This is a genomic window from Paracoccus sediminicola, from assembly GCF_027912835.1.
Taxonomy (GTDB): domain Bacteria; phylum Pseudomonadota; class Alphaproteobacteria; order Rhodobacterales; family Rhodobacteraceae; genus Paracoccus; species Paracoccus sediminicola.
The window spans coordinates 1,178,425-1,234,618 of record NZ_CP115768.1 but is presented as its reverse complement, the minus strand read 5'-3'; the positions used below and the strand labels follow the sequence as shown (position 1 = coordinate 1,234,618).

The 56,194-nt window shown below is 65.6% G+C and carries 52 protein-coding genes and 2 pseudogenes (2 of these 54 running past the window's edge); 34 read left to right on the top strand and 20 right to left on the bottom strand.

Annotated elements, in window-relative coordinates:
• Both PAF18_RS06085 and PAF18_RS06080 read right to left on the bottom strand, forming a co-directional pair.
• Positions 1-484, bottom strand: the 5' end (the start) of a protein-coding gene (locus tag PAF18_RS06085) for a quinone-dependent dihydroorotate dehydrogenase (protein ID WP_271117713.1). The gene continues 587 nt to the left of window position 1, outside the view; only the first 484 of its 1,071 coding nucleotides appear in the window; it begins with the start codon at positions 482-484; its stop codon lies off the left edge, out of view.
• Positions 481-816 (bottom strand): DUF952 domain-containing protein, encoded by a 336-nt coding sequence (locus PAF18_RS06080; protein ID WP_271117712.1) that lies wholly within the window; start codon positions 814-816, stop codon positions 481-483. Before PAF18_RS06080 ends, PAF18_RS06085 begins: the two co-directional genes overlap by 4 nt.
• Before the next feature lie 183 nt (positions 817-999).
• Here PAF18_RS06080 and PAF18_RS06075 point away from each other — a divergent pair.
• A pseudogene (locus PAF18_RS06075) lies at positions 1,000-2,601 on the top strand (bifunctional metallophosphatase/5'-nucleotidase); the annotation flags it as partial.
• A 353-nt stretch (positions 2,602-2,954) separates the two neighbouring features.
• Here PAF18_RS06075 and PAF18_RS06070 read toward each other — a convergent pair.
• Positions 2,955-4,067 (bottom strand): Hint domain-containing protein, encoded by a 1,113-nt coding sequence (locus tag PAF18_RS06070; protein ID WP_271117711.1) that lies wholly within the window; start codon positions 4,065-4,067, stop codon positions 2,955-2,957.
• A gap of 155 nt (positions 4,068-4,222) precedes the next feature.
• Here PAF18_RS06070 and PAF18_RS06065 point away from each other — a divergent pair, with 155 nt between their 5' ends.
• From PAF18_RS06065 to ftsY, 9 genes are all read left to right on the top strand, one after another.
• Positions 4,223-4,912 carry a metal-dependent hydrolase gene (locus tag PAF18_RS06065; RefSeq protein WP_271117710.1) on the top strand — a complete coding sequence of 230 codons (690 nt, stop codon included), beginning with the start codon at positions 4,223-4,225 and terminating at the stop codon, positions 4,910-4,912.
• A gap of 68 nt (positions 4,913-4,980) precedes the next feature.
• Positions 4,981-5,268, top strand: a complete 288-nt coding sequence (gene gatC, locus PAF18_RS06060) for an Asp-tRNA(Asn)/Glu-tRNA(Gln) amidotransferase subunit GatC (protein ID WP_271117709.1) — start codon at positions 4,981-4,983, stop codon at positions 5,266-5,268.
• On the top strand, positions 5,265-6,746 hold the full coding sequence (gatA, locus tag PAF18_RS06055; RefSeq protein ID WP_271117708.1) for an Asp-tRNA(Asn)/Glu-tRNA(Gln) amidotransferase subunit GatA: 1,482 nt from the start codon (positions 5,265-5,267) through the stop codon (positions 6,744-6,746). Before gatC ends, gatA begins: the two co-directional genes overlap by 4 nt.
• A 28-nt stretch (positions 6,747-6,774) precedes the next feature.
• Positions 6,775-7,497 carry a hypothetical protein gene (locus PAF18_RS06050; RefSeq protein ID WP_271117707.1) on the top strand — a complete coding sequence of 241 codons (723 nt, stop codon included), beginning with the start codon at positions 6,775-6,777 and terminating at the stop codon, positions 7,495-7,497.
• Positions 7,498-7,573: 76 nt separating this feature from the next.
• The gene (locus PAF18_RS06045; RefSeq protein WP_271117706.1) at positions 7,574-8,239 is read left to right on the top strand and encodes an N-acetylmuramoyl-L-alanine amidase; all 666 of its coding nucleotides are present in this window, start codon (positions 7,574-7,576) and stop codon (positions 8,237-8,239) included.
• Positions 8,240-8,279: 40 nt separating this feature from the next.
• Positions 8,280-9,656, top strand: a complete 1,377-nt coding sequence (locus PAF18_RS06040; protein ID WP_271117705.1) for an MATE family efflux transporter — start codon at positions 8,280-8,282, stop codon at positions 9,654-9,656.
• A gap of 30 nt (positions 9,657-9,686) precedes the next feature.
• Positions 9,687-9,923 (top strand): Lrp/AsnC ligand binding domain-containing protein, encoded by a 237-nt coding sequence (locus PAF18_RS06035; protein WP_271117704.1) that lies wholly within the window; start codon positions 9,687-9,689, stop codon positions 9,921-9,923.
• A gap of 1 nt (position 9,924) precedes the next feature.
• Positions 9,925-10,395 carry an SRPBCC family protein gene (locus PAF18_RS06030; protein ID WP_271117703.1) on the top strand — a complete coding sequence of 157 codons (471 nt, stop codon included), beginning with the start codon at positions 9,925-9,927 and terminating at the stop codon, positions 10,393-10,395.
• A gap of 66 nt (positions 10,396-10,461) precedes the next feature.
• Positions 10,462-11,724, top strand: a complete 1,263-nt coding sequence (gene ftsY, locus PAF18_RS06025) for a signal recognition particle-docking protein FtsY (RefSeq protein WP_271117702.1) — start codon at positions 10,462-10,464, stop codon at positions 11,722-11,724.
• A 21-nt stretch (positions 11,725-11,745) separates the two neighbouring features.
• On the opposite strand, the gene hrpB is transcribed toward ftsY, so the two are convergent.
• Positions 11,746-14,148 carry an ATP-dependent helicase HrpB gene (gene hrpB, locus PAF18_RS06020; RefSeq protein WP_271117701.1) on the bottom strand — a complete coding sequence of 801 codons (2,403 nt, stop codon included), beginning with the start codon at positions 14,146-14,148 and terminating at the stop codon, positions 11,746-11,748.
• Positions 14,149-14,272: 124 nt separating this feature from the next.
• Between hrpB and PAF18_RS06015 the strand changes: the two genes are divergently transcribed.
• From PAF18_RS06015 to PAF18_RS06000, 4 genes are read left to right on the top strand one after another with little or no spacing between them, the layout of a single operon-like run.
• Positions 14,273-15,652, top strand: a complete 1,380-nt coding sequence (locus tag PAF18_RS06015) for a YcjX family GTP-binding protein (RefSeq protein WP_271117700.1) — start codon at positions 14,273-14,275, stop codon at positions 15,650-15,652.
• Positions 15,649-16,770, top strand: coding sequence for a YcjF family protein (locus PAF18_RS06010; protein WP_271117699.1), 1,122 nt, complete (start codon positions 15,649-15,651; stop codon positions 16,768-16,770). The genes PAF18_RS06015 and PAF18_RS06010 overlap by 4 nt, the downstream gene beginning before the upstream one ends.
• 55 nt (positions 16,771-16,825) lie before the next feature.
• Complete coding sequence (locus tag PAF18_RS06005; RefSeq protein ID WP_271117698.1) at positions 16,826-17,947, top strand: Ppx/GppA phosphatase family protein; 1,122 nt, start codon at positions 16,826-16,828, stop codon at positions 17,945-17,947.
• Positions 17,947-18,720, top strand: coding sequence for an RlmE family RNA methyltransferase (locus tag PAF18_RS06000; protein WP_271117697.1), 774 nt, complete (start codon positions 17,947-17,949; stop codon positions 18,718-18,720). The genes PAF18_RS06005 and PAF18_RS06000 overlap by 1 nt, the downstream gene beginning before the upstream one ends.
• A 139-nt stretch (positions 18,721-18,859) precedes the next feature.
• Here the strand turns inward: PAF18_RS06000 and miaA are convergent, their stop codons facing one another.
• Complete coding sequence (gene miaA, locus PAF18_RS05995) at positions 18,860-19,750, bottom strand: tRNA (adenosine(37)-N6)-dimethylallyltransferase MiaA (protein ID WP_271117696.1); 891 nt, start codon at positions 19,748-19,750, stop codon at positions 18,860-18,862.
• 81 nt (positions 19,751-19,831) lie between these two features.
• Between miaA and pyrH the strand changes: the two genes are divergently transcribed.
• Positions 19,832-20,599: a UMP kinase gene (pyrH, locus tag PAF18_RS05990; RefSeq protein ID WP_271117695.1), complete on the top strand. Its 768-nt coding sequence runs from the start codon at positions 19,832-19,834 to the stop codon at positions 20,597-20,599.
• Here pyrH and PAF18_RS05985 read toward each other — a convergent pair.
• From PAF18_RS05985 to PAF18_RS05975, 3 genes and pseudogenes are all read right to left on the bottom strand, one after another.
• Positions 20,574-21,925: pseudogene (locus PAF18_RS05985) on the bottom strand (cytochrome P450). The gene pyrH and the pseudogene PAF18_RS05985 sit on opposite strands and share 26 nt — an antisense overlap.
• Complete coding sequence (locus PAF18_RS05980; protein ID WP_271117694.1) at positions 21,922-23,091, bottom strand: hypothetical protein; 1,170 nt, start codon at positions 23,089-23,091, stop codon at positions 21,922-21,924. Before PAF18_RS05980 ends, PAF18_RS05985 begins: the two are co-directional and overlap by 4 nt.
• Positions 23,091-23,804, bottom strand: a complete 714-nt coding sequence (locus tag PAF18_RS05975) for a DUF599 domain-containing protein (protein ID WP_271117693.1) — start codon at positions 23,802-23,804, stop codon at positions 23,091-23,093. The genes PAF18_RS05980 and PAF18_RS05975 overlap by 1 nt, the downstream gene beginning before the upstream one ends.
• 181 nt (positions 23,805-23,985) lie before the next feature.
• On the opposite strand from PAF18_RS05975, the gene PAF18_RS05970 reads away from it, so the two are divergent.
• From PAF18_RS05970 to gluQRS, 6 genes are all read left to right on the top strand, one after another.
• Positions 23,986-25,440, top strand: a complete 1,455-nt coding sequence (locus PAF18_RS05970) for an FAD-binding oxidoreductase (RefSeq protein ID WP_271117692.1) — start codon at positions 23,986-23,988, stop codon at positions 25,438-25,440.
• A complete protein-coding gene (locus PAF18_RS05965; protein ID WP_271117691.1) occupies positions 25,430-26,467 on the top strand; it encodes an FAD-binding protein in 1,038 nt (345 codons plus the stop codon). The genes PAF18_RS05970 and PAF18_RS05965 overlap by 11 nt, the downstream gene beginning before the upstream one ends.
• On the top strand, positions 26,464-27,753 hold the full coding sequence (gene glcF, locus PAF18_RS05960) for a glycolate oxidase subunit GlcF (RefSeq protein WP_271117690.1): 1,290 nt from the start codon (positions 26,464-26,466) through the stop codon (positions 27,751-27,753). Before PAF18_RS05965 ends, glcF begins: the two co-directional genes overlap by 4 nt.
• Before the next feature lie 155 nt (positions 27,754-27,908).
• Positions 27,909-28,367 (top strand): Hsp20 family protein, encoded by a 459-nt coding sequence (locus PAF18_RS05955; protein ID WP_271117689.1) that lies wholly within the window; start codon positions 27,909-27,911, stop codon positions 28,365-28,367.
• Between the two features lie 314 nt (positions 28,368-28,681).
• Positions 28,682-30,016 carry a methylenetetrahydrofolate--tRNA-(uracil(54)-C(5))-methyltransferase (FADH(2)-oxidizing) TrmFO gene (gene trmFO, locus PAF18_RS05950; protein ID WP_271117688.1) on the top strand — a complete coding sequence of 445 codons (1,335 nt, stop codon included), beginning with the start codon at positions 28,682-28,684 and terminating at the stop codon, positions 30,014-30,016.
• A complete protein-coding gene (gene gluQRS, locus PAF18_RS05945; protein WP_271117687.1) occupies positions 29,998-30,846 on the top strand; it encodes a tRNA glutamyl-Q(34) synthetase GluQRS in 849 nt (282 codons plus the stop codon). The genes trmFO and gluQRS overlap by 19 nt, the downstream gene beginning before the upstream one ends.
• A gap of 24 nt (positions 30,847-30,870) precedes the next feature.
• Here gluQRS and guaD read toward each other — a convergent pair whose 3' ends face one another.
• The 5 genes from guaD to xdhA form a co-directional block, all read right to left on the bottom strand.
• Positions 30,871-32,178 (bottom strand): guanine deaminase, encoded by a 1,308-nt coding sequence (gene guaD, locus PAF18_RS05940; RefSeq protein WP_271117686.1) that lies wholly within the window; start codon positions 32,176-32,178, stop codon positions 30,871-30,873.
• 102 nt (positions 32,179-32,280) lie between these two features.
• Positions 32,281-33,582, bottom strand: coding sequence for an NCS2 family permease (locus PAF18_RS05935; protein WP_271117685.1), 1,302 nt, complete (start codon positions 33,580-33,582; stop codon positions 32,281-32,283).
• A gap of 82 nt (positions 33,583-33,664) precedes the next feature.
• A complete protein-coding gene (xdhC, locus tag PAF18_RS05930) occupies positions 33,665-34,516 on the bottom strand; it encodes a xanthine dehydrogenase accessory protein XdhC (RefSeq protein ID WP_271117684.1) in 852 nt (283 codons plus the stop codon).
• A 3-nt stretch (positions 34,517-34,519) separates the two neighbouring features.
• Positions 34,520-36,865, bottom strand: coding sequence for a xanthine dehydrogenase molybdopterin binding subunit (gene xdhB, locus PAF18_RS05925; RefSeq protein WP_271117683.1), 2,346 nt, complete (start codon positions 36,863-36,865; stop codon positions 34,520-34,522).
• Positions 36,865-38,328, bottom strand: coding sequence for a xanthine dehydrogenase small subunit (gene xdhA / locus PAF18_RS05920; protein WP_271117682.1), 1,464 nt, complete (start codon positions 38,326-38,328; stop codon positions 36,865-36,867). Before xdhA ends, xdhB begins: the two co-directional genes overlap by 1 nt.
• Positions 38,329-38,490: 162 nt before the next feature.
• Here xdhA and PAF18_RS05915 point away from each other — a divergent pair, with 162 nt between their 5' ends.
• On the top strand, positions 38,491-39,444 hold the full coding sequence (locus PAF18_RS05915; protein WP_271117681.1) for a LysR family transcriptional regulator: 954 nt from the start codon (positions 38,491-38,493) through the stop codon (positions 39,442-39,444).
• Here PAF18_RS05915 and bhcR read toward each other — a convergent pair.
• Entirely contained in the window at positions 39,425-40,273 is an 849-nt protein-coding gene (gene bhcR, locus PAF18_RS05910) for an HTH-type transcriptional regulator BhcR (RefSeq protein ID WP_271117680.1), read from the bottom strand. The two genes, PAF18_RS05915 and bhcR, sit on opposite strands and share 20 nt — an antisense overlap.
• A 169-nt stretch (positions 40,274-40,442) precedes the next feature.
• Between bhcR and bhcA the strand changes: the two genes are divergently transcribed.
• From bhcA to bhcD, 4 genes are all read left to right on the top strand, one after another.
• Positions 40,443-41,630 carry an L-aspartate--glyoxylate aminotransferase BhcA gene (gene bhcA / locus PAF18_RS05905; protein WP_271117679.1) on the top strand — a complete coding sequence of 396 codons (1,188 nt, stop codon included), beginning with the start codon at positions 40,443-40,445 and terminating at the stop codon, positions 41,628-41,630.
• Positions 41,630-42,601, top strand: coding sequence for a beta-hydroxyaspartate dehydratase BhcB (gene bhcB / locus PAF18_RS05900; protein ID WP_271117678.1), 972 nt, complete (start codon positions 41,630-41,632; stop codon positions 42,599-42,601). Before bhcA ends, bhcB begins: the two co-directional genes overlap by 1 nt.
• A 3-nt stretch (positions 42,602-42,604) precedes the next feature.
• Positions 42,605-43,768: a 3-hydroxy-D-aspartate aldolase BhcC gene (bhcC, locus tag PAF18_RS05895; protein ID WP_271117677.1), complete on the top strand. Its 1,164-nt coding sequence runs from the start codon at positions 42,605-42,607 to the stop codon at positions 43,766-43,768.
• Between the two features lie 114 nt (positions 43,769-43,882).
• Complete coding sequence (gene bhcD, locus PAF18_RS05890; RefSeq protein ID WP_271117676.1) at positions 43,883-44,848, top strand: iminosuccinate reductase BhcD; 966 nt, start codon at positions 43,883-43,885, stop codon at positions 44,846-44,848.
• Positions 44,849-44,862: 14 nt separating this feature from the next.
• Here bhcD and hisI read toward each other — a convergent pair whose 3' ends face one another.
• Complete coding sequence (hisI, locus tag PAF18_RS05885) at positions 44,863-45,219, bottom strand: phosphoribosyl-AMP cyclohydrolase (protein WP_271117675.1); 357 nt, start codon at positions 45,217-45,219, stop codon at positions 44,863-44,865.
• 58 nt (positions 45,220-45,277) lie between these two features.
• Here hisI and PAF18_RS05880 point away from each other — a divergent pair, with 58 nt between their 5' ends.
• A complete protein-coding gene (locus PAF18_RS05880; protein WP_271117674.1) occupies positions 45,278-45,721 on the top strand; it encodes an iron-sulfur cluster assembly scaffold protein in 444 nt (147 codons plus the stop codon).
• 86 nt (positions 45,722-45,807) lie between these two features.
• Here PAF18_RS05880 and PAF18_RS05875 read toward each other — a convergent pair whose 3' ends face one another.
• Positions 45,808-46,488: a 50S ribosomal protein L25/general stress protein Ctc gene (locus tag PAF18_RS05875; RefSeq protein ID WP_271117673.1), complete on the bottom strand. Its 681-nt coding sequence runs from the start codon at positions 46,486-46,488 to the stop codon at positions 45,808-45,810.
• A gap of 166 nt (positions 46,489-46,654) precedes the next feature.
• Here PAF18_RS05875 and PAF18_RS05870 point away from each other — a divergent pair, with 166 nt between their 5' ends.
• Positions 46,655-47,170, top strand: coding sequence for a DinB family protein (locus PAF18_RS05870; RefSeq protein WP_271117672.1), 516 nt, complete (start codon positions 46,655-46,657; stop codon positions 47,168-47,170).
• 61 nt (positions 47,171-47,231) lie between these two features.
• Here the strand turns inward: PAF18_RS05870 and PAF18_RS05865 are convergent, their stop codons facing one another.
• The gene (locus PAF18_RS05865; protein ID WP_271118069.1) at positions 47,232-48,338 is read right to left on the bottom strand and encodes a TRAP transporter substrate-binding protein; all 1,107 of its coding nucleotides are present in this window, start codon (positions 48,336-48,338) and stop codon (positions 47,232-47,234) included.
• A 271-nt stretch (positions 48,339-48,609) separates the two neighbouring features.
• Here PAF18_RS05865 and PAF18_RS05860 point away from each other — a divergent pair, with 271 nt between their 5' ends.
• The 5 genes from PAF18_RS05860 to PAF18_RS05840 all read left to right on the top strand — a co-directional run bounded on the left by PAF18_RS05860 (position 48,610) and on the right by PAF18_RS05840 (position 53,282).
• Positions 48,610-49,482 carry an ABC transporter permease gene (locus PAF18_RS05860; RefSeq protein ID WP_271117671.1) on the top strand — a complete coding sequence of 291 codons (873 nt, stop codon included), beginning with the start codon at positions 48,610-48,612 and terminating at the stop codon, positions 49,480-49,482.
• Positions 49,479-50,285 (top strand): ABC transporter permease, encoded by an 807-nt coding sequence (locus PAF18_RS05855; RefSeq protein ID WP_271117670.1) that lies wholly within the window; start codon positions 49,479-49,481, stop codon positions 50,283-50,285. Before PAF18_RS05860 ends, PAF18_RS05855 begins: the two co-directional genes overlap by 4 nt.
• A gap of 119 nt (positions 50,286-50,404) precedes the next feature.
• Positions 50,405-51,145: a hypothetical protein gene (locus PAF18_RS05850; protein ID WP_271117669.1), complete on the top strand. Its 741-nt coding sequence runs from the start codon at positions 50,405-50,407 to the stop codon at positions 51,143-51,145.
• Complete coding sequence (locus PAF18_RS05845) at positions 51,146-51,985, top strand: hypothetical protein (RefSeq protein WP_271117668.1); 840 nt, start codon at positions 51,146-51,148, stop codon at positions 51,983-51,985.
• 202 nt (positions 51,986-52,187) lie between these two features.
• Entirely contained in the window at positions 52,188-53,282 is a 1,095-nt protein-coding gene (locus PAF18_RS05840) for an ABC transporter ATP-binding protein (protein ID WP_271118068.1), read from the top strand.
• 31 nt (positions 53,283-53,313) lie between these two features.
• On the opposite strand, the gene PAF18_RS05835 is transcribed toward PAF18_RS05840, so the two are convergent.
• The 3 genes from PAF18_RS05835 to PAF18_RS05825 all read right to left on the bottom strand — a co-directional run bounded on the left by PAF18_RS05835 (position 53,314) and on the right by PAF18_RS05825 (position 55,713).
• The gene (locus PAF18_RS05835) at positions 53,314-53,682 is read right to left on the bottom strand and encodes an MmcQ/YjbR family DNA-binding protein (RefSeq protein WP_271117667.1); all 369 of its coding nucleotides are present in this window, start codon (positions 53,680-53,682) and stop codon (positions 53,314-53,316) included.
• 87 nt (positions 53,683-53,769) lie between these two features.
• Complete coding sequence (locus tag PAF18_RS05830) at positions 53,770-55,056, bottom strand: homoserine dehydrogenase (RefSeq protein WP_271117666.1); 1,287 nt, start codon at positions 55,054-55,056, stop codon at positions 53,770-53,772.
• Positions 55,057-55,191: 135 nt separating this feature from the next.
• A complete protein-coding gene (locus tag PAF18_RS05825) occupies positions 55,192-55,713 on the bottom strand; it encodes a hypothetical protein (RefSeq protein ID WP_271117665.1) in 522 nt (173 codons plus the stop codon).
• 137 nt (positions 55,714-55,850) lie between these two features.
• Between PAF18_RS05825 and PAF18_RS05820 the strand changes: the two genes are divergently transcribed.
• Positions 55,851-56,194 carry the 5' portion of a DUF4174 domain-containing protein gene (locus tag PAF18_RS05820; protein ID WP_271117664.1) on the top strand. 184 nt of this gene lie beyond the right edge of the window, so the window shows 344 of its 528 coding nt (coding positions 1-344); it begins with the start codon at positions 55,851-55,853; its stop codon lies beyond the right edge, outside the window.

The following is a 56,194-nucleotide window of genomic DNA, read 5'->3' as shown; positions in this document are numbered from 1 at the left end:
CGCCGGCCACTCGGACCACCTCGGCGAAATCGGCCGCGCGGTCCTCGCTGTCGCGATTGGCGCCGATATTCAGCCCGACCGGGACGCCCGCCGGACGCGCCGCGAGACGTTGTGCAATCACCGCGGCACCTTCGTTGTTGAAGCCGAAACGGTTGATGATCGCCTCGCTGCCGCTCAGCCGGAAGAGGCGGGGCTTGTCATTTCCGGTCTGCGGACGCGGTGTCGCCGCGCCGCATTCGATAAAGCCGAAACCCGCCCGCATCAGCGCCGCGCAGGCGCGGCCGTTCTTGTCATAACCCGCTGCCAGCCCGACCGGGTTGGGAAGATCCATCCCCGCCAGCCGCGTCCGCAGGCGCGGCGAGCTGACCGGCGCGCCCGGCATCGGCACCAGCCCGCGCGACAGCGCCGCGATGGACAGATCATGCGCCCGCTCGGGCTCCATCCGGTGCAGCGCCTCCACGCCGATCCGCTCGATGATCCTCATGGCGCGACCCCCGTCTCGTGGCCATCCGGGCCGAGCGGCAAAGCCCGCCACCAGGCGACATCCGCCAGAGAAAGCGCCCGATAGAGATGCGGGAACAGAAGCCCGCCGCGCGATTCTTCCCATGTCAGCTTGGCGCCCAGCGCGTCGGCCTCGCAGGCGATCAGCCACAGACCGTCCTCGCCGGCAAAATGCTTGTCGAGCGTCTCCTGAAGGGTCTCGGCGGTGGAGAAATGGATGTAACCGTCAGCCAGATCCACCGGCGCGCCTTCGGTGGCGCCGTCACGCTGGAAATCACGCCATTCGGCGTCTCGGAGGACCTTGTAGACAAGCATGGCGCGTATCTGTGCCGATGCGCCGGCGGGGTCAAGCCCCGGATTGACCCGACGCCAACCGGACCACCGTCACAACGCCGTCGTGTTGACCGGCTATGCGATGAACGTTTGACGCATCCCGGAGCACGCGCCAATGTGTCGAGATTGTGACGTTTGCATGACGTCCCTGCCAAGGAGAGTTCCATGACCAAGTCCCGCCTGATGGCCACTGCTGCCACGCTCGCCCTGACCGCGGGTGCGGCGCAGGCCGAAACCAAGCTGCATATCCTGCACACCAACGATTTTCACAGCCGCATCGAGGCGATCAACAAATATGATTCGACCTGCGATGACGAAACCGAGGCGGCGGGCGAATGCTTTGGCGGCACCGCGCGGCTGGCCACCAAGATCGCCGAGCTGCGCGCTCAGTATGAAGAGGCCGGCGAACCGGTTCTGCTGCTCGATGGCGGCGACCAGTTCCAGGGCAGCCTGTTCTACACCACTTATAAGGGCGAGGCCGCGGCCGAGTTCATGAACCGGCTCGGCTATGACGCGATGGCGGTCGGCAACCATGAATTCGACGATGGCCCCGAGGCGGTCTCGGCGCTGATCGACGCCGCCGAATTCCCCGTGCTTTCTGCCAATATCGACGCCAGCCAGTCGAACATTCTGGCCGACAAGCTGAAGGGTTCGGCCGTGATCGAGCTCGGCGGAGAGCGTATCGGCATCGTCGGCGGCACCACCATCGACACGCCCGAGATCAGCTCTCCCGGCGATGCGCTGATCTTCCAGAGCCAGGTCGACGGGATCGCCGCCGATGTCGAAGAGATGACCGCTGAGGGCATCGACAAGATCATCGCCGTCACCCATATCGGATTTCAGGGCGAGCAAGAGATCGCGGCCAACGTTCCCGGTCTCGACGCGGTTGTCGGCGGCCACACCAACACCTTCCTGTCGAACACCGATGACAGTGCCGAGGGGCCTTACCCGTTCATGGTCGATGGCGCCGATGGCGTTCAGGTGCCGGTCGTGCAGGCTTATGCCTATGGCAAATATCTGGGCCATCTGACCCTGACCTTCGACGATAACGGCGTCGTCACCGCCGCCGAGGGCGAGCCGATTCTGATCGACGGCTCGATCGAGCCCGATCCGCAGATCACCGCCCGCATCGAAGAGCTGGGCGCGCCCATCGCCGAGATGCAGGAGGAGATCGTCGCCGAGACCGCCTCGCCGATCAATGCCGACCGCGCCGATTGCCGGTTCCGCGAATGCGCGATGGGCTCGCTGGTGGCCGATGCGATGCTGGCCCGCGTCGCCGATCAGGGCATTCAGATCGCGATTCAGAATGGCGGCGGTCTTCGCGCCTCGATCGATGCCGGGCCGATCTCGATGGGCGAGGTGATTTCCGTGCTGCCGTTCCAGAATACGCTCTCGACCTTCATGCTGAAGGGCGGCGATGTCGTGGCGGCGCTGGAAAACGGAGCCAGCGCCTTTGAAGAGGAGGGCGGCCGCTTCTCGCAGGTCGCGGGTCTTCGATACACCGTCGATCCCTCGGCCGAGATTGGCCAACGGATCAGCGATGTGCAGGTGATGACCGACGGGGAATGGGGTCCGATCGACAGCCAGGCCGAATATGGCGTCGTCTCGAACAACTATATGCGCGGCGGCGGGGACGGTTACGACATGTTCGCGACCAATGGAACGAAAGCCTATGATTTCGGCCCGGATCTCGCCGATGTGCTGGCGGAATATCTGGCCGAGCAGGGGCCTGACTTCACCGCTGAAACCGATGGCCGGATCACCGTGATCGGGGAAGAGGCCGGGGCGGATGCGGGCGAAGGCAGCGCCGCAGACGATGCCGCCGAAAGCGAAGAGACCCCCGCCGAAGGCGAAGCCTCTTCTGCCGAAAGCACCGCATCCGATGACAGCGCCGAAGCCGAAACTTCGGGCAGCGACGACGCGACGGAATCGGCAGAGCCCGGCTCGGAAGAGGCTGGCACTGACGACGCCGCCGACGACGTCACCGAAGAGGCCGAGGACAGCGCTAGCACCGACGACGCTGCGCAAAGCGCCGAGACCGAGGGCGACAGCGCCCAGTAACTACCGGCGCCATGACATGACCCGGTCCGCCGCGCGGGCCGGGTCTTTTCATGCCAGTCTCAGGAATCGCAGCGATAGAGCGCCGCATTGCAGCTCATGTGACGTCGGATCAGCGCCCGGCTCTGCCGCCCGTCGAGGAACTGCCGCGCGCCGGGGCGCAGCGGCGCATCCTGCGCGAAAAGCTCGGGAAACAGCGCCCGGATCTCACGCCGCGCTCCGGCCGGCACCGATTTGAGCGCCTGCGGACCGGTATAGAGCGACTCGGTCCAACAGCCATTCGAGCTGAGGATCTCATGCCGATCGAACAGGAGATGGTGATAGCTTACCCCGCAGGCCGGGTTTGTGACCGAGACGCCGGGCAGCGCACAAAGATGTTTTGCCGCCACCAGCGTCTCATCGCTGCCGGCAAGATCGCGCGCGAGCCGGGAACGGATCAGCACCCGATGCTGCGGCGACAAGGTCAGATCCTGCGCCGGACAGCCCGGACCGAGCGCGCCGGCCCGTATCCGCACCGGACGCAGATTCGGCGCGATGTCCAGATGCCGCGCGCTCAGCTGCCGCCCGCCTGCCCACAGGACGGGCCGGATGCCGCGATCCCTTGTAACCACCCGATCGCCCGCCCGGATCGTCTCGACCGGGCGCGGACCCAGAGCGGTGTCGATCAGCGTGCCGGAGGCGAAACAGGGCGCGGAGAGATAGCCAGGCGGGATGCTGACCGGCTCCATCCGGAGTGGATTCCGGATGTTAGGACTACTGTAATCATAAATGCCTTTCGGATCGAATGGCGGACTGCCTTCCTTGGGAATGATCAACACCGTGGTGTTGTCGCCGAAATCGTTAGGCTCGACATCTCTCTTTCCGGCGGTGACTGGGAAAAAGGCATAGTAAAGCTGTTTCGTGTCGACATTTACCAAAGTCGACGCTCTGTGAACGTGATAAGTGAGGATCGTCCCCTCCGGCAGGATCTCACCGCCCAGCTCCACCTCTTTCAGCAGCGCCTGCCCGGACGGTTTGAAGCGAGATGTGACGTTGAAAATATTATACTCATCGTCGAGATAGATGAGCGTCTCCTTCGCGTCTGCGAAGGAAATGCCCTCAGCCTTCAAGAAGGGCCGGTTATGCTTCTCAATCAAAGGTGTATCGAATGTATAGGCATTGATCTGATAAGCCATGCTGGCCAGTTCCCCGCGGCTGAAAACTTTTGCGCCAACCAAGCCAAAATTCCTTAACGTCAGGTTAACCCTGTCGCGGAAACTTGCGCGCGGCGGTTTTGAAACGCGGGCGGCGATGCTAGCCTCGTTGCAGATAACAGATGGAGGAACTCAGGATGCGTTTGAGCTGGATCGGCCATGCAAGCTGGCGACTGGAAATCGGAGAGGCGGTGATCCTCATCGACCCCTGGCTGGAGAACAACCCGGTGTTTCCGCAGGACAAGCGGGACGCGGCACTGAAGGGCGCGACCCATATTCTGATCACCCACGGTCATTTCGACCACGCCTCCGAAGCGGTCGGGATCGCGAAAGAGCTGGGCATTCCCGTGGCCGGAATCTTCGATCTGATGGGTGTCTGGGAAGAACAGCACGGCATCGAAACGATCGGCTTCAACAAGGGCGGCACCGTCGATCTGGCCGGGGTCAAGGTGACCATGGTCAATGCGACGCATTCTTCTTCGATGGCGGGCGAGGACGGCATGCCGGTCTATGCGGGCCACGAATCCGGCTATATGATCGAAGGCGAGGGCAGGACGATCTATTTCTCGGGCGATACGGACATTATGGCCGACATGGAATGGATGGGGGATCTGCACAAACCCGATATCGGCATTCTCTGCGTGGGCGGGCACTTCACCATGGACCCGGCGCGGGCGGCCTATGCGGCGAAGCGCTGGTTCGATTTCAAGACTGTCATATGCTCCCATTACCGCAGCTTCGACTTCCTGTTCCCCGACACCGCGCCGCTCAAGGCACTCGACGCGAAGCTGATCGAGCCCGAGGTGATGGTGCCCTTCGAACCCTGAGCGTTCCGGCCGCGCTTGCAGCCTGTTGCGGGCGCGGCTAAACCCGGCGCCAGATTAAAGGAGCTTCCATGTCGATCACTGAAGACGAGGCGCGCAAGGTCGCCCATCTGGCCCGGATCGCGGTCGAGGAGTCGCATCTTCCCGCGCTCGCGACAGAGCTGAACTCCATCCTGCATTTCATGGAGCAGCTGAACGAGGTCGATGTCGAGGGCGTCGAACCGATGACCGGCGTCACGCCGATGCGTCTCAAGCGCCGCGAAGATGTCGTCACCGATGGCGGCCAGCCCGACAAGGTGCTGGCCAATGCGCCCGATGCCCGCGAGGGGTTCTTTGCCGTGCCGAAGGTGGTCGAATGAGCGATCTGAACCAGTTGACCATCGCCGAGGCCCGCGACGCGATGCGCGCGGGCAAGCTCAGCTCATCCGAGCTGACCGAGGCCTGCCTGAATGCGATCGAGGGCGCCTCGGTGCTCAACGCCTTTGTCCACGACACCGCCGATCTTGCGCGGGAAATGGCCAAGGTCGCCGATCAGCGCATCCGGGCCGGCGACGGCGCGGCGATGACCGGGATCCCGCTGGGTGTGAAGGATCTGTTCTGCACCCGTGGCGTGCCGACCCAGGCCGCGAGCCGCATTCTCGAGGGCTTCAACCCGCCATATGAATCGACGGTGACGCAGAATCTCTGGGATGCGGGCGCGGTGATGCTGGGCAAGCTGAATATGGACGAATTCGCGATGGGTTCCTCCAATGAAACCAGCGTCTACGGCAAGGCGGTGAACCCGTGGAAGACCGATGGGCGCGAGCTGACGCCCGGCGGTTCCTCTGGCGGGTCGGCGGCGGCGGTGGCGGCGGATCTGTGCCTTGCCGCGACCGGCACCGATACCGGCGGTTCCATCCGCCAGCCTGCGGCCTTCACCGGCACGGTGGGGCTGAAGCCGACCTATGGCCGGATCAGCCGCTGGGGCACGATCGCCTTCGCCTCGTCGCTGGATCAGGCCGGGCCAATGACCAAGACGGTGCGCGACGCGGCGATCATGCTGGGCGCGATGGCGTCGGTCGACGACAAGGATTCCACCTGCGCCGAGATCGCGGTCCCGGATTATGAGGCCGCGCTCACCGGGGATATTCGTGGCAAGAAGATCGGCATCCCGCGGGAATACCGCATGGATGGGCTGTCGGATGAAATCGACGCGCTCTGGCAGAAAGGCGCTGACATGCTGCGCGATGCCGGGGCCGAGATTGTCGAGATCAGCCTGCCGCATACGAAATACGCGCTGCCAGCCTATTACGTGATCGCCCCGGCCGAAGCATCGTCGAATCTCGCCCGCTATGACGGGGTGCGTTATGGCCACCGCGCGGCGCTGGCGCAGGGCGACGGCATCGTCGAGATGTATGAAAAGACCCGCGCCGAGGGCTTCGGACCCGAGGTGCAGCGCCGGGTGATGATCGGCACCTATGTGCTGTCGGCGGGGTTCTATGACGCCTATTACAACCGTGCCCGTCGCGTCCGCGCGCTGATCAAGCGCGATTTCGATCAGGCATACGCGGAGGGCGTCGATGCGATCCTGACCCCGGCCACGCCCTCGGCCGCCTTCGGCCTGGGCGATATGGCCGAAAAGGACCCGGTCGAGATGTATCTCAACGATGTGTTCACAGTGACCGTGAACCTCGCCGGCCTGCCGGGGATATCGGTGCCGGTCGGGCTGGACGCTCAGGGGCTGCCGCTCGGGCTGCAACTGATCGGGCGGCCTTTCGAGGAGGGCGATCTGCTCAACCATGCCTATGCGCTTGAACGCGCGGCAGGTTTCGCTTCCAAACCGGATCGCTGGTGGTAAGGTGACGGCAATCGACGGAGGGCACGGTATGAGGAACGCTGCAATTTTCATGGCTTGTGCCCTCGGGCTGTCGGGCTGCATCGAGGGCAGCCGCACGCTGGACGATCCGAAATACGAACTCGAGGGCGGCACGCCTTACGGCGAGTATCTGCTGGCGCGCGAGGCCGCTCTGACTGGCGAGGGGCCGGTTCCGCAGGTGATTCCGCGCGCCCGCCCCTTCAAGGCGCCCACCGCCGAAGAGATCGCGGGCCCGACCTTCTGGCAGATCGTCGAGCGTGACACCGCCAAGCTGACCGCGCGCACCACCGCCTCGGTGACCGGGCGGCCCGCCTATGTCGAAACCTCCGAAGGTCAGCCCGATATTCTGGCGCGGCCCGCGCGTGGCCGTGTGGTCATCGGCGGCGGAGGCGGCGGCTATTACTACGACCCCGAGACCGGGCAGCGCCTGGACAGTTCTTCGGTCGAGGTGCGCCCGGCCACGCCGCAGGCGGCCCGCGCCACGCAGACCGATGCGCTCACCCGCTATGCGCTGACCCAGCGCCACGCGCCCGGCACCGCCGCCTTCACCCGCGACGGAGGCTCTGCCGCGACGGCTGCGCGGGCCTGTGCGCGGATGCCGAACCCGGAGGCGGCGCAGCTCATGTTCCTCACCGCGGGCGGCCCGCAGGCAGATCCTTACGGCATGGACCCGGACGGCGATGGCTTCGTCTGCGGCTGGGACCCCGCGCCCTACCGCATCGCCCGGCTTTGAGCGCGGCACGAGCCCGGCTCACCCTGGTCGAAATATCCCGGGGTGAGGCCCGGCACGGGCCGAGGGGCAGCGCCCCTTGACGACCGTGCCGTCATCGTTCCCAAGCCCGAACCACGGCGAGCGGCGCGACGGCGCGCGTCCCGCGCTGATCGTGATCCACTATACGGGCATGGGCGATTGCGCTTCGGCCCGCGCCCGGCTCTGCGATCCGGCGGCAGAGGTCAGCGCGCATTGGCTCATCGACGAGGATGGGACCAGCGAGGCGCTCATTCCCGAGGACCGCCGCGCCTGGCATGCCGGGGCCGGGGCCTGGCAGGGGCGAGAGGATGTGAATTCGCGATCTGTCGGGATCGAGCTTGCCAATCCCGGAAACCGTCCCTTCGCCGCCGCGCAGATGGACGCGCTCGATGATCTGCTGCGCGGAATCATGGATCGCTGGTCCATCAGCCCTGCCGGGGTGATCGGCCATTCCGACCTGGCGCCGGGGCGGAAATTCGATCCCGGCCCGCGCTTTGATTGGGCGCGGCTGGCGCGGCAGGGGCTGGCGCTGCATCCCGATGCGCCGGGCGCGGATCTGCCGCTGCAAGACAGTCTCAGCCGCATCGGCTATCCCGAAACCGGCCCCGAGACCCGGCTGGCCGCTTTTCGCCTGCGCTTCCGCCCCCGCGCCACCGGACCGGAAACCGAGGCCGACCGGCGCATCGCCGCTGCCGCTGCGGCGCTGTTTGACGAGACGGTCTGAGCCTCTTGCCTCTGGCGTGAGGCAGGGCTAATCGCCCGGCATGGATCACGCCCGTTATCGCCCCCATCTGATTGCGACGCTGTCGCTCGGCCTGCCGCTTGTCGGCGGGCATCTGGCGCGTATGGGCATCAACATCATCGACACGGTGATGATCGGGAAATACGGGGTCGAAGAACTCGCCGCGCTGATCCTCGCAACCTCCGTGCTGTTCATTCTGATCATGCTCGGTTCGGGCTACGGGATCGGGGTGATGGGGCTGCTGGCCACCGCCAATGCCCGCGAGGACAATACCGAGGTGCGCCGCGCCACCCGGATGGCGCTGTGGCTGTCGGCGTTCCATTCCCTGCTCATCATGCCGGTGCTGTGGTTTTCCGAACCGATCCTGCTGGCGCTCGGACAGGCCGATCTGGTCTCGGAATTGTCGCAGCAATATCTGCGCATCGCGGGCTGGGGCGCGGCGGCGACGCTGTGGGCGATGGTGCTGAATTCCTATCTCGCCGCGATGGAGCGGACGCAGGTCGTGCTGTGGCTGACCGTGGCCGGGATTCCGCTGAACATCTTCCTCAACTGGATGTTCATCTTCGGCAATCTGGGCGCGCCGGAACTGGGCGTGCGCGGTGCGGCGATTGCATCGATCTTCACACAATATCTGACGCTGCTGGCGATCCTGGCCTATGCGCTCTGGCTGCCGCAGGCCCGGCCGATCAACCTCATGCAGCGTTTCTGGCGCCCCGACTGGCCGGCCTTCCGGGCGATTTTCCGGCTTGGCCTGCCGGTCGGGCTGACATTGGTGGCCGAGGTCGGGATGTTCGTCGGCACCAATATCATGATGGGTTGGTTCGGCACAAAGGAACTCGCCGCGCATGGCATCGCGCTGCAACTCGCCTCGATCGCCTTCATGTTCCATCTTGGCATGTCGAATGCCGGCACGATCCGTGCCGGACGGGCGCGGGGGCTTGGCGATGCGCAGATGCTGCGCGATGCGAGCGCCACGGTGATCTGGCTGTCGGTCGCGTTCGCGCTGCTGACCGGTCTGCTGTTCATCTTCCTGCCTCAGCCGATGATTGCGCTGTATCTCAAACCCGGAGACCCGGACGCAGCCGAGATCATGCGCATCGCTGTCGGGCTGATGTTCTGGGCGGCGCTGTTCCAGCTTGTCGATGCGCTTCAGGTGCAGGGGCTGGGTCTGTTGCGCGGGGTGCAGGACACGCGGGTGCCGATGTGGCTGGCCGCGATCTCCTATTGGGTGGTCGGCCTGCCTGCGGCCTATCTGTTCGCCTTCCCGCTGGGGATCGGCCCGTCGGGGTTGTGGATCGGGCTGATGGCGGGGCTCGGCGTCGCCTCGGTGCTGATGCTGCGCCGTTTCTATGGCGGGCTGGCGCGCGGGGACTGGACCCGCGAGGCGACGGCGCGCTAATCTTGCCGCGCAATCACAAAGAGGCCCCATATGCGCCCCGTATTCGTGCAGTTCCGCTGCGTCCCCGGCCGGACCTATGCCGTCGCCGATGCGATCTATGACCGCGAGATCGTGTCCGAGCTGTATTCCACCTCGGGCGAGTACGATCTCATGGCGAAGGTCTATATCCCCGAGGACGAGGATGTCGGGCGCTATCTGAGCGAGAACCTGTTCGACATTGACGGGATCATGCGCACGCTGACCACCATGACGTTCAAGGCGTTCTGAGATGACCACAGAGACACGCCGCGAGGGTATCGACCTTGTCCTGACCCGTCACTATGCCGCGCCGCCCGAGGCGTTGTGGAAGGCGTGGACAACGCCCGAATTGCTGGTCCGGTGGTTTGCCCCCGATCCGGTGAGGGTGCCAGAGGCGGTGATCGAGCCGCATCCCGGCGGGCGGTTTCAGGTCACCATGCTGCTGCCCGATGGCAGCGAGATATCAAGCCCCGGCTGCGTGCTTCTGGCTGAGGAAAACCGCAGGCTCATCTTTACCGACGCGCTCGACCCCGGTTTCCGCCCCGGCGCAGAGCCCTTCATGACGGCCGAGATCAGCTTCGAGCCCGAAGATGGCGGCACGCGCTATACGGCGAAGGTGCTGCATCACGGCGCCGAGGCTTGCGACCGTCACGAGCAGATGGGCTTCCATGAAGGCTGGGCGGCGGTGGCCGAGCAGCTTGCGAAGATCGTCGAGCGCTGAGCGCGCGCCCCTTTCCCTTCGCGCCCCGAAGGCTTAGGTTCCGGGACGAAATCCTGGGGTGTGCCTATGTCATTTTTTTCGAAGCTGCGCGAGCGGCTGACCAAATCATCCTCGAAGATCGGGCAGGGCCTCGACGATCTGGTCGCAGAAGGCTCGCCCGAGCCGGAACGCGGTGCAGAACATGGCGCGCCCGATGCGCCGCCGCAGGATGATGCCGGGCGCAGCGCGCCGCCACCCCCGACGCCCGAGCCGCCCGAGGCGGTGCTGCCGACACCGGAGCCGCCCAGGCCTGCACCGCCCAGACCAGAGCCGCCCAAACCAGAACCGCCGAAGCCCGAACCGCCCGCCGCGCCTCTCGGCGCAAGGCCCGGCGCGACGCCCCAGCCGATTCCTATGCCCAGTGCTGCGCCGGAACCACCCGCAGCGGGGGCAGAGACCGAAAAGCGGCCGGGCTTCATGGGCCGGATCTTCGGCGGCAAGCAAGCCGCCCCGGCCGAGCCGCGGCGCGAGCTTGATGACGAAATGCTCGAGGATCTCGAGGATACGCTCGTCGCCGCCGATATGGGTGTGGACACGGCGCTGCGCGTCACCGCGAATATCGCCGAAGGGCGCATGGGCCGGCGGGTCTCGGCCACGGAACTCAAGACGCTGCTGTCGAATGAGATCACCCGCATCATGACCCCGGTCGCCAAGCCTCTGCCGATCTATCCGAAGACCCCTCAGGTGGTGCTCGTGGTCGGGGTGAACGGTTCGGGCAAGACCACGACCATCGGCAAGCTTGCCAGCCAGTTCAAGGCGGCGGGCAAGCATGTGGTGATCGCGGCGGGCGACACGTTCCGCGCCGCGGCGGTGGAACAATTGCAGGTCTGGGGGCAGCGCGCCGGCGTGCCGGTGATGACCGCGCCCGAGGGGTCGGACCCCGCGAGCCTTGCCTTTGACGCCATGACGAAGGCCGAGGCAGAGGGCGCGGATCTGCTGATGATCGACACGGCGGGGCGCTTGCAGAACCGCGCCGATCTGATGGAAGAACTTGCCAAGATCGTCCGCGTCATCCGCAAGAAGGACCCCTCTGCGCCGCATAACACGCTTCTGGTGCTGGATGCGACGACCGGGCAGAACGCGCTGTCGCAGGTCGAAACCTTCCGCAAGCTTGCCGATGTGTCGGGGTTGGTGATGACCAAGCTGGACGGCACGGCGCGGGGCGGGGTGCTGGTGGCGCTTGCCGACCGGTTCGGGCTGCCGATCCACGCCATCGGGGTGGGCGAACAGATCGACGATCTCGACGCGTTCGAGCCCGAGGAGTTTGCCCGCGCCCTTGTCGGGTTGTGATCCTGGCCTGATCGCGCCGGCTCAGCGCCCGCGCGGCTTGGCGCGCAAAGTCGGATCGGCCTCGGTCGGGTCCTCGGGCCAAGGGTGCTTGGGATAGCGCCCGCGCATTTCCTTGCGCACCTCGGCATAGGAACCGGCCCAGAACCCCGGCAGATCTGTCGTCACCGCAATGGGTTTCTGACCCGGCGACAGCAAGCTGATCCGCAGGGGCTGGCCCCCGACTGTCGGATGCGCGGTCACCCCGAACAGCTCTTGCAGTCGCAGCTCGACCGAAGGCGTCTCGGCATCGTAATCGATCGGCACCTGACGGCCCAGAGGCGTGGTGTATTGCGCCGGGGCCAGCCGGTTCAGGGCCTGCTGCCCCTCCCATCCCAGCAGGTTCATCAGCGGCTGGGTCAGATCCAGCGAGCGCAGATCGCCGCGATTCCGGACCTTGCCCAGAAACGGCATCAGCCAGTCGCCATTCGCGAGCAGGCCCTCATCCGAGACATCCGGCCCATCCTGCATCAGCCGGATCCGCGCCCGCAGCCGCGCGGCTTTCGGGGTCCAGAACAGCCCTTCGGTCTGCACGCCCTGCCACGCCGCCTGCGCCAGCGCCGTCTCGTCCGGCGCGTCCAGATTGCGCTCGGCCAGTGTCAGCGCCCCCAGCTTTTCGCGCTCACGGGCGAGGATGCGGCCCTGCCGCGGCTCCCACTCCACGGCCTCTACCGTCTCGATGCGGTCTGCGAAGAGGTCGCGCAACTCGGCCTCGGTGACCGGCAGCGCCAGACGGATACGGGATTCGCGGCCCGTGCCGTCCAGATCGGTGACGACGATCAGCCGTTCGGCCGCGAGGCTGTCGCCCTCGGGCAGCACCGCGCCGCGCCCGCCGGACAGAAGATAGCGCGGCTGATCCCCCGCCCGCCGCAGCCCGATCCGGTCGGGATAGGCAAGTGCCGCCATCGCGCCGGGCGACATGGCGGGCCGATCCTGCGTCAGCCGCCGCAGCCGCCCGGCCTCTTGCCTGACCCGCTCCAACGCGCCGCGCGCGGCACCGTGCCGCGCCGGTTCGCGCAGCGCCCGCAGACGCAGCGCCAGATCCGCGCCGACACCGCGCAGCGGGTCGCGATCCTCGATCAGCGCCGCCAGATCGGCCGCCTGTCGCCCCGCCACCGCCAGCATATGCGCGAGGCGCGGATGGACGGGCAGCGCCGCCAGATCGCGCCCATGCGGGGTGATCCGGTCCTGCGCATCAAGCGCGCCCAGATCGCGCAGCAGCGCCCGCGCCTCGGCCATCGCGGCCTCTGGCGGTGGGGTCAGAAAGGCCAGATCGGTGCCATCGCTGCCCCAATTCGCCAGTTCCAGTGCCAGCCCGGTCAGATCGGCCACGGCGATTTCCGGAGGCGCGTATTCAGGCAGCGCGCCTTCCTCGGCCCGCGCCCACATGCGATAGCAGATGCCGGGCGCGACGCGGCCTGCGCGGCCCCGGCGCTGTTCAGCCTCGGCGCGGGAGAGCTTTTCGGTCACCAGCCGCGACATGCCCGAGCCAGGATCGAACCGCGCCCGCCGCGCCCGGCCGCCATCGACCACCACCCGCACGCCGGGAATGGTCAGCGAGGTCTCCGCGATCGCCGTCGCCAGCACGATGCGCCGCGTCTCGCCCGGCGGCGCAAGCGCGGCCCGCTGCGCCTTGAAATCCATGGCTCCGTAAAGCGGCGCGATCTCGACCGGCAGATCCGAGAGGCTGGCGGCGACGCGCCGGATCTCGCCCTCGCCGGGAAGGAAGACGAGGATCGTGCCGCCGGGCTCGTCGCGGGTTTCCGCTTCGGCCTGTGCAATCAGCTTCGCGGCCTCCAGATCGAAACGCGCATCTCCGCGCAGCGGGCGGGGCAGGTAACGCGTCTCGACGGGATAGGCGCGGCCCATGCTTTCGACCACCGGCGCGTCATTCAGCAGCGCGGCGACCGGGCCGGCATCGAGTGTCGCCGACATGACCAGAATCGCCAGGTCCAAGCGCAGCGCGCCGCGCGATTCCCAGGTCAGCGCCAGTCCCAGATCGGCATTCAGGCTGCGCTCGTGAAACTCGTCGAAGATCACGCAGCCGATCCCCTCCAGCGAGGGGTCCGATTGCAGCATCCGGGTCAGGATGCCCTCGGTCACTACCTCGATGCGCTTGCCCGCCACGGCCTCGCCCCGGATGCGAAAGCCAACATCGCCGCCGACGCGCTGCCCCAGCCCCTCGGCCAGCCGCTCGGCGGCGGCGCGGGCGGCGAGGCGGCGCGGCTCCAGCATCACGATCCGGCCCGCGATCTGATCCATCAGCGACAAGGGCACCCGAGTCGTCTTGCCCGCACCGGGCGGCGCGATCAGCACGGCGCGGCCATGTTCCGCCATGGCGCGGCGCAGGGCGGGCAGGGCGTCGTCGATGGGAAGGCGGTCGCTCATGCCCCGCCTTATCGCCCGGCGCGGCCAGCCCTGCCAGCGGAAATGCTTGAACCGCGCCGCGTTGCGCCCGATATGAAACTCTGCGCCGGGGCAGGGGGTTAACCGGGAAACATATGGCGGGCAGATGGGACTTTCCGATTTCACAGATGGGCTGATGCGCGGCATCGGCATGGGCGATCCGGTCATCCGGCTGGGCGTCACCGGGCTGAGCCGCGCCGGCAAGACGGTGTTCATCACCTCGCTGGTGGCGAATCTCATGGATCGCGGGCGGATGACTGCGCTGCGCGCCGCTGCGGACGGCTCGATCCGTTCGGCATGGCTGCAACCCCAGCCCGACGACACGGTGCCGCGCTTCGAATTCGAGCGCTATCTCGGCGCGCTGACCGGTCCCGAGCCCTACTGGCCCGACGGCACCCGCCATATTTCGCAGCTGCGCCTCTCGCTGCGGGTGCAGCCAAAGGGGATGCTCGGGGGGTTGCGCGGCCAGCAGACCGTGCATCTGGACATTGTCGATTACCCCGGCGAATGGCTTTTGGACCTGCGCCTGATGGAGCGCAGCTATGATGAATGGTCCGAAGAGGTGCTGGCCCGGATGGCCGGGCGTCCCGGCGCGGATGCCTATCTCGCGGCGCTGAACGAGGTCGATCTTTCGGCGAAGTTTTCTGAATCGACGGCGCAGCGTCTTGCCGCCAGCTATACCGAACATCTCAATATCGCCCGAGAAGCCGGGTTTTCGGACTGCACGCCCGGCCGCTTCATCCTGCCCGGAGAGATGGCGGGATCTCCGGCGCTGACCTTTGCGCCGATGCCGCCTTTCGAGGGGAAGTCGCCGCTGCGCCGGGAATTCGCGCGGCGTTATGACGCCTATAAATCGCGCATCGTGAAGCCGTTCTTCCGCAACCATTTCGCCAAGATCGACCGGCAGGTGGTGCTGGCCGATGTGCTGGGCGCGATCCATGCCGGTCCGCAGGCGCTTGAGGATCTGCGCCGGGCGATGGCGGATATCCTGTCCGCCTTCAATCCGGGGCGCACGGGGTGGCTGGCGCAGCTTCTGGGGCTGCGACGGGTGGACCGGATCCTGTTTGCCGCGACCAAGGCCGACCATCTGCATCACAGCCAGCATCAGCGCCTGACCCGTATCGTCACCGCGCTGCTGCGCGAGGCGCGCGACCGCGCTGATTTCGCCGGGGCCCGGACCGAGGCGATTGCGATTGCCGCGCTGCGCGCTACCACCGAGGATGTGATCCGGCAGGATGGGGAAGAGCTTCCCGCCGTGCGTGGCACGCTGATGGACGGGCGCAAGGCGGCCTTTTATCCCGGCGAGCTTCCCGAGGATCCCGCGGCGCTGCTGACCCCGGCTCGTCAGGGCGAGACAGAATGGCTGGATGGAGACTATGCGATCATGAATTTCCGCCCCGCCGCCGATACCGCCCGCCACGGCGATGGCCCGCCGCATATCAGGCTCGACCGGGCCGCCGAGTTTCTGATCGGAGACCGGCTATGACCGAACGACGCCGGCAGGGCCCGGTTCTGATCGAACTGGATGAGGATCAGCCTCAGGCGCAGCAACGCCGCGCCGGTCCAAGATCCGCGCCGAGGGACGATCAGGGGCAGGGTGATGCCAACCCCGCCGATGCGCCCCCCATCGAGGATCGGGTCTCGGCCCTGCCGCGCCCGCGCACGATGGAGCTGGTGACACGGCTTGCCGGGCGCGGCCCGTCGAAGCTGACGCGGTTTTTCTTCAATACCGGCGTGGCGCTGTTCACCTTTCTGATCTCGGTCTCGGCGCTGAACTATATCAGCGGGTTGATGGAGAGATGGCCGGTGCTCGGCTGGATCGGGGTGGGGTTGTTTGCACTGTTCACCGTGGCCGTGCTGGCGATGGCCTGGCGCGAATACAGGGCCTGGGGCCGATTCGCCCAGATCGACCATATCCATCGCGAGGCCGGGCTGGCGCTTTCGAAATCCGATCTCGAGGGCGCGCGGCAGGTGGCGGCGCAGCTTGACAGGATCTATGCCGAGCGCCCGGAAATGAAATGGGGTCGCGCCAATATGGCCGAGCGTGGGCGGGATGCGCTCGATGCGAAAACCCTGCTGATGCTGGCCGAGACCCAGCTCATGGCGCCTCTGGATCAGGAGGCGCGGCGCGAGATCGAGGCGGCGAGCCGCACCGTCGCCACCGCCACCGCGCTGATCCCGCTGACATTCGCCGATGTGGCGGCGGCGCTGCTGGCCAATCTGCGGATGATCCGGCGCATGGCCGAGATCTATGGCGGCCGTGCGGGGGCGGTGGGCGGCTGGCGGCTGGCGCGCACCGTGATGACCCATCTGGTGGCGACCGGCGCGGTCGCCGCGGGGGACGATCTGATCCACACCGTTGCCGGGGGCGGGATGCTGTCGAAGCTCTCACGCCGCTTCGGCGAGGGGATCGTGAACGGCGCGCTGACCGCCCGCGTCGGCATCGCCGCGATGGAGGTTTGCCGCCCGCTGCCCTTCATCGCGCAGCCGCGGCCGAAAGTCGGCAATCTCGTGTCGCGCGGCCTGGCCGGGCTTTTCGGCAGCGGCAAGGACGATCCGGTCGCCGCCGCCTCTTCCGACGGCAGCGGCCGCGGCGCCTCTTGAACCGGGGCGCGCGGCTCGTTACCTTGGGGATAACTTGATATCGGAGGGCGTGACCATGGCGCCCAGGCGTCCCGCGGGTGCGGACGCGTTCCCGAAACAACCGGTCGAGCCGTCAGGCACCCGCCAGTCCGAATCCGGGCCGCTCTATGCGGCTTTGGATTTGGGAACAAATAGTTGCCGGATGCTGATCGCCCGCCCGACGGGCAGTCAGTTTCAGGTGATCGACAGCTTTTCGAAGCCGGTCCAGCTTGGCCACGGGCTCGAGGCGTCGGGGCGGCTTTCGCGCGCCTCAATGTCGCGCACCGTGCATGCCCTGCAGGTCTGCCGCCGCAAGCTGGAACAGCATCGCGTCAAGAAGATGCGCCTCGTTGCGACCGAGGCCTGTCGCCGCGCGCGCAACAGCCGCGACTTCATGCGGCTGATCCGGCGCGAAACCGGCCTGCCCATCGAGGTGATCGGCGCCGAGGAAGAGGCACGGCTTGCGGTGATCTCTTGCGCGCCGCTGGTGAATCAGCGCTCGGAACAGCTTCTGGTGGTGGATATCGGCGGCGGCTCGACAGAGCTGGTCTGGATCGATCTTTCGGATGTCGAACCTCGCGAACGCTCCCGCGCGATCATGAAGCTGGGCGACAGCTTTACCCCTTCTGCCAGCGGCGGGGCACGGGTGGTGGACTGGATCAGCGTGCCGCTCGGCGTGGCGACGCTGCGCGATCAGTTCGCCGATGTGACCGACGATCCGGGCCGCTTCGCGCTGATGAGCTGGTATTTCGAGGAAATGCTTGCCGATTTCGCCCCCTATGCGCAGGGCGCGCCGGAGCGCGGTTTCCAGATCATCGGCACCTCTGGCACCGTGACCACTGTCGCCGCCAGCCATCTGGGGCTGAAACGCTATGACCGGACCAAGGTGGACGGGCTGACCATGACCACCGCCCAGATCGACCGGGTGATCCAGCGTTATCTCGCGCTCGGCCCAGAAGGACGCCGCGCCGATCCCCGGATCGGGCGCGAGCGTCACGCCCTCATCATGTCCGGCGCGGCCATCCTTCAGACATTGATGCGGATCTGGCCGACGCGGCGGCTATCCGTCGCCGATCGCGGACTGCGCGAGGGGTTGCTTTATGCCCAGATGGTGCGCGATGGGGCGATCACGGATGACGAGCTGAACGGAGTGGCCTGATGGCACGCAAATCGGGCGGCGGCGAAAAAGGGCCGCGGGAACGCAAATCCTCGGGACGGGGTCAGCGCGATCTGCGCGTGCGGGTGAAATCGGCCAAGGGGCGCAAGCTCAGCTCGACGCTGTGGCTCGAGCGGCAGCTGAACGATCCCTATGTGCAGCGCGCCAAGCGCGAGGGCTATCGCGGGCGCGCGGCCTACAAGATCCTCGAACTGGACGACAAATATCGCTTCCTGGTGCCCGGCGCGCGGGTCGTCGATCTGGGCTGCGCGCCCGGCGGCTGGCTGCAGGTGGCGGTGCCGCGCATCAATGCGCTTGGCGAAAAGCAGGGCAAGGCGCAGGGCCGCATCATCGGCGTCGATATTCAGGAGGTCGACCCGATCCCCGGCGCCGAGATCCATGTGCTGGATTTCCTAGAAGAGGGCGCCGACGACAAGGTCAAGGCGTGGCTCGGCGGCGAGGCGGATGTGGTGATGTCAGACATGGCGGCCTCGTCTTCGGGGCATAAGGGCACCGACCATCTGCGCATCGTGGCGCTTGTCGAGGCGGCCGCGCAGCTTGCCTTCGATGTGCTGTCCGAGGGCGGGACCTTCGTGGCCAAGGTGCTTGCCGGCGGGGCGGAGCAATCGCTGCAAACCATGCTCAAGCAGAATTTCGAAAAGGTGGCGAATGTGAAGCCCCCGGCCTCGCGGTCCGATTCGTCCGAGAAATTCGTCGTGGCGCAGGGGTTCAAGGGCAATCGCGCGGCCTTCGGATCGCCGCCTGAGCAGGGCTGACCCGCCACGGCCGGGCCGTGCCCGCCATCGGTCGCAGAGATGCGGACGAGCGCGCTTTCAGCCCGGATCGCGTTGCAATAACGGCCGGGGCCGCGTCATAGGACCGCCGCAGCCGCAGCCTCGCCCAGAGACAGCGGCCTCACCCCGCCGGGCCGACCCGCATCCGTTCCCATCCCTTCATCCGGCTGCGAAACCAGATGCGCTGCGATTTCGCATATTGCCGCGAGGCGATCACGGCACGCTTCCGCGCCGTATCGGCATCCAGATCGCCGCGCAGATAGGCGGCGATCTCGGGGGCACCGATGGCGCGGGTCCATTGCGCGCGCTCGTCCCATTGGGGCAGCATCGCCTCGACCTCTTCGACCGCGCCCCGCTCCCACATCTGCCAGAAGCGCCGCTCGATCCGTCCGGCCAGCCAGTCGCGATCCGAGCTCAGCACCAGACACTGCGCCCGATCCGCGGGCAGGATCGGCGGCGGCGTGTCGCGCTGCCAGTCCACGATGCCGCGTCCGGTGGCCTCCAGCACCTCCCAGGCGCGTTGCACGCGGGCGGGGTTGTTGGTGTCGATCTTGTCGCGCGTCGCCGCATCGAGCGCCGCGACCATCTCGGCCAGCCCGCCAGCGGCCAGCCACTCATCGCCCTGCGCCCGGATTTCCGGCGGCACCGGGGGGATATGGGCCAATCCTTCGGTCAGCGCCGACAAATAAAGCCCGGTCCCGCCAACGATGATCCGCCGACCTTCCAGCGTTTCGACCTCGCGCAGCCAGTCGCCGACCGAATAGGCCGCGCCCGGATCGACATGGCCGTAAAGCGCATGCGGAGCGGCGGCCTCTTCCTCGGGGTCGGGCCGCGCGGTCAGCACCCGCCAGCAGGACCAGATCTGCATCGCATCGGCATTCACCACCGTCCCGCCCTGCGCTTCGGCGATGGCCAGCGCCAGCGCCGACTTGCCCGAGGCGGTCGGCCCGGCGATCACAACATGGCGCTCGGGATCGATCCGGCGCAGCGCCTCTGCCTTGTCGAGCCCCATACTGATCCTTTCGAGCGGTTGAATCCGATTCCCTTTTGCGACATTTTGCGCCGCAGTTGAACCGCTGGAAGGGCGAAGGCGATGAGCGAGACGAATTCCAAAACCCCGACCAGCTATGATCGTGTCATGCTGAAGATCTCCGGCGAGGCGCTGATGGGCGATCAGGGCTATGGGCTGCACCCGCCGACCATCGCCCGCATCGCCGATGAGGTCGAATCGGTGCACAAGATGGGCGTCGAGGTCTGCATGGTCATCGGCGGCGGCAATATCTTCCGCGGACTGCAAGGCTCCGCCCAGGGGATGGAGCGGACAACCGCCGATTACATGGGGATGCTGGCAACGGTGATGAACGCGCTGGCCATGCAATCCGCGCTGGAAGCGAAAGGCATCCACACCCGCGTGATCACCGCGATCCGCATGGACGAGGTGGCCGAGCCCTATATCCGCCGCCGCGCCGTCCGCCATCTTGAAAAGAAGCGCGTAATCATCTTCGCCGCCGGGACCGGCAATCCCTATTTCACCACCGACACCGCCGCCACGCTGCGCGCGAACGAGATGAACTGCGAAGCGATCTTCAAGGGCACGAAGGTCGACGGGGTCTATGACAAGGACCCGAAAAAATTTCCCGATGCCAAGCGCTATGACGATGTCACCTATGACGAGGCGCTGCAAAAGAATCTTGGCGTGATGGATGCCTCGGCGATTGCGCTCGCGCGGGATAACAAACTGCCGATCATCGTGTTTTCGCTGGACGAGCCGGGCGGTTTCCGCGGCATCCTTGCAGGCGAGGGCACCTATACCCGCGTCATGGACCGCTCGGAGATCAGGGATCGCGCGGTGAAAGCCTGATCCTGATCCCGTCCCGGCCGCGAACGGTCAGCCGGGCCACGGGGACCGGTGTTTCCGGGGTCGTCTCGATCCGGTAGTCGCGCAGGATCATCGACAGGATCAGCGGCCCCTCCATCATCGCGAATCCCGCGCCGGGGCAGACCCGCGCCCCCGCCGAGAACGGCAGATAGGCGCGGCGCGCGCAGTCGCGCGCCTTCTCCGTGTCCCAGCGGCCCGGATCGAAATGATCCGGCGCCTCCCACAGCCGCGCATGCCGGTGCAGATGCCAGGGCGAGATCACGATCTGCGCGCCACGCGGCACGGCGCGATCCCGAAACCGGGCGGGGCAGGCGGCCTCGCGCACCATCATCGGCACGGGCGGGTAAAGCCGCAGCGCCTCGCGGAAGGCAGACCGGCTGAGATTGAGCTTCGATATATCTGAAAAAGTTGGATTTTCGGTCAGAAACTCGCGCGCCTCTATGGCTACGCGCTGCTGCCAGTCGGGGTTGGACGCCAGCAGCCACAGCGCCCAGGCAAGCGCCGAAGCGCTGGTTTCATGCCCGGCGAGAAAGAAGATCGCGACCTGATCGACCATCTCGGCAGGCGCAAAGCGGCGCCCGGTCTCAGGGTCCGGCGTGGTCATGATCTTGGTCGCGAGATCGTCCGGCGCGCCCCCGCTTTCGATCTCTGCCGCCCGCCGCGTTACCAGCGCTTCGATGAGGCCGCGGATCTGCCGCGCCGTGGCGCGGGTGCGGCGTGAATGCGGGCGGGGCAGCCAGCGCGGCCAGGGCAGAAGGGCGGCGGCGTTGACGATGGGCTGCGCCTCCTGATGGGCGCGGAAGGCGGCAAAGACCTCGGCGGCGATCCGGTCCTCGATGGGGATCGAGAACAGCGTGCGAAAGATCACATCCGCCGCGACATGCGCGGTGAGCGGCTCGGCATCCATCTCGCCGCCAGGACCCAGCCTTGCCACCGCCGCGCGCGCCGCCTCGTGCATATGCGGAAACGCCTCGCGCAGCCGCCCCCCTCGAAGGCCGGGTCGATGATGCGCCGCTGCCGCGCCCATTCCGCGCCATTTGTGACAAAGACCGACCGCCCCAGAAGCGGCGCCAGCCCGGTTCGCAGCCTCTCGGATTTCGGGAAATCCTCCGGGCGTTCACGCAGCACGAGGCTGACCAGATCGGGGTCGTTGCAGAAGAAGCTGTGGATCGGCCCGCGCCGGAATTCGGCCATCCATGCCCGGTAGAGCCGTGCAGGCAGCGCCGACAGAAGATCGCGGCGGAAACCGCGCGCATAGCGCAGGATGCCGCGCCGGGTCTCGGTGGTCTGCGGCTTGGGCGGTTTCACGGATGGCTCCAGCGATTCGCGGGGCGGGCGATCCGGCCCGGCGAATGGCCGCGCGTGGCGAAACGCTCGGCCAGGCGCTGCGGCCCGGCGGTGATCTGAAAATAGTCATGGAGGCCGGGCCGGTCGAAGGCGCAAAGATACTGGAAATGCAGCCGGAACCACCGCCCGCGCAGTGCGCGCTGCTTCTCCGGGCTGAGGGTATGCGTGAAGGCCGCCGAGATCACCAGGGGCCCGCCGCCGCCCTCCGGCACGCATCGTGACACCGCCACCGGATCGCAGAGCGCAAAGCTGCACGCATCCCCCGGCGCGGTCACATCGACCCATGGCATGCCCGCCGCCGCAAGATTGTGCAGATCGCGGCGCAGCGCGTCGGCGCGGGGCAGGAAGGACGCCATCGGCACCACATGACCCAGCGTCAGAAGCGAGACATTCGCCGCCAGCCGCCCCTCTCTGGCCAGCCCGGCCAGCACCGAGACGGCGATATAGGCGCCCGAGCTGTGACCGATCACCAGCACCTCGTCCCAGCCCTGCGCCGAGACCTCGGCCACGCGCCCGGAAAACTCCGCGATGCGCTCGTCCAGCGCGGGCGGGTAGGCGCCGCCATTCTGCGCGGTAAAGGCGTAATCATGCATCAGGTAATAGGCGAAGATGCGCCCATCCAGCCGCCGCCACTGCCGCAGCACGAGAACCGCCACGGCGGCGGCGACCGGCAGCCCCAGCCACCAGCTCGCCAGCCCGGCTGTCAGCCAGCCCGCCACGGCACCGGCCAGCACCGCGCTCAGCGCCTGCGCCAGCAGCACCACGATGGGATAAAGCGCGGCCAGCACCGGCCCGCGCCGCAGCCGCATCAGTCGCCAAAGCGCGCCCGATCCGATATACGCCCATGCGGTGCGGACAAGCTGGCCATATGTCGCCGCGATCGACCGGCCCATCGAGCCGGCGACGATATCCGACCAGACCAGAACCTCGAATTCCGCCTCGGCCCGCTCTCCCTCGGTGACCGTCATCGCACCCCAGCCGAAGCCGGTCTCGTCCCGGCGTTTCAGCGGCGCGAGCGCGTAGCCCGAAATCGCCGCCTGCGCCGCACCCTCGCGGCGAAACAGCTCGCGGTAGCGGCGCGGGGGCATCGGATCATAGCCGGGGATATACAGCACCCTGCGGCGCATCAGATCTTTCCGATCGGCGGCAGGTTGCGCAGGATCACATTGCGGGACTGCGACGCAAATTCGCGCCGCCAGGTCAGCGCCAGCACCGCCGTGGTGGTCAGCGCCAGCCCGGCCGGGCCGATCAGCCAGCCAAGCGCGGCGAGCGCGAAATAGATATTGCGCAGCCCGATATTGAAGCTCTTGGCGGCGGTCACGTTGATCTCGGCGGCCTGATGCGCGCGGGGCAGCGCCAGGGGGTCCGACATGTCATTCGGCACCGATGCCATGAGGATCGCGCAATAGCCGAAGAGCCGGTGCGACCAGATGAATTTCAGCAGCGCATTGGCGACGAAAAACAGCGCGGTGATGACCTTGACCTGCCACAGCACGGCGGGCGCCTGACCCAGCTCCAGCCCTCCGGCCACCTGGCGCAGCTGTTCGGGATTGCCGACAAGCGCCATGCCGCCGCCAATTGCGATCAGGCAGGCCGAGGCGAAGAAGGTCGTCCCCTCACGCAGCGTCCCGAGAATCGCGCTGTCGAAGATACGCGGCTGTCGGGTGATGAATTGCCGCATCCACTCATGGCGGTAATTCACCATCAGCAGGCTCACCGAGGGGCGGCGCGCGGGCGGGTTCTGCACGAGATAGCCGATGCCCAGCCATGCACCGAACAGCCACAGCAGCGCCGCAATATCGGCGGGGCTCAGCACCCAGAAGTGATCAGGTATGGTCATGATCCATCTGATAGGGCTTGCGCGCCATGGTTGCCAGTTCTTCCGCCACGCATTAACCATTGTGTCTGCGCGAGGGAGAGGCGGCGATGTCGCCGCGCAGTCACCCGCGCCGTCCGATTCCGGCAGGCCGACCCGCCGCACCGGGATCGCGGAGGCGCGATCATCTTCGGGAGGTGCCGATATGGAAATGCCAGCGCCCAACGCCGCGATCATCGCCCGGCGCGATGCCATTGCCGCGAGGCTAAGCGATGCCGTGGCCGACAAGGCCGCCGTCATCACCGACCCGGCCGAAACGCTCGCCTATGAATGCGACGCGCTGTCGGCCTATCGCTGCGCGCCGCTGGCGGTGGTGTTGCCCTCGACGACCGAAGAGGTCTCGGCGGTGCTCCGCATCTGCAACGAATCCGGGGTGCCCGTAGTGCCGCGCGGGGCCGGGACCAGCCTCGCGGGCGGGTCGATGCCGACGGCGGATGCGGTGGTGATCGGGCTGTCGCGCATGACGCAGGTGCTGGAAACCAGCACTGAAGACCGGCTGATCCGGGTCCAGACCGGGCGTACCAACCTGTCCGTGACCGGCGCGGTCGAGGGGCAGGGCTTTTTCTATGCGCCCGATCCCTCCAGCCAGTTGGCCTGCGCCATCGGTGGCAATATCGCGATGAATTCCGGCGGCGCGCATTGCCTGAAATACGGGGTCACGACGAACAACCTACTGGGCGCGACGGTGGTGCTGATGGATGGCTCGATCGTCGAACTCGGCGGGCCGATGGGCGAGGGCGCGGATCTGGACCTGCTGGGCGTGATCTGCGGCTCGGAAGGCCAGCTCGGCATCGTCACCGAGGCCACGCTGCGCATCCTGCCCAGCCCCGAGGGCGCGCGCCCGGTGCTGATCGCCTTCGACAGCGCCGAAACCGCAGGCGCCTGCGTCGCCGCCATCATCCGCTCGGGCATCCTGCCCGTCGCCATCGAATATATGGACCGCCCCTGCATCGCCGCGACCGAGGATTTCTGCGGCGCGGGCTATCCCGATTGCGAGGCGCTGCTGATCGTCGAGGTCGAGGGCTCGGAACCCGAGATCGACGAACAGCTGCGCCTGATCCGCGAGATCGCGCAGGGATTCGACCCGCTGGAATTCCGCGAATCCGGGTCGGCAGAGGAATCCCGCCGGATCTGGCTGGGCCGCAAATCCGCCTTCGGCGCGATGGGGGTGATCAGCGACTATATGTGCCTCGACGGCACCATCCCGGTCAGCCAGCTTCCCCATGTGCTGAACCGGATCGGGGAATTGACCGCCCAGGCCGGGCTGCGCGTCGCCAATGTCTTTCATGCCGGAGACGGCAATATGCACCCGCTGATCCTCTATGACGCCAATGCGCCCGGCGATCTGGAACGTTGCGAGGATCTGGGCGCGGAAATTCTCCGGCTTTGTGTTGAGGTGGGCGGCTGCCTGACCGGCGAACACGGCGTCGGCGTCGAGAAGCGCGAGCTGATGACGGATCAATATGCACCCGCCGATCTCGAAGCCCAGATGCGCGTCAAGGATGTGTTCGACCCGCAATGGCTGCTGAACCCGGCCAAGGTCTTTCCGCTGGCAGAAAGCGCGTCGCGGCGCGAGGCGAGGGGGCAGGATGCGGCCTGACAGCGAAGACGATCTTTCCGCGATGATCCGCGCCGCCTCCGGCCCGGTCTCGATCACCGGCGGCGCGACGCGGCTGCGGCCCGGCGAAGGGCAGGGCGCGCGCATCGACATGCGCGGGCTGTCGGGCATCACGCTTTACGAACCCGAGGCGCTAACGCTGGTGGTCCGCGCGGGCACGCTACTGACGGATCTTCAGGCCGCACTCGCCGCCGAAAACCAGATGCTCGCCTTCGAACCGGACCCGCGCGAGGGTTCTACCATCGGCGGGGTGGCGGCGGCGAATGCCTCTGGCCCGCGCCGGGTCAGCGCCGGGGCCTGCCGCGACGCGATGCTGGGCATCCGCATGGTGACCGGCGAGGGAGAGATCATCCGCAATGGCGGGCGGGTGATGAAGAACGTCACCGGCTATGATCTGGTGAAGCTCGCGGCTGGCTCGCGCGGAACGCTCGGCGCGATCACCGAGCTGGCGCTGAAAACCGCCCCGGTCCCGCCGGTGCGCGCGACGTTGCAGCTGAGCGGGCTGGACGATGCGGGCGCGATTGCCGCGATGACCACGGCGCTGACCAGCCCGTTCGACGTGACCGGGGCCGGGCGGCTGACCGACGGCACGGTGATCCTGCGCCTCGAAGGTCTGGCCGGATCGGTCGAATATCGCGCCGAAAGGCTGCGCGCGGCGCTTGGGGGGCGCGCCGGGATCGACACAGCCGAGGGCGATGAGGATTTCGCCGCACTGCGCGATGACGCGGCCCTGGGCGAAGGGGCGCTCTGGCGCATTGTGCTGCGGCCCTCGCAGGCCGGGGCCGTCCTGGCGCAGCTTCCGGGCGCGCATGTCGTCGATTGGGGCGGCGCGCTGATCCGGGCCGCCGCGCCGGCAGGCTGGCGCCCCGATCTGCCGCCGGGTGCGCGGGCGGTCTGCGAACGCGGCGCGCCCGTCACGCTGCCCGAAACCGATCCGATGGTCGCGCGGCTCAACGCCGGGATCCGCGCCGGATTCGACCCGCGCGGCGTGCTTCAGGGGGCCGCATGAGAACCGAATTCACCGCCGAACAATTGCAGGACCCGGATCTGGCCGAGGCCAACAAGATCCTGCGTGCCTGCGTGCATTGCGGTTTCTGCACAGCTACTTGCCCGACATTCCTCATCCGCGGGGATGAGCTCGACAGCCCGCGAGGCCGCATCTATCTGATGAAGGAGATGTTGGAATCCGGCCGTCCCGCCGATGAGAAAACCGTCACCCATATCGACCGCTGCCTGGGCTGTCTGGCCTGCATGACGACCTGCCCCTCGGGCGTGCATTACGCCCATCTGCTTGAGGTCGGCAAGAAACATATCGCGGAGACTTATCGCCGCCCGTGGCGCGACCGCGCGATCCGCTGGATGCTGGCCCGGGTGCTGCCCCATCAGGGCCGGTTCCGGCTGGCCATGTTCGGGGCAAGGCTCGCCCGGCCCTTCCGCCGCCTGATGCCCGATGCAAGGCTGCGCGCAATGCTGGAGATGGCCCCGCCTTCGCTGCCGAAGCGCAGCCCCAACGACGAAGCCCAGATCTTCGCCCCCACCGCCGAAAAACGCGCCCGCGTCGCGCTGATGATCGGCTGTGCGCAGCGGGCGCTGAACACCGACATCAACGACGCCACCATCCGCCTTCTGCGCCGGGCCGGATGCGAGGTGGTGATCCCGAAGGATTTCGGCTGCTGCGGCGCGATGACCCTGCATATGGGGCGCGAGGATGACGGGCGCGCCTCGGCCCGCGCCGCCATTGCCAGCCTGATCGCGGCGGATCGCGACGCGCCGCTCGATGCGGTCATCATCAACACGTCGGGCTGCGGCACCACGATCAAGGATTACGGCCATCTTTTCGCCGGAGACGAGACCGAGCCCGATGCCGCACGCATCGCTTCGCTGGCCCGCGATGTGACCGAGTTCCTCGCCACCCATGGCCTGCCCGAAACACAGCCGCAGCCCGCGCGTGTGGCCTATCACTCGGCATGCTCCCTGCAACATGGCCAGCAGATCAAGGCCGCGCCGCAAAGCCTTTTGCGCAAGGCCGGGTTCGAGGTGGTCGAGCCTGCCGATCCCCATCTTTGCTGCGGTTCGGCGGGGACCTATAACATGCTGCAACCCGAATTGTCGGGCGAGCTCAAACGCCGCAAGCTGGCCACGATCGAGGCGACCGCGCCGCAGATCATCGCGGCGGGGAATATCGGCTGCATGGTCCAGATCGGCTCTGGCACCGGCACGCCGGTGGTCCACACGGTCGAGTTGCTGGACTGGGCGACGGGCGGCCCGAAACCTCCTGCGATCACGGCGATGTGATCGCGCCGAGGCCGCCGACGCTGCCGCGCAGGCCCTTGAAAGCGCGAAATTCCATCCCAGATTCAAGGCACGGGACGCCGCAACGGGTCCTGTCACAAGCCGCCCGGATTGCCGGGGGCGTCACATATAGGCATCGCTTCGAAAGGATGTATGACATGCGTAGCTTTGATCGCGCACCGCTTTACCGTGCCTCGGTCGGTTTCGACCGTATGGCCGATCTGATGGACCGGGCCCTGTCTGCCGACAGCGCCACCCAGTCCTATCCCCCCTACAATATCGAGAAAACCGGCGAAGATTCTTACCGCATCTCGATCGCCGTGGCCGGGTTTGCTGCCGACGATCTGAATGTCGAACTGCGGGACGGTTCGGTGATCGTGTCGGCCAAGAAGGCCGAAGAGGATGACGACCGCAGCTTCCTGCATCGCGGCATCGCCACCCGCGCCTTCGAGCGCCGCTTTACCCTGGCCGAGCATATCCGTGTCGAGGGCGCGTCGCATCAGGACGGCATGCTGCATATCGACCTGATCCGCGAAGTACCCGAGGCTCTGAAGCCCCGCCAGATCGCGATTGAACGGGTTGAGGGCGCGAAGCGCGTCGAGAAGCTGGATTCCTGATCCGATCGGACTGACGGGCTGACGGAAGGCGCGGGGAAAACCCGCGCCTTTTTGCGTTTTGCTGTGGACAGTGATCCTTCATGCAGCTGGGGAGCAGAGGGCAGTGTCCGACCGTCGGGTGGACGTATCGGCCATGCCCGTGATGCGCTTTATGCCTCAATCCCGCTGAAGACCGGTCTGGCGCGAACCGGCACCAAAGCGTCCGCCCGAGGGGGCGGTCGGACGCTGCCCGGCGGGCCTGCGGCCCTTGATTCCGGGCGAGGACACGACACATATTCTTGCACCGCCCCGCAACAAGCATTAGCTCCGCGCCCATGGAACCCGTTCACATCATCGGCGCCGGTCTGGCCGGTTCAGAGGCCGCGTGGCAGGTCAGCCGCGCCGGCATCCCGGTCGTGCTTCATGAAATGCGCCCAACCGTCGAGACCTTCGCCCATAAGACCAGCGATTTCGCGGAAATGGTCTGCTCGAATTCCTTCCGCTCGGATGACGACCAGAACAACGCCGTCGGTCAGCTTCATTGGGAGATGCGGCAGGCGAACGGTCTGATCATGGCGATGGCCGACCGCCACAAGCTGCCTGCGGGCGGCGCGCTCGCCGTCGACCGCGAGGCCTTCGCCGCCGATGTCACCGCCGCTTTGCGCGCCGAGCCGCTGATCACCGTCGAAACCGGCGAAATCACCGCGCTTCCCACCGAAGGTCGCTGGATCATCGCCACCGGACCGCTGACCTCGGCCGCACTCGGCGATGCGATCCGGGCCGAGACGGGGGCGGATGCGCTCGCCTTCTTCGATGCCATCGCCCCCATCGTCTATGCCGACACGATCGACATGGACATCGCCTGGCGCCAATCCCGCTATGACAAGGGCGAGACCGAGGAAGAGCGCACCGCCTATATCAACTGCCCGATGACGCGCGAGGAATACGAGGCGTTCATCGACGCGCTTCTGGCCGCCGACAAGACCGAGTTCCACGAGGGCGAAACCGCCGGTTATTTCGACGGCTGCCTGCCCATCGAGGTGATGACCGAACGCGGCCGCGAGACGCTGCGCCACGGCCCGATGAAGCCGGTCGGGCTGACCAATGCCCATAAGCCGCAGGAAAAACCCTATGCGGTGGTGCAGCTGCGCCGGGATAACACGCTCGGGACGCTCTATAATATCGTCGGGTTCCAGACCAAGATGAAATACGGCGCACAGACAGAGGTGTTCCGCATGATTCCGGGTCTGCAAAATGCCAGCTTCGCGCGGCTCGGCGGGATCCATCGCAATTCCTTCCTGAACTCGCCCACGCTGTTGGATGACCGGATGCGGCTGCGCGCGCGCCCGCATCTGCGCTTTGCGGGGCAGGTCACCGGGGTCGAGGGCTATGTCGAAAGTGCTGCGATGGGGCTCTTGGCCGGACGGATGGCCGCCGCCGAGGCGCAGGGCCGGGATCTGGCCCCGCCGCCGGGCACCACGGCGATGGGCGCGCTGATCCACCACATCACCGGCGGGGCCGAGGCTAAAACCTTCCAGCCGATGAACGTGAATTTCGGCCTGTTCCCGCCGGTCGAGGCCAAGGGCGGCAGGCGGGGCCGCAAGGACCGCTATCCGGCCTATACCAACCGCGCCAAGGAAGATTTCACCTCATGGCTGGCGGCGCAGTAACCCGCTTTGCGCCGTCGCCCACCGGGCTGCTGCATCTGGGCCATGCGTTCTCGGCGCTCGTCTCGGCGGGAAAGGCCGGGCCGGGCCGGTTTCTGCTGCGCATCGAGGATATCGACCGCGAGCGCTGCAAGCCGGAATTCGAGACCGCGATTTTCGAGGATCTGGGCTGGCTGGGTCTGAGCTGGCGGCAGCCGGTGATGCGGCAATCCGACCGGATGGCGGTCTATCGCGACGCACTGTCCTATCTGGGCGATCTGGGCGTGACCTACCCCTGTTCCTGCACGCGCGGCGATATCAGGGCCGCGCTGTCCGCCCCGCAAGAGGGCGCTCCGCTACACGGGCCGGACGGGCTGATCTATCCCGGATGCTGCCGGGGCCGGCCGATGCGCGATCTGCGCGAGGGCGATGTGATCCGGCTGGATGCGGGCCGCGCCTTCGATCTGATCCGCGACAATATGCTGAGCTTCCGCGACGGGCGGGTGCATGTGCTGTCGCGCGAAGCCTTCCTGACCGGGATCGGCGATGTGATCTTGGCGCGGCGGGGGATGGGCACGTCCTATCACCTCTCGGTGGTGCTGGACGATGCGGCGCAGGGGATCACGCTGGTCACGCGCGGCATGGATTTGTTCGAATCGAGCTGGATCCATGTGCTGCTGCAACGTCTGCTGGATCTGGACACGCCCGAATATCACCACCACCGGCTGATCCGCGATCAGGACGGCAAGCGCCTCGCCAAGCGCGACGATGCGCGGAGCCTGCGGGCGCTGCGGCAAGACGGGGCCAGCCCGGCAGAGATACGGGCCATGCTGGGTCTGCCCGCCACCGGCTGAGGCATCTGCGCCGCCTGCGCCGCGCTAACCCTTCTTGACCGGCGCCCCGGCGATATAGGTTTCCGCGATGGCACGATCGTCACCGAGCGTTTGCAGGATGAACAGCTCTTCCGACAGCGTTTTGGCCCGCGCCATGCGCAGTTCCATCGCGGGGGTGGCGCGTGCGTCCAGCACCACGATATCCGCCTCGGTCCCGGCATCGAGCGTGCCGATCCGGTCCTCCAGCCCCAGCGCCACGGCATTGCCCCGCGTGACCCAGTGGAACGCGCCCAAAGGATGCAGCTTCTGACCCTGAAGCTGGAGGATCTTGTAGCCCTGATCCAGCGTCTGAAGCATGGAATAGCTGCTGCCGCCGCCGATATCCGTGGCGATGGCGTTGGTGATGCCCCGCGCGCGCAGCCCGGCATCGTCGAACAGCCCGCTGCCCAGGAAAAGATTAGAGGTCGGGCAGAACACCGCCTTGGTGCCGGTCTCGGCCATGACCGCGATCTCTCGCTCGGTCAGGTGAATCGAATGCCCCATCAGCGCCTTCGGCCCGATCAGCCCGAAGCGTTCATAGATGCCCAGATAATCCGGCGCATCGGGATAAAGCGACGCGGTATAGGCGATTTCGTCGTGATTTTCGCTCAGATGGGTCTGGATATGGCAGTCGGGATATTCCGCGGCGAGCGCGCCGGCCATCTCGAGCTGCTCGGGTGTCGAGGTGATCGCGAAACGCGGCGAGATCGCATAAAGCCCGCGCCCTTTGCCGTGCCATTTCTCGATCAGTTCCTTGCTGTCGTCATAGCCCGATTGCGCCGTGTCGCGCAGCCCGTCGGGGGCGTTGCGGTCCATCATCACCTTGCCGCCGATCATCCGCATGTTCCGGCGGGCGGCCTCGGTGAAATATGCCTCGGCGGATGATCTGTGCACCGAGCAGAAGGCGACCGCGGTGGTCGTGCCGTGGCTGGTGAGCAGATCGAAGAAATGCCGGGCCATCTCGGCGCAATGATCGGGATCGACGAAGCGGGTTTCCTCGGGAAAAGTGTAATTGTTCAGCCAGTCGAGAAGCTGCGCCCCCCAGCTTGCGATCACCTGCACCTGCGGGAAATGCAGATGCGTATCGATGAAACCGGCCATCATCAGATGCGGATGGTGATTGACGATCTGCGCCGCGCCGGCGCGTGGCGCGATCTCGGCATAGTCGCCCACAGCCTCGATCATTCCGCCCGAGATCAGGATCGCGCCATCCTCGATATAGCGATAGGCCGCGCGATCCGTGTCGTCGCGGGGCAGGGCGGAGAAGTTCAGGATGCGTCCGCGCAAAAGGCGGGGCGGGGCTGTGTCGGTCATGCTCTGGTCCCGGTTCTCTGGTCAGAAAATATGCGGATCACGCGGAGGGTCCGGTGATCCGCACCAGTGCCCCAGACAGGGGGTTCTTGTCTCAGCTTGCGGTCATTCGGCGAAGAAGGCGAAGCGGATCACGAACAGACCCGCCACCACCCAGGTCGCGATATGGACGTCGCGCGCGCGTCCGGTCAGCAGCTTGATCAGCGCATAGCTGATAAAGCCGAAGGCCAGACCGTTGGCGATGGAATAGGTAAAAGGCATCATCAGCGCGGTCAGCACGGCCGGCGCCGCCTCGGTCACATCCTCCCATGCGATTTCCGAAAATTCACGCACCATCAGGCAGGCCACGTAGAGCAGCGCGGGCGCGGTCGCATAGGCCGGGACCGAACCCGCCAACGGCGCGAAGAACATCGCCAGCAGGAACAGCACGGCGACGACGAGCGCGGTCAGCCCCGTCCGCCCGCCCGCCTGAACGCCCGAAGCGCTTTCGACATAGGCGGTGGTCGAGCTGGTGCCCAGCATCGAGCCGGCGAGGATCGCGGTCGAATCCGCCATCAGCGCGCGGCTGAGGCCCTTGTTGGTATGGGCCGGCCCCTCGGTCAGCAGCCCGGCGCGCTTGGCGACGCCGATCAGCGTGCCGGTCGCGTCGAACACCTCGACCAGCACCATCACCAGGATAACGTGGAAGATCCCCGCCGTCAGCGCCCCGGCCAGGTCGAGCTGCATGAAGGTCGGCGCGATCGAGGGCGGCATCGACATGAGGCCACCGAACGCGCTCGCCCCGAGCAGGATCGAGGCCAGCGTGATGACCAGGATCCCGATCAGGATCGCGCCGCGGATTTTCAGCGCGTCGAGCGCTGCGGTGATGAAGAACCCGGCCACGGCCAGAAGCGGGCCGGTCTGGGTCAGATCCCCGAGCGCGACATAGGTTGCGGGATTCGCCACCACGATGCCCGAGCTGGTCAGCGCGATCAGCCCGAGAAACATCCCGATCCCCGCCGCAATCGCGCTGCGCATCGAGCTGGGGATCCCGGCGATCAGCCAGCGCCGGATGCCGGTGACCGACAGGAACAGAAAGACCAGACCCGAGATGAACACCGCACCCAGCGCCTGTTGCCAGGTAAAACCGAGCGCGCCGACCACGGTAAAGGCGAAAAAGGCGTTCAGCCCCATCCCCGGCGCCATGCCGATGGGCCAGTTCGCCCACAGCGCCATGATCGCCGAGCCGAGCGCGGCGGCGAGGCAGGTGGCGACGAAGACCGCATCGCGGTCCATCCCGGTCGACGACAGGATCTCCGGGTTGACGAAGATGATATAGGCCATGGTCAGGAAGGTGGTCGCCCCCGCGATCACCTCTGTCCTCAGGCTGGTGCCATTGGCCCTGAGGCCGAAAATCCTGTCCATCATTGTCCCTCCCATGGATGGCGGGCCGGTCTCCTGCCGGGCCCTTGTTGTCATGTGTCGGTTGGTGCGGCCCGGCGCCGCCCCGCTATCGCGTTGCCAGCCGGATCTCCCTCGCGCGATCCGGCTGCATGTGCTGCGCGGCCGGGGTCAGCGCGGTCATCAGCTCTGCCGCGACCATGGCGGCGATGATCTCGGGGCGCTTGTCGCGACTGCCGCCCGAGCCGATCGGGCAGGTCAGCGCGGCGTCCGACAGCCCGTCGCATTGCCGTGCGCACCAGCTTCGGAACTTTGCCCGCTTGGTGGCCGATCCGATCATGCCGACATAGCGCGCATCGCCGCGTTCGAGCGCCGCGGCGGTCAGCAGGAAATCCAGCGCATGGTCATGGGTCAGCACCACGAAGGCGCTGCCCGGCGGCGCGGACTGGATCTCGAATTCCGGGATCGCGCAGAGCCGCTTTTCGACCATCGCGCCCGACAGGGCCAGCTCGCCCTGACGCTGATCGGCCAGCACCGTGCGCACCGGCAGATGCTGAAGCAGATCGGCCAGCGCCCGCCCGACATGGCCCGCCCCGAGCACATAGACCGAGGGCAGGCTGTCATGGGCGCGTCGCGCGGCCGAGATGGCGGCGGCCTTGTCCGCCATGCGCATCCGCTGCACGGAAATCTCGACGCGGCCGCCGCAGCATTGCCCGATCTCGGGTCCGAGCGGCAGGTCCAGATGGCAGGCGATGTCGCCTTTCGCCAGCATTTCACGGGCGGCGTCGATGGCGCGCTGTTCCAGCTGTCCGCCGCCGATCGTGCCCGACAGCCCGGTCGCGCTGACGAACATCTCGGTCCCAGCTTCGCGCGGGGACGAGCCGCGCACACGGGTCAGCCGCAGCCGGGCGACAGGGCCGGCTTCGTTCAGAAAGCTGATGAGGCGGTTCAGCGCATACATCGCTCAGCTCCTTCCGCCGGTCCGGCGTTTCAGCCGATCCACCGCCAACAGCACCCGTTCGGGCGTGGCAGGCGAATCGAGGCGCGGGCATTCGCGATAATCCGCCACGCTCGCCACCGCCATCGAGATCGCCTCGAAGACCGAGATCCCCAGCATGAAGGGCGGCTCGCCCACGGCTTTCGACCGCTTGATCGTCATCTCGCGATTCTCCGACCAGTCGGCGAGGGCGACGTTGAAGATACGCGGCCGGTCGCTGGCCAGCGGGATCTTGTAGGTAGAGGGCGCATGGGTCCTCAGCCGGCCCTTGTCGTCCCACCACAGCTCTTCGCTGGTCAGCCAGCCGACACCCTGCACGAAGGCACCCTCGACCTGCCCCTTGTCGATGGCCGGGTTCAGCGAGCGGCCCACATCATGCAGGATATCGCTGCGTTCGATCCGGTACTCGCCGGTCAGCGTATCGACGGACACCTCGGAACAGGCCGCGCCATAGGCGTAGTAATAGAAGGGCCGGCCCTTGCCCGCGGCGCGGTCCCAATGGATTTTCGGCGTCTTATAGAAGCCCGCGGCGGACAGGTGGATCCGTGCGACATAAGCCTCGTGGATGAGCTTGGCGAAGGGCAGGATCTCGTCGCCGATATGAACGGCATTGTCGATGAATCGGATCCGATCCGGCGCGATCTGCCAGCGTTCGGCGGCGAAGGCGACGAGTCGCGCCTTGATCTGCTCGGCCGCATCGAGCGCCGCCATGCCATTCAGATCCGAGCCGCTCGATGCCGCAGTGGCCGAGGTGTTCGGCACTTTCTCGGTGGTGGTGCGGGTGATCTTGATCCGGTCGAAATCCACCTGGAACACATCCGCCACGACCTGCGCGACCTTGGTGTTCAGCCCCTGGCCCATCTCGGTCCCGCCGTGATTGAGGGAGATCGAGCCGTCGCTGTAGATATGCAGCAGCGATCCGGCCTGGTTGAAATGCGTCGCCGTAAAAGAGATGCCGAATTTCACCGGGGTCATGGCGATCCCGCGCCGGATGATCCCGCCCTCGGCATTGTGGCGCAGCACCGCGTCGCGGCGGGCCTGGTAATCGCTGCTTTCCTCCAGCTCCCGGACGATCTGGCCGAGGATATTGTCCTCGACCTTCTGGTGATAGGGCGTCAGGTCGCGCCCCTCGCCGCCATAGAAATTGGCCTTGCGGATCTCCAGCGTGTCCCGGCCGAGCGCATAGGCGATTTCCTCGATCATGCGTTCGGCGACCATGACGCCCTGCGGCCCGCCAAAGCCGCGAAACGCCGTGTTCGAAACGGTGTTGGTCTTTTGCGGGCAGGAGGTCAGCCGCACATGCGGATAGAAATAGGCGTTGTCGGCATGGAACAGCGCCCGGTCGGTCACCGGCCCCGAGAGATCCGAGGAATATCCGCAGCGCGCTGCCAGATGGCTTTCGACGGCCTGGATCACGCCGTCATCGTCGAAGGCCACGTCATAGTCGATCACGAAATCATGGCGCTTGCCGGTCGCGGTCATGTCCTGATCGCGGTCGGGGCGGATCTTCACCGGACGGTTCAGCTTTTTGGCGGCCATCGCGGCGACGACCGCGAAGATGTTCATCTGGCTTTCCTTGCCGCCGAACCCGCCACCCATGCGGCGGACATTGATGGTGACCGAATGCGACGGCACGCCGAGCACATGGGCGACCATATGCTGCGCCTCGCTGGGATGCTGGGTCGAGCAATTCACGATCACATCCTCATCCTCGCCGGGAATGGCGAAGGCGATCTGCCCTTCCAGATACATGTGATCCTGACCGCCCACGGCGATGCGGCCCTTGATGCGATGCGCCGCGCCCTGCCGTCCCGCGCCGATATCGCCGCGTTGCAGGGTCAGCGGTTCGGTCACGGTCGGGTAACCGGCCTCGCGCGCGCTGATCGGGTCGAGCGCATGGGGCAGGGGGTCGTATCCGATCTCGGCCTTCTCGGCGGCGCGCCGGGCGAGATCGCGGGTTTCGGCGACCACCGCGAAAAGCGGCTGGCCATGATATTCGACCAGCTCTTCGGGGAAGACCGGCTCGTCCTGCCGCCCGCCGGGGCTGATATCGTTGACGCCGGGAATATCGGCGGCGGTCAGCACGGCGATGACGCCCTGTGCCTTGCGCACCGCACTCAGATCCATCGCCGTGATCCGACCATGCGCCACATCCGCCACGCCGAGATAGGCGTGAAGCGTGCCCTGCGGTTCGGTGATGTCATCGGTATATTCAGCCCGCCCGGTGACATGCTTGATGGCGCTGTCATGTTCGATGCTCTGATGCGCGGTGCCTCGCGCGCGGCGCTGTTCATTCATGCGATGATCTTCCATCAGGCGACCTCCAGCCGGGGCTTGCCGGAGGTGTCGGCGTCATGTTCCAGAAAGAAGCGGCGCAGCAGGTTCTGCGCGACCAGCATCCGGTATTCGGCGCTGGCGCGCCAGTCGGAGAGCGGCTCGAAATCCTGCGAAAGTGCCTCTGCCGCCGCCTCGAAGGCGGCTTCGTTCCACTCCTGTCCGACAAGCGCGGCCTCGGCTGCGGCGGCGCGTTTCGGTGTGGCCGCCATGCCGCCAAAGGCCAGCCGCGCGGCAGAAATGCGCCCCTGCTGCACGGTGAGGCTGAACCCGGCGGCGACCGAGGAAATATCCTCGTCGCGCCGCTTCGAGATCTTGTAGGCCGCGTCGATCTGCCCCGGTGCCGGGCGCGGGATGCGAATGCTGGCGACGAAATCGCCGCTCTCGCGATCCTGCTCGCCGTAATCTATGAAGAAATCCTCCAGCGCCAGGCTGCGGCGCCCCTCGGCCTTTTGCAGCGTGACCTCCGCGCCGAGCGCGATCAGCACCGGCGGCGTGTCCCCGATGGGCGAGCCATTGGCGATATTGCCGCCGATCGTGCCCATGTTGCGGACCTGCCAGCCGGCGATGCGCTCCCAATAGGGTCCGAGATGCGGGAACGCCTCGCGCATCGCCGCCTCGGCCTCGCTATAGGTGACGCCCGCGCCGATGGTCAGCGCCTCGTCGGTGAGCTCGACCGATTTCAGCTCTTCCAGATGAGTGATGAACACGACCGGAGAGATCGGGCGCAGGAATTTCGTCACCCACAGCCCGACATCGGTCGAGCCGGCGACGATGGTTGCCTTGGGATGCGCGCCCAGAACCTTGCCCAGATCGTCCAGATCCGCCGGCAGGATCGCGCGGTCATCCTCGGGTCCGGTTTCGATCCGCCCGTTCTGGCGCATGGCGTCCAGTCGGGCTGTCAGCGTCTCGCGCTCGCGGGTGAGATAGTCATTCGCGGGGGTGTCGTATTCATTTACGGCGAGCGCCGCCCGGATGATCGGCGCATAGCCGGTGCAGCGGCAGAGATTGCCCTGAAGCGCGGTCTCGATCTGCGTTTCGCTGGGCTGCGGTGTCTCCATCCACAATGCATAAAGCGACATGACGAAACCCGGCGTGCAGAAGCCGCACTGGCTGCCATGATGCTCGACCATGGCTTGCTGGACCGGATGCAGGCGGCCGTCGGGCCCGCAGAGATGTTCGACGGTGACGATGTGGCAGCCGTTCAGCGAGGCGAGGAAGCGGATGCAGGCATTCACCGTCTCATAGCGCAGCGCGCCGTTCTGCAACCGCCCGATCAGCACCGTGCAGGCCCCGCAATCTCCCTCGGCGCAGCCCTCCTTGGTGCCGGTCAGCCGGCGCTCGATGCGAAGATAGTCCAGCAGGGTCCGGGTCGCGGGCAGTTCAGAGAGCGTGATCTCCTCGTCATTGAGCAGAAAACGGATATCGGAGGAATGCGGCATGTCTCGATCCTGTGCTGGCTCGGGCGGTGCTGGCGTTGAATATCAAATCTAACACAAGCCTAGCCAAGGTGACTGACTCGAAAAACGGTGTGTGTCGGGAAATACTTTCAACAGACTGTTGAAAGTCATAGAGTGGGTCCGATCCCAGAAGGAACGCCGCTCATGTCCTATCTCGAAAGCCTGCGGGTCTTTGTCCGCGTGGTCGAACTCGGCAGCATTACCTCGGGCGGGCGCGACCTGCGGCTGACCCCTGCCGTTGCCAGCAAGCGCATCAAGGAGCTGGAACAGCATCTAGGCGCGCGGCTGTTCAACCGCACCACCCGATCGCTGACCCCGACCGAACTGGGCAAGAGCTTCTATGACGAGGCCCGCCGGGTGCTGGCGGCGGTGGAACATGCCGAATCCGTCGCGGCGCAGTTCTCGGGCGTGCCGCGCGGGGTGATCCGGGTGACCGCGCCGCTGGGTCTTGGCCGGCGGATCATCGCGCCGCTGATCCCGGAATTCGCCGAGCGCCACGCGGAGACCGAGATCCGTATGAGGATGTCGGATCGCAAGGTGGATATTCTTGCCGACGGGATCGACCTGGCGTTTTTCGTGGGCACGCCGCCCGATTCGAGCCTGAAGCTGCGCAAATTCGCCGATTGCCCGCGCGTTCTTTGCGCCGCGCCGTCCTATCTGGCGCAGCATGGCACGCCGCAGACCCCCGATGACCTGATGAGCCGCCATAACTGCCTGCTGCTGCGCTATCCGCGTTCACCGGAATATTTCTGGGTGCTCGACACGCCCGAAGGTCCGCGCAAGCTGGAGGTGCGGGGCCGGTTCGATGCCGATGACAGCGATGTGCTGACCGGCTGGGCGCTTGCCGGTGCCGGGATCGTGAACAAGCCGCGCTTTGATGTGGCGGGGCATCTGGCTGCGGGTCGGCTGGTCGAGATCCTGCCGGAGACGCCGCCCGTCGCCTCGATCTTTGGCTGTCTTTACCCGCATCGGCGATTGCAGGATCCGAAGATGCGTCTTCTGGTCGATTTCGTGGCCGGGCGAGCGGTCAAGGCCATGAGGCAGGACGGGGCAGACCCTGGCTCGGCAGGGCCGCGGGTCAGCCGGATCGGGGTGTGACGACGCCGCCAATCGCCGCGGTCAGCGCGCGGGCCGCCGCGATCACCGGACGGCTGAGCGGCTCGATCTGGTCCGGTCCGATCCGGCTCGTCGGCCCCGAGACCGAGATCCCCGCCGCGGCCTCGCCATGCATGTCGAAAACCGGCGCGGCAATGCAGCGCATTCCGAGCGTCTTTTCCTCGTTATCCACGGCGTAACCGCGCGCCCGGCTGAGCGACAGGTCGCGCGCCAGACGTTCGGGCGTTATAAGGCTGTGTTCGGTAAAGGCTTCGAGCCCCTGCGCGGCGATGATGCGCGCGGCGCGGGGTTCTGCCATGCCGGCAAGCAGCGCCTTGCCGATCCCGGAGGCATGCATCGGCGAGAGCGTGCCGGGCGGGAAAAAGGCCCGGATGCTGGCATGGGTCTCGACCTGGCTCACGAACAGCACCGCGCCGTCGGTTTCGACACCGAGATTGGCGGTTTCGCCGGTGTCTTCCATCAATTGCCGCAGGATCGGCCGGGCGCGCTCGACAAGGCTGGTGCGGCGCAGATAGCGGGCGCCGATGACGAAGGCGCGGGGTCCGATATGCCAAAGCTGCGCTTCGGCATCGAATTCCACCAGGCCGCGCCGTTCCAGCGTCACGAGAATGCGATAGACCGTCGCCGGGGACTGGCCCATATCTTCGGCGATGCTGCCAAGGGTCAGCCCCTGCGCGGCGCTGAGAAACTCGAACACCTCCATCGCGCGGTCGAGCGATTTGATGATGTTCTGATCGCTCTTATCCTCCCATCCGCGAGGCCGGCCACGAGGTCGGCGCGGGGGGTCCCCATCATTGTCTTGAGATTCCATCAAAACTCTTTCATTTTAAGTGAAAACACTATTCATGATATGAAAAATATAAGGCACTGACAATAAATAATTTTTACGCTGAGTTGCCGTCGGGTGATGCGAATCCAAAAAAATATATCGATCCCGGCCTGTGGCCTAGGCTGGAGGGCATCACGGAAGGAGCGAGCCCATGAGTTTTCAGAACCCGGTTTTCATTCCCGGTCCCACGAATATCCCGGAAAGCCTGCGCAAGGCCTGCGATATGCCGACGATCGACCATCGCTCGCCGCTCTTCGGGCAGATCCTGCATCCGGCGCGCGAGAGCGTGCGCAAGATCCTGAAAAGCGACAGTGCCGAGATCTTCATCTTCCCCTCGACCGGCACTGGCGGCTGGGAAACCGCGCTCAGCAACACGCTTTCGGCAGGCGACAAGGTTCTGGCGGCGCGCAACGGCATGTTCAGCCATCGCTGGATCGACATGTGCCAGCGTCACGGGCTGGAGGTCGAGATCGTCGAAACGCCCTGGGGCGCCGGGCTTCCTGCGGATCGCTATGAAGAGATCCTCAGCGCGGATAAGAACCACGAGATCAAGGTCGTGCTGGCAACGCATAACGAGACCGCGACCGGGGTGAAATCCGACATTGCCGCAGTGCGCCGCGCGCTCGATGCGTCGGAGCATCCGGCGATGCTGTTCGTGGACGGGGTGTCCTCGATCGCCTCGATGGATTTCCGCTTCGACGAATGGGGCGTCGATGTCGCCGTGACCGGCTCGCAGAAAGGATTCATGCTGCCGCCGGGGCTGGCCATTATCGGGTTCAGCGAAAAGGCGATGGCGGCGACCGAGGCGGCGACGCTGCCGCGCACCTTCTTCGATGTGCGCGACATGGAAAAAGCCTATGCCAACAACGCGTATCCCTATACGCCCGCGGTGGGGCTGCTGAACGGGCTGAACCAGGCCTGCGGGATGTTGCTGGCCGAGGGGCTGGAGCATGTCTTTGCCCGCCATCACCGCATCGCCGAGGGCGTCCGCGCCGCGGTGCGTGGCTGGGGGCTGGAGCTTTGCGCGGTCTCGCCCGATGTCTATTCCGACACGGTCAGCGCCGTGCGCACGCCGGAAGGCTTCAACGCCACCGAGATCGTCACCCATGCGGCGCAAGCCTATGGCGTGGCCTTCGGCGTCGGGCTGGGCGAGGTGGCCGGCAAGGTCTTCCGCATCGGCCATCTGGGCAGTCTCACCGATGTGATGACGCTGTCGGGGCTGGCCACGGCCGAAATGTGCATGGCCGATCTGGGCCTCGATATCAAACTTGGCTCTGGCGTCGCGGCCGCGCAGGATTACTATCGCAGCAATCCTGTTCAAATGCGAAAGGCCGCGTGATGCTGGATGAGACCGTAAAGATCCCAAGCTACGAGGATATGCTGGCGGCGCATGAGCTGATCCGCCCGCATATCCGCCTGACCCCGGTGCGCCAGTCGGATTACCTGAACGAGCTGACCGGCGCCGATCTGTTCTTCAAATGCGAGAATTTTCAGGAGCCCGGCGCGTTCAAGGTGCGCGGCGCCGCGAATGCGGTGTTCGGGCTGGGTGACGAACAGGCGAAGAAGGGGGTTGCGACCCATTCCTCGGGCAACCACGCCTCGTGCCTGTCCTACGCCGCCATGCTGCGGGGCATTCCCTGCAACGTGGTGATGCCGCGCACTGCGCCTCAGGCCAAGAAGGACACGGTGCGACGCTTCGGGGGCAAGATCACCGAATGCGAGCCCTCGACCTCGTCCCGCGAAGAGGCATTTGCCAAGGTTCAGGCCGAAACCGGGGGCGATTTCGTTCATCCCTATAACGACCCCCGCGTGATCGCCGGGCAGGGGACCTGCTCGAAGGAGCTGATGGAACAGACCGGCGGGCTGGATATGGTCGTGGCCCCGATCGGCGGCGGCGGAATGATCTCGGGCACCTGCCTGACGCTGGCCACGCTCGCCCCTGAGACGAAGGTCATCGCGGCAGAGCCGGAAACCGCCGACGATGCCTATCGCAGCTTCAAGGCCGGCAAGATCATCGCCGATGATGCGCCGAAATCGGTAGCGGACGGTCTGCTGGTGCCGCTGAAGGATCTGACCTGGCATTTCGTGTCGAACCATGTCTCGGAGATCTACACAGCCTCGGAAGAGGAAATCGTCGATGCGATGAAGCTGATCTGGAAATATCTGCGCATCGTGATGGAGCCGTCGAGCGCCGTGCCGCTCGCCACCATTCTGAAGAACAAGGATGCCTTCGCCGGAAAGCGCGTCGGCATTATCGTGACCGGGGGCAATGTCGATCTCGACCGGCTGCCCTGGATGAAAGGAGACTGAGTCATGAACGCACCCGCGAAATTCGACGATTACGAGGTCGGCTTCGACATTCCGGCCAAGCCGGGCATGGACGAGGCGGATATCCAGACGCCCTGCCTGGTGCTGGATCTCGACGCGCTCGAGCGCAACATCAAGAAGATGGGCGATTACGCCAAGGCGCACGGGATGCGCCATCGCAGCCACGGCAAGATGCATAAATCGGTGGATGTGCAGAAGCTTCAGGAAAGCCTGGGCGGCGCGGTCGGGGTCTGCTGCCAGAAGGTCAGCGAGGCCGAAGTCTTTGTGCGCGGCGGCATCAAGGATGTGCTGGTCAGCAATCAGGTTCGCGATCCCAAGAAGATCGACCGCCTCGCGCAGCTGCCCAAGCTGGGCAGCCGGATCATCGTCTGCGTGGACGACATCGACAATGTCTCGGCGCTGTCCGAAGCCGCGCAGAAACACGGCACCACGCTGGAATGCTTCGTGGAAATCGACTGCGGCGCCGGGCGCTGCGGCGTCACCACCACCGAGGATGTGGTCAAGATCGCCAAGGCCATCGACGCCGCTCCGGGTCTGAAATTCACCGGCATCCAGGCCTATCAGGGCGCGATGCAGCATATCGACAGCTATGAGGACCGGAAGGCCAAGCTGGACACCGCGATTGCGATGGTCAAGGACGCGGTGGACGGGCTGAAGGAGGCCGGGCTTGAACCCGAGCTGGTCTCTGGCGGCGGCACCGGCTCTTATTACTTCGAATCCAACTCGGGCGTTTACAACGAGCTTCAATGCGGCTCTTACGCTTTCATGGATGCCGATTACGGCCGCATCCTCGACAAGGACGGCAAGCGGATCGACCAGGGCGAATGGGAGAACGCGTTCTTCATCCTCACCCAGGTCATGAGCCACGCCAAGGAGGACAAGGCGATCTGCGATGCCGGGCTCAAGGCACAGTCGGTCGATAGCGGGCTGCCCTTCATCTATGGCCGCGACGATGTGGAATATGTGAAATGCTCGGATGAGCACGGGGTGATCGCGGACCCGGACGGGGTTCTGAAAGTGGGCGAGAAGCTGAAGCTTGTGCCGGGCCATTGCGACCCGACCGCCAATGTCCATGACTGGTATGTGGGCGTGCGCGGCGGCAAGGTCGAATCCGTCTGGCCGGTATCGGCGCGCGGCAAGGCCTACTGATCCCCGGCTGAACGACAAACTCCGGCGCCTGCGCGGCGCCGGTTTCTGCCCATGTGCGGGCCGCCAATCCGGCCATTCCACAGGGGCGCATGAACACTGATACGGAGCTTTTTGATGCTGATTGTCCCCGAACGCGAAATTGCCGATCTGATGACCCGCGAGGCGGCCTTCGAGGCGGTCGAGAAGGTCTTCGCCGCGATGGCTTCGGGGGATGCCTATAACTTCCCCGTCATCCGCGAGGCGATCGGGCATGAGGACGCGCTTTACGGCTTCAAGGGCGGCTTCGACCGCGCCGGGCTGACGCTTGGGCTGAAGGCGGGCGGGTATTGGCCGAACAATCTGGAAAAGCGCGGGCTGATCAACCACCAGTCGACCGTGTTCCTGTTCGATCCCGATACCGGCAAGGCTGCGGCGATGGTGGGCGGCAATCTGCTGACGGCGCTGCGCACGGCTGCGGCATCTTCGGTGTCGATCCGGCATCTGGCGCGGCAGGATGCAAAGGTTCTTGGCATGATCGGGGCCGGGCATCAGGCGAAATTCCAGATGCGCGCAGCGCTTGAGCAGCGCGATTTCCAGAAGGCGATCGGCTGGAACCTCCATCCCGAGATGCTGTCGAACCTGCAAGAGGTCGCCGATGAGGCCGGCATCCCCTTCGAGGCGGTCGAGTTGGACGGCATGACCGAGGCCGATGTGATTATCTCGATCACCTCGTCCTTCGATGCGATCCTCAAGGCGGATCAGGTTTCGCCGGGCACGCATATTGCCTGCATGGGCACCGACACCAAGGGCAAGCAGGAGGTCGATCCGCAGCTTCTGGTTCGTGCGGATGTGTTCACCGATGAGGTCGCGCAATCGGTGACGCTCGGCGAGGCGCAGCATGCCGTGGCGCAGGGTCTGATCTCCGAGACGGATATCTCGCAACTGGGCGCGGTCATCAATGGCAGCAATCCGGGCCGCGTCTCGGACGAGCAGATCACGTTGTTCGACGGCACCGGGGTGGGGCTTCAGGATCTGGCCGTCGCGTCGGCGGTGGTCGATCTGGCGGTGCAGCAAGGCGTCGCCATCGAGGTCGATTTCTGAGGCCGCGCCCGAACTCAGCCGATGGGAGAGAGGATCTCGACCTCTTTCCCGTCGCGGATCGCCGTGTAGAAGCAGCTTCGGCGGTTCGTGTGGCAGGCGGGGCCCTGCTGCTCGACAAGAACCAGAAGACAGTCGCTGTCGCAATCGACGCGCAGTTCGATCAGTTTCTGAACATGGCCCGAGCTTTCGCCCTTGACCCAGAAGCTTTGCCGCGAGCGTGACCAATAGGTGACGCGCCCGCTGTCCAGACTGCGGCGCACCGACTCTTCGTTCATCCAGGCCATCATCAGCACGTCACCGCTTTCCGCGTCCTGCGCAATGGCGGGGATCAGCCCGTTGGCGTCGAAACGCAGCGTGGCAGGGTCGAACATCGGGTTTCCTTTCAGCCTTTCGGTGCCTATCTAGGCGTTAATACTCGCGGGGGAAACCATGTCCGACGCCGATATGATGCAGCTCTATTCCAAGCGGATCCTTGCGCTCGCCGCGGATATTCCGCATCTGGGCAAGCTGGCCGATGCGCAGGGCAGCGCAATGAAACGCTCTCCGCAATGCGGGTCGACGGTGACGGCGCATGTGCGGATGGAGGACGGGCGCATCGCCGGATTCGCTCAGGAGGTCCGTGCCTGCGCGCTTGGACAGGCCTCGGCCGGGGTGCTGGGGCAGGCGGTGATGGGCGCATCGCGCGAGGACATCGCACGCGGGGCGGACCAGCTTCGCGCGATGCTGAAAGAGGACGGCCCGGTGCCTGACGCCCCCTGGAACGGGCTGGAGGTGCTGATCCCGGCCCGCGACTATCCCAACCGTCACGCCTCGATCATGCTGTGCTGGCAGGCGACGCTCGCGGCGATGGACGAGGTGGCGGACCCGGGCTGACGCGGGCGGTTGTGGCGATGGTTGCCAGCACATGAAAAAGGCGGCGCATGGGGCGCCGCCTTTTCTGTGTCCGCAGGTCGGGAAGATCACTCTTCCGCGTTTTCCTCGGCGGTCTCTTCGCCTTCGGCCTCGGTGGCCTCGCCTTCGCCCTCTGCGGCTGCGGCATCAGCATCCTCTTCCGATTCCTCGGAGACAAGGGCCGACGGCGCCGCGATATTGGCGATCACGAAGTTGCGGTCCGTGGTCGGCTTTGCGCCCGAGGGCAGTTTGACGTCCTCGATATGGATCGAATCGCCGATTTCCTTGCCTTCCAGATCGACAACGATGCTTTCCGGGATGTCGCCGGCGGTCACGCGCAGCTCGACTTCCGGGCGCACGGTGACCAGAGTGCCGCCGCGCTTGAGGCCGGGCGCGAGTTCCTCGTTGATGAATTCGACCTGAATGAACAGGTTCACCTTCGAGGTGCGGCGCAGTCGCATGAAGTCGATATGGGTCGGCAGATCCTTCACGACATCCTTCTGGACGGCGCGGCAGATGACGCGGACATCGTCCTCGCCCTCGACCTTCATGTTCCACAGCGTGGACATGAAACGACCGGCGCGCAGCTTGGTCAGAAGCTGGTTGAAGTCGAACTGAATGGCGAGCGGGTCCTTGCCGTCGCCATATACGATGCCGGGCACCTTGCCTTCGCGGCGAGCTTTGCGGGCGGCCCCCTTGCCTGTCCCCGCGCGTGCCTCGGCCACCAGATCCGGGATCTCTTTGGCCATGATATTTTCCTTTCAACATGAGCGGCTTCCTCCAAGGGTGAAGCCGAAGCCGGGCGCATAGCAGGGATCGGGGCGGATGGGAAGGGGGAAAGCCGGGATTGGCGGGTGTTTCACACGCGCTTGCCGGTCTAAGATGGGCGTGAAGCGGATCAGGCGGAGAGGCGCGATGATCGACAGGGCTTATGTCACCCAGATGGCGAGATATAATCTCTGGCAGAATGACGGAATGCTCGGGGCGGCGAGCGGATTGAGCGCGGCGGAGCGTCAGCGTGAGCGAGGTGCGTTTTTCGGTTCGATCGAGCGGAGCTTCTCGCATCTCTGGTGGGGTGACCGAATGTGGTTCAGCCGCTTCGCCGACGAACCGAAGCCCGAACAGGATATCAGCGAATCGGGCGATCTCATCGCAGACTGGACGCGCTTCACCGAGAACCGCCGCGCGTTCGATCGGCGCATCCTGCAATGGGCGCGCGAGTTGCCGGAGGTGTGGCTGGAGGGCGATCTCGATTGGTATTCGGGTGCCACGGCCACGCATCGCTCGCAGCCGAAATGGCTGCTCGTCACGCATTTCTTCAACCATCAGACCCATCACCGCGGCCAGATACACGCCATGCTGACCGCCGCCGGGGCGCGGCACGATCTGACCGATCTCGCCTTCATGCCCGAGCCCTATAGCAGCATGTGATCGCCCGGAACGAGAAAGGGCGCCCCGCAGGGCGCCCTTTCGGCAATCAGGGACCGCGCGCCTATAGCGTGCCGTTGCGCTGCTGGATCATCATGAAGGTGTCATAGGTATATTCCGCCGTCTGGTTATAGAGATACCAGTCCGCACGGAACGCCTTGATCGAGGACCAGATCTTGTTCCAGCTTTCGTTATTGGCGTCGAGCTCTGCATAGACCTCGTTGGCGGCCTGATAGAATGCCTCCATAACCTCGGGCGGGAAGGGACGCAGCTCGGCACCGCCGGCCACGAGCTCTTTCAGCGCGGTGGGGTTCTTCCAGTCATATTCCTGAAGCATGTCGGCATCGGCGGCCTGGCAGCAGGTGCGCAGCAGCGACTGATAGGCCGGCGGCAGCTCGTCAAATTTTTCCTTGTTGAACATGAAATGGACGGTCGGGCCGCCTTCCCACCAGCCGGGATAGTAATAATAGGGCGCGACCTTCGCGAAGCCGAGCTTCTGGTCGTCATACGGCCCGACCCATTCGGCGCCGTCGATGGTGCCCTTTTCCAGCGCCGGATAGACATCGCCGCCGGCCAGCTGCTGGGGCACCACGCCGAGCTTTTCGCAGACCGCACCGGCAAACCCGCCGAGCCGGACCTTGAGGCCCTTCAGATCGTCGACCGAGTTGATTTCCTTGCGATACCAGCCGCCCATCTGCACGCCGGTATTGCCGCCGGGATAGGCGACGATGTTCTGGGTGCCCATGAACTCGTTGAACAGGTCGATCCCGCCGCCATGATAATGCCAGGCGTTCATCGCCCGCGCCGAGAGCGAGAAGGGCACCGTTGCGCCGAGCGCCCAGGTCGGGTCCTTGCCCCAATAGTAATAGGCCACGGTATGCGCGCAATCGACCGTGCCTTCGCTGACCGCATCGGCGGCTTGCAGCCCGCCGACGATCTCGCCGGCGGCGAAGGGCTGGATGGTGAACTTGCCGTCGGTCGCCTCGCTCAGCATCCGGGCCAGCACCTCGGCGCCGCCATAGATCGTGTCGAGCGATTTCGGGAATGACGAGGTCAGCCGCCAGTTGATCGTCGGCATCTCTTGCGCGATGGCAGGCGCGGCGAGGCTGGTTGCGGCGGCGGCCGATGCGCCGCCGAGCGTCGCATGGGTCAGAAAACGGCGCCGGTCGATTTTGGATTTATCGGTCATATGTCCTCCACTGCGCGGAGCTCGTCCGGCTCCGCTTGCGGAATATATTGTGCACGCGATGCGGTTTCTGTCGAGACGAAACGCCGCGCGCCCCATCAAAAATGCAGGTCGGACGGTGACACGGGCCAGCACCAGCGTGTGCCGGACGGCGAGGGTCCGTATGGAAAACCCGGTGCGGCAGCCGGCGCGAAGCCGCTTTTCATCGCGCCGATCCGTTTATACTGTCGGGGAAACGCGCCCGAAGGGAGGCCGCATGTCCGCAACACGTTTCGACGCCGAAGCCCGGCAGGGTCTCGCCATGGTTGCGCCACCGCTGATCTATGCGGTGCTGATCCTCGCCGCGCCGGTCATGACGATCCTGGCCTATTCCTTTTTCAAGGACGGCTATCTGGAGATCATCCGCGAATTCACCCTGGAGAACTACCGGATGGTGCTGGCCGATCCGGTGTTTCACAAGGTGATGCTGCGGTCGGTTGTGGTGGCGGTGCTGGTGACGCTGGCGACCGTGCTGCTGGCCTTTCCGGTGGCCTATTTCCTGTCCTTCATGGTCCGGCCCGAGCGCAAGGCGATGTGGATATTCCTCATCACCATCCCGTTCTGGACCTCTTATCTGATCCGGGTTTTCCTGTGGAAAGCCCTGCTGGCCGAAAATGGGGTGGTCAATTCGATTCTGCTTCAGCTTCACATCATTTCCGAGCCGATCAGCAACATGCTCTTCAATGTCGAGGCGATGGTCATCACGCTGGCCCATGCCTATGCGCCCTTCGCGATCCTGCCGATCTATGTGGCGCTGGAAAAGATAGACCGCTCGCTTCTCGAGGCCGGGCGGGATCTTGGCGAATCGCGCCTGATGACCTTCTGGCGCGTGACATTGCCGCTGGCCATGCCGGGCGTGATCGCCGCGACGCTGATCGTCTTTATCCCCACCATCGGCGATTACGTGACGCCTGAGCTGATCGGCGGCGGCAAGGTGCCTCTGATCGCGAATATGGTGCAGGCCAATATGCTGGCCATCGACAACAAGCCGATGGGCTCGGCGCTGGCGGTGACGGCGATGCTGATCGTGGCCGTGATGAGCCTGATCTTCGTCTTCCTGAACCGCAAATTCCTGAGGGTGACGTCATGAAGGGCAGCGGATTGCGCATCTATGCCATCGCCTATCTGATCTTTCTCTATGCGCCGATCCTGCTGCTGCCGCTTTTCGCGTTCAACTCGGGCACGATCATCGCCTTTCCGCTGAAAGGGTTCAGCACCGACTGGTTCAGCCAGATGGTCGCCGACGCGACGCTGCGGCGCGCCTTCACCAATTCGATGATCATCGCGGTCAGCTCGGCGCTTCTGGCGACCTCGCTGGGGATCTTCGCGGCGCGGGCATCGACCCGATACGAGTTCCCGTTCAAGGGCGGCATCATGGGGCTTATCATGGTGCCGCTGGTCCTGCCCGAGATCATCGTCGCCATGTCACTGCTGGTGGTGCTTCTGGCCATCGGGATCGAGCTGTCGATCCTTACCGTCATCGTCGGTCACACGCTGCTCTGCATGCCCTATGCCATCGCCATTCTGTCCACCGCCTTCAACAGCCTCGACCAATCGCTGGAAGAGGCCGCCTATGATCTGGGCGAAACCCGGTGGAGCGCCTTCCGGCTGGTGATCCTGCCTCTGGTCATGCCGGGCATCATCTCGGCATTACTGATGAGCTTTACCATCTCGCTGGACGAGTTCATCATCGCCTTCTTCCTGGCCGGGAACGAGCCGACCCTGCCGACCTATATCTTCAGCCAGCTCCGCTTCCCGAAATCCGTTCCGGTCATCATGGCGCTTGGCACGGTTCTGGTCGCCATCTCGATCCTGCTGCTCGCCACCGCGGAATATTTCCGCCGCAGAGGAGTCGCGCGGACGGGGCAGAAAGACACGGGCGGATTCATCTGATGCCGCTGCCGGAAGATCGCGCCTCGAAGGGGCCTCGGATAACACTTGCCCAACATGATTAACGGCCCGCTTCCTTGACACCTGACCACGAAAAAGACCCCGGCAGTGCGCAGCCTCGCGTGCGGACACTTTATTCTTCCGCAGCGCTGGAGCTTTGCTATCTGCCGGGCAGGGGCGATCAACTGGTCTGTGTGTTCTCGTCCATCGGTCGGGGGCGAGAGATCTCCAGGGGTCTGCCGACCGGGAACGAGTTCATCGGCTCTGTCTCTGGCGCGGGCAGCCGTCATGTTCTCTTCATCAAGGATAATCTTCGAAGCTGGTTCTCACATGAATCCCTGCGGGATCTCTGGGTCGGGCTGGCCCTCACCGTTCGTCGAATGATCGAGCCGCGATCCGTGACGACGCTCGGGCTCAGCATGGGCGGCTATGCGGCATTGAAATTCGCCAAACTGCTCGACGCCGACACGGCAGTTGCGTTCAGCCCGCAATTCAGCGTCGATCCGAGTGTGGTCAGGGATCGGCGCTGGCAGCGTTTTCTTCACAATGTCGATATGGAGGCACGGCCCACCGTGATGGAAGAAGATCTGGGCGACACGAAATATTTCGCGCTGTTTGGCGGTGAGGCAAATCGTGACCGTCGCCATGCGGAATGTTTCATGCGCCTTCCATCGATGCAGGTTCTCTTGACCGTCAACGGCTATCACAACTTTCCCAGCCAGCTTAAAGAGGCCGGTGTGCTGGATGACCTCATTGATGCCGCGATCATGGGGGATAATCTTGTCGACCGCGCGGAATTCGGGCTTTTGCCGATGGCCGGCCAGGAACATAAGCGCATGCGCGAATCACGGAAGGACAGCTGAATGCCCATTTCCGTTTTCCATTCCGGCGATCTGACCGTTGTCACGCCACCGGGAAGGATATTGACACAGGTGGGCGAGGACATCGCGGCCGGTTTCGCCGGGACGCTCGCCGAGAAATTCGTTCTCTATGTCGGGGCACATGTGCTGTCGCCAATGGAGTTCGAAGGGCGCTCGGTCGGGGTTCAAACCGAACAGTTCTTCGATGAAACCGGCGAAAAGCTGTGGAATCGCCTGTCCGTTCGCAGGGTCGGGCATATGCTCTCCAGCTTCGATCACGTGCTCGATCTTTCGCCATCCAACGCGCCGCTCTACGCATCTGCTTCGGACGAGCTCCGCGCGAAGCTCATTTTCGGCCCCTATATCTTTCCCGATCACCAGCCCGAATTCGTTCCCGGCGCGGGCAATCCGATCTTTTTCGGCACGCCGACCGGGCGCCGCAAGGAGAGGCTGCGCGAATTGTCGCGCGTCTCGACGATCGAGCGTGTGCGGCGCGGGACATTTGGCGAGGAGCTGGCGGCATTGGTCAGGCCCGCCTCGGCGGTGGTGAACCTTCATATCGGCGAAGGCATTTACACCGAATATCCGCGGATGCTCAGCGCCTATCTGAGCGGCAAGGCGGTGCTGTCGGAACCGCTGGCGGCGCCACTCGAAAAGGGTAAGCATTATGCCGATATAGAGACGCCGTTCGATCCGGCCGATGCTGAAACGCATTTTCGTAATTTTGCCGAGTTTGCCCGTGAGTTCAGCATATCGAGATTGTTCGAACATCCCGTCATACGCGCCGCAGCCGTTCCGCCTGGCGACGGAAAAACGGGCGGGACCGCTGGCTCTGGCGATTGAGGTTGGGAATTGCGCTTGACGCAGCGCGCGCAAGATTATCAGCTTGAGCCAAAAGCGGCGGCAGTCACGCAGCTTTCGAGACATAACGCAGGATGACCGAGTGACGGACAGCCAGATTTCTTCTCAGGACACGGCGCGCGACGGCAAGGCCCGGCAGGCCAGATCCGCCGGACGCTATGCCGAGTTGCAGGCGGCGCGGCCGATGATCGAGTGTCGCGGCGTGCATAAATATTACGGCGAGTATCACGCCCTGCGCGGCATCGACCTGACCATTCGCGCCGGCGAGTTCTTTTCGCTGCTCGGGCCGTCGGGCTGTGGCAAGACCACGCTGCTCAGGACCATTGCGGGGTTCGAGGATATCTCGCAGGGGGTGGTTCTGATCGACGACAAGGACATGGTTCAGGTCCCGGCGAACAAGCGTCCGACCAACATGGTTTTCCAGTCCTATGCGATCTTTCCGCATCTGAGCGTGGCCGAGAATGTCGCCTTCGGTCTGCGCCGCGATCCTCGGCCCAAGGCGGAGAAATCGGCCGCCGTGGACGAGGCGCTCGCCATGGTCGGTCTGTCAGGCTATGGGCAGCGTGCCGCCCATGCGCTGTCCGGCGGGCAGCGGCAGCGCGTCGCCCTGGCCCGTGCGCTGATCCTCAAGCCGAAGGTGCTTCTGCTGGACGAACCGCTTTCGGCGCTCGACCGCAAGATGCGCGAGCAGATGCAGGTCGAGCTGATCAAGCTGCAACGCCAGGTCGGCATCACCTTCGTTCTGGTCACCCATGACCAGGAGGAAGCGCTGGTCATGTCCGACCGTATCGCGGTGATGTTCGAGGGTGGTATCGCGCAGCTTGACGAACCCGAGACGCTTTATGCGCGCCCGTCCAGCCGGAGGGTGGCGGATTTCATCGGGGTGATGAATTTCCTGCCTGCGACGATCCTTTCCGATGCCGCGGATGGGTTGCGTGTCGATGTGGAGGGTCTGGGCGAGATCGACATTCCCGCCGCCCAGATCGCCGAGAAAGGCGAGGCGGATGACGCGCCGATGATCGGCTTCCGCCCCGAGGCCGTGAATGTGTTTCCCGAGGGACAGCAACAGAACGCCCCGCGCCAGAGCGGTGGGATCATCGACGAGGTCGTCTATTACGGCGACATGACCTATTACGATGTGCGGCTCGATGAAGAGGACGGCACCACATCGGAACCCGTCCGCATCTCGATGCGCAACGTCTTCGGGCGGGATATTCCGGATGTCGGCACACGGGTCTCGGTCGGCTGGTCCCCGTCGACGATGATCCTGTTCCGCTGAGACGCAGGGCGCGGCCGGGATCTGGCCGCGCTCAGAACTCCATGCGCAGAGCGGCGGGATCGAACGGCGCCAGCCCGTCGCGGATCGTGCGGGGCAGCTTTTCGCGGATCAGGCAATAGGAGCGGATGATGCGATGCGCCAGCTCGTCGCGTGCCGCGTTGCAAGGCAGGGCGACCCAGCTGCGATGCATATAGGGCGCTCGAAAGGCGACGCCCGCCTCGATCAGCATGGTTGCGGTCTCGCGCGTGTCGCATTTCACCGAGACCCGGTCCTCGCGCGTGCCGATCAACGCGAAGATCCGCTCACCGAGTTTCCAGCAATCATGGCCGCCGCCCCAGGGATCGGAATGCACCGCTCCGGGAAACTCCGCGCAGAAATCATTGACCCAGCCTCTGCTCATATCCCGATCTTATAGCACGAAAACGCCATGCGCGCTGCGGAAATGCCCTGGGCGCGGGGGCAGCGCCCCCGTTCGGCGGCTGCGTTTTCAGACTTCCTCGATGCGCAGCTCGACCGGATCCTCGGCGATGACCCCGGTTTTCGGCAGCAACTCGATGGCGTGGTCGATGGCGTCGGGCGTTGTCTTGTGGGTGACGATCAGCACCGGGGCCGGGCCGTCCTCGTGGTCATATTGCCGCATCCGGTGAATCGAGATCCCGGCATCGCCAAGAACGCTCGCCACCTTGGCCAGAGCGCCCGGCTTGTCCAGCAGGGCCAGCCGCAGATAATAGGCGGCGGGCACGGCGGTGCGGGCGGGCTGCGCGAGGGTCAGGCCCGAGGCGGGCTGACCGAAGACCGGCACCCGAACGCCGCGCGCCAGCTCGACAATGTCGGACATCACCGCGCTTGCCGTCGGGCCCTCGCCCGCGCCGGCGCCGCGCAGCACGACCTGACCGACCGCATCGCCTTCGATCACGACCATATTCGTGCCGCCCTGCAACTGTCCGATCGGGCTGTCGGCGGGCACAAGGCAGGGCGACATGCGCTGCTCCAGCCCGCGCGCCGTCATCTGCGCCACCCCGAGCAGCTTGATCCGGTACCCCATATCGGCGGCGCGTCGGATATCGTCGATCGACACCCGCTCGATCCCCTCGATCTCGACCGCGTCGAAATTCACCCGCGTGCCGAAGGCGATCGAGGACAGGATCGCCAGCTTGTGACTCGCGTCGATCCCGCCCACATCCAGCGTCGGGTCGGCTTCCAGATAACCCAGTTGCCGCGCCTCTTCGAACACGGCCTCATAGGGGAGGCCCGCGCTTTCCATCCGCGTCAGGATATAGTTGCAGGTGCCGTTCATGACGCCCATCACCCGTTCGAGCCGGTTGCCGGCCAGCGATTCCGTCATCGTCTTGATGACCGGAATGCCGCCTGCCACCGCCGCCTCGAAGCGGATGACCCGGCCCTCGGCCTCGGCCAGCTCGGCCAGGCTGTGACCATGCATTGCCAGAAGCGCCTTGTTCGCGGTGATCACATCCTTGCCGCTTGTCAGCGCCCGCTGAACCGACTCGCGGGCGACACCGTCATCCCCGCCGATCAGCTCGACATAAACATCGACATCTTCGCGCGCGGCCAGCGCGCAGGCATCATCGACCCATTCGTAACCCGACAGATCGGCATCGCGGTTCTTCAGGCGGTCGCGCGCGCTGATCGCGGTGATGGCAACCGGACGGCCCGAACGCGCTGCGATCAGATCGGCATGTTTCTGGATGATCTTGACGACACCGATCCCGACAGTGCCGAGCCCGGCGATGCCAAGCCGAAGAGGGGCGGTCATGAGAGCCTCGTTGTTTCGCTTGCTGCGCCTGTTAGCGCGCCGCGCGCGCGGTTGCAACGCGGCTGAGCGTGTCAGGAGCGGCGAAAATTCAGCGCGTTGCGCAGCGGACCCTTGCACCGGCCGGGTCGCAGGCGCTCAATCGGCGTCGTCGTGACCGACCCATTCGCCCTCGATCCCGGTGGCGCGCATGATGGCGACGATACGCGCGGCGGCGTCGAGCGTCTGGTCCTGAATGCGCTCAATATCCTTGATGCCGAGATCGTCGGGAAAGGCTTCGCCCTTGGTGTTCAGAAAGGCGGGATGCCAGCGCGGGCTGTCCGCCACCGGCTTCCACGAGGCGTGGCACAGCATGTTGCGCGAGCGCCGGATCTGACGCAGCGCACCGGCCAGGCTGTCGCGATCCTTTACCCGGGCGCGCTGCATCTGCTTGATGAACTGGTCGATCAGCGTGCCGAGCGAATCGTCGGCCACATCCTCCATCCGCTGCAGCCAGGAATTCAGCGCCCGGTCGCTTGGCGCTTCGCCGAGCCCGTCGCGAGAGAGTGCGAAAATGGCGCGTTTCAGCGCTTCCTCGAGAAAGCCGAAGCCCGACACGGCGTGGCCGATGGCGGCGGCGAAGTCCTCGGGCAGGCGGGCAGGGGCGCGATGCATGGTCATGGCCGATACCTATCCAAGCTTGGCGGGCTTGTCTGCACCGCGCAGCGATCAAATTCCCGCGGCTAAGGGCGGACATTCTGGCGCAGCGTCTTTCACAGCCCGGCGCGGGGACTATATTCAGATCAAACGAGGTGAGAATGCGGCATATTCTGGCGATCACGATTGGCGCTTTTGTGGTGGCAGCGATGGGGGATGGCGGCGACTCCGCGCCGCCGTCGCGAATCAATCCACCCTCTCCGGCCGAGGTGGATGCGGCGCAGGCGAGCGGTGGGCCGACCCGCCCCGAGGTCGAACCCCGGACGCTGCGCATTCTGGATGCCGCCGAGGTCGCACCCGAGGATTTTCTCTGGACCGCGCGACCCGTTGTGGTGTTTTCCGACACCGCCGCCGATCCGGCCTATACGACCCAGATCGACGCATTGCGCGACCGGCCTGAACCGATGATCGAACGCGATGTGGTGATTGTCACCGACACGGATCC

Coding starts and splice junctions, on each gene's coding strand:
- PAF18_RS06080 (WP_271117712.1), bottom strand. CDS start 816: ATGCTTGTCTACAAGGTCCTCCGAGACGCCGAATGGCGTGATTTCCAG.
- PAF18_RS06070 (WP_271117711.1), bottom strand. CDS start 4,067: ATGGCTTATCAGATCAATGCCTATACATTCGATACACCTTTGATTGAG.
- PAF18_RS06065 (WP_271117710.1), top strand. CDS start 4,223: ATGCGTTTGAGCTGGATCGGCCATGCAAGCTGGCGACTGGAAATCGGA.
- gatC (WP_271117709.1), top strand. CDS start 4,981: ATGTCGATCACTGAAGACGAGGCGCGCAAGGTCGCCCATCTGGCCCGG.
- gatA (WP_271117708.1), top strand. CDS start 5,265: ATGAGCGATCTGAACCAGTTGACCATCGCCGAGGCCCGCGACGCGATG.
- PAF18_RS06050 (WP_271117707.1), top strand. CDS start 6,775: ATGAGGAACGCTGCAATTTTCATGGCTTGTGCCCTCGGGCTGTCGGGC.
- PAF18_RS06040 (WP_271117705.1), top strand. CDS start 8,280: ATGGATCACGCCCGTTATCGCCCCCATCTGATTGCGACGCTGTCGCTC.
- PAF18_RS06035 (WP_271117704.1), top strand. CDS start 9,687: ATGCGCCCCGTATTCGTGCAGTTCCGCTGCGTCCCCGGCCGGACCTAT.
- PAF18_RS06030 (WP_271117703.1), top strand. CDS start 9,925: ATGACCACAGAGACACGCCGCGAGGGTATCGACCTTGTCCTGACCCGT.
- ftsY (WP_271117702.1), top strand. CDS start 10,462: ATGTCATTTTTTTCGAAGCTGCGCGAGCGGCTGACCAAATCATCCTCG.
- hrpB (WP_271117701.1), bottom strand. CDS start 14,148: ATGAGCGACCGCCTTCCCATCGACGACGCCCTGCCCGCCCTGCGCCGC.
- PAF18_RS06015 (WP_271117700.1), top strand. CDS start 14,273: ATGGGACTTTCCGATTTCACAGATGGGCTGATGCGCGGCATCGGCATG.
- PAF18_RS06010 (WP_271117699.1), top strand. CDS start 15,649: ATGACCGAACGACGCCGGCAGGGCCCGGTTCTGATCGAACTGGATGAG.
- PAF18_RS06005 (WP_271117698.1), top strand. CDS start 16,826: ATGGCGCCCAGGCGTCCCGCGGGTGCGGACGCGTTCCCGAAACAACCG.
- PAF18_RS06000 (WP_271117697.1), top strand. CDS start 17,947: ATGGCACGCAAATCGGGCGGCGGCGAAAAAGGGCCGCGGGAACGCAAA.
- miaA (WP_271117696.1), bottom strand. CDS start 19,750: ATGGGGCTCGACAAGGCAGAGGCGCTGCGCCGGATCGATCCCGAGCGC.
- pyrH (WP_271117695.1), top strand. CDS start 19,832: ATGAGCGAGACGAATTCCAAAACCCCGACCAGCTATGATCGTGTCATG.
- PAF18_RS05980 (WP_271117694.1), bottom strand. CDS start 23,091: ATGCGCCGCAGGGTGCTGTATATCCCCGGCTATGATCCGATGCCCCCG.
- PAF18_RS05975 (WP_271117693.1), bottom strand. CDS start 23,804: ATGACCATACCTGATCACTTCTGGGTGCTGAGCCCCGCCGATATTGCG.
- PAF18_RS05970 (WP_271117692.1), top strand. CDS start 23,986: ATGGAAATGCCAGCGCCCAACGCCGCGATCATCGCCCGGCGCGATGCC.
- PAF18_RS05965 (WP_271117691.1), top strand. CDS start 25,430: ATGCGGCCTGACAGCGAAGACGATCTTTCCGCGATGATCCGCGCCGCC.
- glcF (WP_271117690.1), top strand. CDS start 26,464: ATGAGAACCGAATTCACCGCCGAACAATTGCAGGACCCGGATCTGGCC.
- PAF18_RS05955 (WP_271117689.1), top strand. CDS start 27,909: ATGCGTAGCTTTGATCGCGCACCGCTTTACCGTGCCTCGGTCGGTTTC.
- trmFO (WP_271117688.1), top strand. CDS start 28,682: ATGGAACCCGTTCACATCATCGGCGCCGGTCTGGCCGGTTCAGAGGCC.
- gluQRS (WP_271117687.1), top strand. CDS start 29,998: ATGGCTGGCGGCGCAGTAACCCGCTTTGCGCCGTCGCCCACCGGGCTG.
- guaD (WP_271117686.1), bottom strand. CDS start 32,178: ATGACCGACACAGCCCCGCCCCGCCTTTTGCGCGGACGCATCCTGAAC.
- PAF18_RS05935 (WP_271117685.1), bottom strand. CDS start 33,582: ATGATGGACAGGATTTTCGGCCTCAGGGCCAATGGCACCAGCCTGAGG.
- xdhC (WP_271117684.1), bottom strand. CDS start 34,516: ATGTATGCGCTGAACCGCCTCATCAGCTTTCTGAACGAAGCCGGCCCT.
- xdhB (WP_271117683.1), bottom strand. CDS start 36,865: ATGGAAGATCATCGCATGAATGAACAGCGCCGCGCGCGAGGCACCGCG.
- xdhA (WP_271117682.1), bottom strand. CDS start 38,328: ATGCCGCATTCCTCCGATATCCGTTTTCTGCTCAATGACGAGGAGATC.
- PAF18_RS05915 (WP_271117681.1), top strand. CDS start 38,491: ATGTCCTATCTCGAAAGCCTGCGGGTCTTTGTCCGCGTGGTCGAACTC.
- bhcR (WP_271117680.1), bottom strand. CDS start 40,273: ATGGAATCTCAAGACAATGATGGGGACCCCCCGCGCCGACCTCGTGGC.
- bhcA (WP_271117679.1), top strand. CDS start 40,443: ATGAGTTTTCAGAACCCGGTTTTCATTCCCGGTCCCACGAATATCCCG.
- bhcB (WP_271117678.1), top strand. CDS start 41,630: ATGCTGGATGAGACCGTAAAGATCCCAAGCTACGAGGATATGCTGGCG.
- bhcC (WP_271117677.1), top strand. CDS start 42,605: ATGAACGCACCCGCGAAATTCGACGATTACGAGGTCGGCTTCGACATT.
- bhcD (WP_271117676.1), top strand. CDS start 43,883: ATGCTGATTGTCCCCGAACGCGAAATTGCCGATCTGATGACCCGCGAG.
- hisI (WP_271117675.1), bottom strand. CDS start 45,219: ATGTTCGACCCTGCCACGCTGCGTTTCGACGCCAACGGGCTGATCCCC.
- PAF18_RS05880 (WP_271117674.1), top strand. CDS start 45,278: ATGTCCGACGCCGATATGATGCAGCTCTATTCCAAGCGGATCCTTGCG.
- PAF18_RS05875 (WP_271117673.1), bottom strand. CDS start 46,488: ATGGCCAAAGAGATCCCGGATCTGGTGGCCGAGGCACGCGCGGGGACA.
- PAF18_RS05870 (WP_271117672.1), top strand. CDS start 46,655: ATGATCGACAGGGCTTATGTCACCCAGATGGCGAGATATAATCTCTGG.
- PAF18_RS05860 (WP_271117671.1), top strand. CDS start 48,610: ATGTCCGCAACACGTTTCGACGCCGAAGCCCGGCAGGGTCTCGCCATG.
- PAF18_RS05855 (WP_271117670.1), top strand. CDS start 49,479: ATGAAGGGCAGCGGATTGCGCATCTATGCCATCGCCTATCTGATCTTT.
- PAF18_RS05845 (WP_271117668.1), top strand. CDS start 51,146: ATGCCCATTTCCGTTTTCCATTCCGGCGATCTGACCGTTGTCACGCCA.
- PAF18_RS05840 (WP_271118068.1), top strand. CDS start 52,188: ATGATCGAGTGTCGCGGCGTGCATAAATATTACGGCGAGTATCACGCC.
- PAF18_RS05835 (WP_271117667.1), bottom strand. CDS start 53,682: ATGAGCAGAGGCTGGGTCAATGATTTCTGCGCGGAGTTTCCCGGAGCG.
- PAF18_RS05830 (WP_271117666.1), bottom strand. CDS start 55,056: ATGACCGCCCCTCTTCGGCTTGGCATCGCCGGGCTCGGCACTGTCGGG.
- PAF18_RS05825 (WP_271117665.1), bottom strand. CDS start 55,713: ATGACCATGCATCGCGCCCCTGCCCGCCTGCCCGAGGACTTCGCCGCC.